43 protein-coding genes, 2 tRNA genes and 1 other annotated feature are annotated in these 45,817 nt (G+C 64.2%); of the genes, 19 read left to right on the top strand and 26 right to left on the bottom strand.

The genetic code is table 11. From position 1 onward, the window contains the following. Positions 1-2,126 (top strand): primosomal protein N' (locus H1B27_RS34745; protein WP_197969131.1); only part of this gene is annotated, 2,126 nt, incomplete at its 5' end. A gap of 229 nt (positions 2,127-2,355) precedes the next feature. Here H1B27_RS34745 and H1B27_RS34750 read toward each other — a convergent pair. Beyond that, a complete protein-coding gene (locus tag H1B27_RS34750) occupies positions 2,356-2,859 on the bottom strand; it encodes a septal ring lytic transglycosylase RlpA family protein (RefSeq protein ID WP_197969132.1) in 504 nt (167 codons plus the stop codon). 651 nt (positions 2,860-3,510) lie between these two features. On the opposite strand from H1B27_RS34750, the gene H1B27_RS34755 reads away from it, so the two are divergent. From H1B27_RS34755 to H1B27_RS34775, 5 genes are all read left to right on the top strand, one after another. Continuing rightward, entirely contained in the window at positions 3,511-4,071 is a 561-nt protein-coding gene (locus tag H1B27_RS34755) for a F0F1 ATP synthase subunit delta (protein WP_131874110.1), read from the top strand. Further along, positions 4,071-5,600: a F0F1 ATP synthase subunit alpha gene (gene atpA / locus H1B27_RS34760; protein WP_061880207.1), complete on the top strand. Its 1,530-nt coding sequence runs from the start codon at positions 4,071-4,073 to the stop codon at positions 5,598-5,600. Before H1B27_RS34755 ends, atpA begins: the two co-directional genes overlap by 1 nt. Positions 5,601-5,776: 176 nt before the next feature. Continuing rightward, positions 5,777-6,649, top strand: a complete 873-nt coding sequence (locus H1B27_RS34765) for a F0F1 ATP synthase subunit gamma (protein WP_061880208.1) — start codon at positions 5,777-5,779, stop codon at positions 6,647-6,649. Between the two features lie 81 nt (positions 6,650-6,730). Next, entirely contained in the window at positions 6,731-8,164 is a 1,434-nt protein-coding gene (gene atpD, locus H1B27_RS34770) for a F0F1 ATP synthase subunit beta (RefSeq protein WP_061880209.1), read from the top strand. 87 nt (positions 8,165-8,251) lie between these two features. Then, on the top strand, positions 8,252-8,659 hold the full coding sequence (locus H1B27_RS34775; protein WP_061880210.1) for a F0F1 ATP synthase subunit epsilon: 408 nt from the start codon (positions 8,252-8,254) through the stop codon (positions 8,657-8,659). A gap of 170 nt (positions 8,660-8,829) precedes the next feature. Here the strand turns inward: H1B27_RS34775 and H1B27_RS34780 are convergent, their stop codons facing one another. The 10 genes from H1B27_RS34780 to proB all read right to left on the bottom strand — a co-directional run bounded on the left by H1B27_RS34780 (position 8,830) and on the right by proB (position 18,618). Beyond that, positions 8,830-9,330 (bottom strand): RNA pyrophosphohydrolase, encoded by a 501-nt coding sequence (locus H1B27_RS34780; protein WP_061880211.1) that lies wholly within the window; start codon positions 9,328-9,330, stop codon positions 8,830-8,832. A gap of 106 nt (positions 9,331-9,436) precedes the next feature. Continuing rightward, entirely contained in the window at positions 9,437-9,943 is a 507-nt protein-coding gene (locus tag H1B27_RS34785) for an RNA pyrophosphohydrolase (RefSeq protein WP_061880212.1), read from the bottom strand. Between the two features lie 75 nt (positions 9,944-10,018). Beyond that, the gene (locus H1B27_RS34790; protein WP_197969133.1) at positions 10,019-11,242 is read right to left on the bottom strand and encodes a divergent polysaccharide deacetylase family protein; all 1,224 of its coding nucleotides are present in this window, start codon (positions 11,240-11,242) and stop codon (positions 10,019-10,021) included. Between the two features lie 144 nt (positions 11,243-11,386). Continuing rightward, positions 11,387-12,748: a S41 family peptidase gene (locus H1B27_RS34795; RefSeq protein WP_061880214.1), complete on the bottom strand. Its 1,362-nt coding sequence runs from the start codon at positions 12,746-12,748 to the stop codon at positions 11,387-11,389. After that, a complete protein-coding gene (locus tag H1B27_RS34800; protein ID WP_197969134.1) occupies positions 12,745-14,082 on the bottom strand; it encodes a murein hydrolase activator EnvC family protein in 1,338 nt (445 codons plus the stop codon). The genes H1B27_RS34795 and H1B27_RS34800 overlap by 4 nt, the downstream gene beginning before the upstream one ends. Positions 14,083-14,116: 34 nt before the next feature. Continuing rightward, positions 14,117-14,599 (bottom strand): 23S rRNA (pseudouridine(1915)-N(3))-methyltransferase RlmH, encoded by a 483-nt coding sequence (rlmH, locus tag H1B27_RS34805; protein WP_197969135.1) that lies wholly within the window; start codon positions 14,597-14,599, stop codon positions 14,117-14,119. A gap of 110 nt (positions 14,600-14,709) precedes the next feature. Beyond that, positions 14,710-15,066, bottom strand: coding sequence for a ribosome silencing factor (rsfS, locus tag H1B27_RS34810; RefSeq protein ID WP_024338888.1), 357 nt, complete (start codon positions 15,064-15,066; stop codon positions 14,710-14,712). A 211-nt stretch (positions 15,067-15,277) separates the two neighbouring features. Beyond that, positions 15,278-15,922, bottom strand: a complete 645-nt coding sequence (locus H1B27_RS34815) for a nicotinate-nucleotide adenylyltransferase (RefSeq protein WP_061880217.1) — start codon at positions 15,920-15,922, stop codon at positions 15,278-15,280. 19 nt (positions 15,923-15,941) lie between these two features. Then, positions 15,942-17,237: a glutamate-5-semialdehyde dehydrogenase gene (locus tag H1B27_RS34820; RefSeq protein WP_197969136.1), complete on the bottom strand. Its 1,296-nt coding sequence runs from the start codon at positions 17,235-17,237 to the stop codon at positions 15,942-15,944. A 259-nt stretch (positions 17,238-17,496) separates the two neighbouring features. After that, on the bottom strand, positions 17,497-18,618 hold the full coding sequence (proB, locus tag H1B27_RS34825; protein WP_197969137.1) for a glutamate 5-kinase: 1,122 nt from the start codon (positions 18,616-18,618) through the stop codon (positions 17,497-17,499). A 204-nt stretch (positions 18,619-18,822) separates the two neighbouring features. Here proB and H1B27_RS34830 point away from each other — a divergent pair, with 204 nt between their 5' ends. Further along, positions 18,823-19,788, top strand: coding sequence for a Bug family tripartite tricarboxylate transporter substrate binding protein (locus H1B27_RS34830; protein ID WP_197969138.1), 966 nt, complete (start codon positions 18,823-18,825; stop codon positions 19,786-19,788). Between the two features lie 16 nt (positions 19,789-19,804). Beyond that, positions 19,805-20,308: a competence protein ComJ gene (gene comJ / locus H1B27_RS34835; RefSeq protein ID WP_197969139.1), complete on the top strand. Its 504-nt coding sequence runs from the start codon at positions 19,805-19,807 to the stop codon at positions 20,306-20,308. A 181-nt stretch (positions 20,309-20,489) separates the two neighbouring features. On the opposite strand, the gene H1B27_RS34840 is transcribed toward comJ, so the two are convergent. The 3 genes from H1B27_RS34840 to H1B27_RS34850 all read right to left on the bottom strand — a co-directional run bounded on the left by H1B27_RS34840 (position 20,490) and on the right by H1B27_RS34850 (position 23,968). Beyond that, positions 20,490-22,124 (bottom strand): alkaline phosphatase family protein, encoded by a 1,635-nt coding sequence (locus H1B27_RS34840; protein WP_197969140.1) that lies wholly within the window; start codon positions 22,122-22,124, stop codon positions 20,490-20,492. 235 nt (positions 22,125-22,359) lie between these two features. Further along, a complete protein-coding gene (gene obgE, locus H1B27_RS34845) occupies positions 22,360-23,400 on the bottom strand; it encodes a GTPase ObgE (protein ID WP_197969141.1) in 1,041 nt (346 codons plus the stop codon). 85 nt (positions 23,401-23,485) lie between these two features. Then, on the bottom strand, positions 23,486-23,968 hold the full coding sequence (locus H1B27_RS34850) for a MaoC family dehydratase (RefSeq protein WP_061880222.1): 483 nt from the start codon (positions 23,966-23,968) through the stop codon (positions 23,486-23,488). A gap of 269 nt (positions 23,969-24,237) precedes the next feature. Here H1B27_RS34850 and H1B27_RS34855 point away from each other — a divergent pair, with 269 nt between their 5' ends. Then, the gene (locus tag H1B27_RS34855; protein ID WP_197969142.1) at positions 24,238-25,152 is read left to right on the top strand and encodes a DMT family transporter; all 915 of its coding nucleotides are present in this window, start codon (positions 24,238-24,240) and stop codon (positions 25,150-25,152) included. 179 nt (positions 25,153-25,331) lie between these two features. Here the strand turns inward: H1B27_RS34855 and H1B27_RS34860 are convergent, their stop codons facing one another. The 3 genes from H1B27_RS34860 to rplU all read right to left on the bottom strand — a co-directional run bounded on the left by H1B27_RS34860 (position 25,332) and on the right by rplU (position 26,835). Continuing rightward, positions 25,332-25,925, bottom strand: a complete 594-nt coding sequence (locus H1B27_RS34860; protein ID WP_197969143.1) for a GNAT family N-acetyltransferase — start codon at positions 25,923-25,925, stop codon at positions 25,332-25,334. 151 nt (positions 25,926-26,076) lie between these two features. Further along, entirely contained in the window at positions 26,077-26,346 is a 270-nt protein-coding gene (gene rpmA, locus H1B27_RS34865; protein ID WP_008538809.1) for a 50S ribosomal protein L27, read from the bottom strand. A 102-nt stretch (positions 26,347-26,448) separates the two neighbouring features. Further along, complete coding sequence (gene rplU, locus H1B27_RS34870) at positions 26,449-26,835, bottom strand: 50S ribosomal protein L21 (protein WP_124163569.1); 387 nt, start codon at positions 26,833-26,835, stop codon at positions 26,449-26,451. Between the two features lie 330 nt (positions 26,836-27,165). Between rplU and H1B27_RS34875 the strand changes: the two genes are divergently transcribed. Both H1B27_RS34875 and H1B27_RS34880 read left to right on the top strand, forming a co-directional pair. Next, complete coding sequence (locus H1B27_RS34875) at positions 27,166-28,308, top strand: ROK family protein (RefSeq protein WP_197969144.1); 1,143 nt, start codon at positions 27,166-27,168, stop codon at positions 28,306-28,308. Between the two features lie 417 nt (positions 28,309-28,725). Continuing rightward, positions 28,726-28,815 (top strand) — tRNA-Ser (locus tag H1B27_RS34880). 290 nt (positions 28,816-29,105) lie between these two features. On the opposite strand, the gene H1B27_RS34885 is transcribed toward H1B27_RS34880, so the two are convergent. Then, positions 29,106-30,101 carry a hypothetical protein gene (locus tag H1B27_RS34885; RefSeq protein ID WP_061880227.1) on the bottom strand — a complete coding sequence of 332 codons (996 nt, stop codon included), beginning with the start codon at positions 30,099-30,101 and terminating at the stop codon, positions 29,106-29,108. Between the two features lie 15 nt (positions 30,102-30,116). Then, positions 30,117-31,601, bottom strand: a complete 1,485-nt coding sequence (locus H1B27_RS34890; RefSeq protein ID WP_197969145.1) for an MBOAT family O-acyltransferase — start codon at positions 31,599-31,601, stop codon at positions 30,117-30,119. Between the two features lie 208 nt (positions 31,602-31,809). After that, positions 31,810-31,865 (bottom strand) — a sequence feature (sul1 is cis-regulatory element that is thought to sense ions involved in sulfur or methionine metabolism; They are found in Alphaproteobacteria). A gap of 424 nt (positions 31,866-32,289) precedes the next feature. Here H1B27_RS34890 and H1B27_RS34895 point away from each other — a divergent pair. The 3 genes from H1B27_RS34895 (at position 32,290) to H1B27_RS34905 (ending at position 34,348) form a co-directional block, all read left to right on the top strand. Continuing rightward, complete coding sequence (locus tag H1B27_RS34895; protein ID WP_197969146.1) at positions 32,290-33,561, top strand: DUF2157 domain-containing protein; 1,272 nt, start codon at positions 32,290-32,292, stop codon at positions 33,559-33,561. Further along, the gene (locus tag H1B27_RS34900) at positions 33,558-34,172 is read left to right on the top strand and encodes a GDYXXLXY domain-containing protein (RefSeq protein WP_197969147.1); all 615 of its coding nucleotides are present in this window, start codon (positions 33,558-33,560) and stop codon (positions 34,170-34,172) included. The genes H1B27_RS34895 and H1B27_RS34900 overlap by 4 nt, the downstream gene beginning before the upstream one ends. A gap of 85 nt (positions 34,173-34,257) precedes the next feature. Beyond that, positions 34,258-34,348: transfer RNA gene (locus tag H1B27_RS34905), tRNA-Ser, on the top strand. A gap of 34 nt (positions 34,349-34,382) precedes the next feature. On the opposite strand, the gene H1B27_RS34910 is transcribed toward H1B27_RS34905, so the two are convergent. Then, positions 34,383-35,528, bottom strand: a complete 1,146-nt coding sequence (locus tag H1B27_RS34910) for a class IV adenylate cyclase (protein ID WP_197969148.1) — start codon at positions 35,526-35,528, stop codon at positions 34,383-34,385. A gap of 646 nt (positions 35,529-36,174) precedes the next feature. Continuing rightward, positions 36,175-36,369, bottom strand: a complete 195-nt coding sequence (locus tag H1B27_RS40500; RefSeq protein ID WP_197969149.1) for a PIN domain-containing protein — start codon at positions 36,367-36,369, stop codon at positions 36,175-36,177. A 62-nt stretch (positions 36,370-36,431) separates the two neighbouring features. On the opposite strand from H1B27_RS40500, the gene H1B27_RS34920 reads away from it, so the two are divergent. Beyond that, positions 36,432-37,550: an FAD-dependent oxidoreductase gene (locus tag H1B27_RS34920; RefSeq protein WP_197969150.1), complete on the top strand. Its 1,119-nt coding sequence runs from the start codon at positions 36,432-36,434 to the stop codon at positions 37,548-37,550. 429 nt (positions 37,551-37,979) lie between these two features. After that, the gene (locus tag H1B27_RS34925) at positions 37,980-38,840 is read left to right on the top strand and encodes a DMT family transporter (RefSeq protein WP_197969151.1); all 861 of its coding nucleotides are present in this window, start codon (positions 37,980-37,982) and stop codon (positions 38,838-38,840) included. A gap of 9 nt (positions 38,841-38,849) precedes the next feature. Here the strand turns inward: H1B27_RS34925 and H1B27_RS34930 are convergent, their stop codons facing one another. Both H1B27_RS34930 and H1B27_RS34935 read right to left on the bottom strand, forming a co-directional pair. Beyond that, positions 38,850-40,064 carry an EAL domain-containing response regulator gene (locus H1B27_RS34930; RefSeq protein ID WP_061880236.1) on the bottom strand — a complete coding sequence of 405 codons (1,215 nt, stop codon included), beginning with the start codon at positions 40,062-40,064 and terminating at the stop codon, positions 38,850-38,852. A 724-nt stretch (positions 40,065-40,788) separates the two neighbouring features. Beyond that, complete coding sequence (locus H1B27_RS34935) at positions 40,789-41,952, bottom strand: hypothetical protein (RefSeq protein ID WP_197969152.1); 1,164 nt, start codon at positions 41,950-41,952, stop codon at positions 40,789-40,791. A gap of 334 nt (positions 41,953-42,286) precedes the next feature. Here H1B27_RS34935 and H1B27_RS34940 point away from each other — a divergent pair, with 334 nt between their 5' ends. Then, the gene (locus tag H1B27_RS34940) at positions 42,287-42,904 is read left to right on the top strand and encodes a helix-turn-helix domain-containing protein (protein ID WP_061880237.1); all 618 of its coding nucleotides are present in this window, start codon (positions 42,287-42,289) and stop codon (positions 42,902-42,904) included. A 71-nt stretch (positions 42,905-42,975) separates the two neighbouring features. Here the strand turns inward: H1B27_RS34940 and H1B27_RS34945 are convergent, their stop codons facing one another. The 3 genes from H1B27_RS34945 to H1B27_RS34955 all read right to left on the bottom strand — a co-directional run bounded on the left by H1B27_RS34945 (position 42,976) and on the right by H1B27_RS34955 (position 44,614). Beyond that, positions 42,976-43,224 (bottom strand): hypothetical protein, encoded by a 249-nt coding sequence (locus tag H1B27_RS34945; RefSeq protein ID WP_061880238.1) that lies wholly within the window; start codon positions 43,222-43,224, stop codon positions 42,976-42,978. A gap of 157 nt (positions 43,225-43,381) precedes the next feature. After that, complete coding sequence (locus H1B27_RS34950) at positions 43,382-43,759, bottom strand: Hpt domain-containing protein (RefSeq protein ID WP_197969155.1); 378 nt, start codon at positions 43,757-43,759, stop codon at positions 43,382-43,384. A gap of 156 nt (positions 43,760-43,915) precedes the next feature. Continuing rightward, the gene (locus H1B27_RS34955; RefSeq protein WP_156505133.1) at positions 43,916-44,614 is read right to left on the bottom strand and encodes a Crp/Fnr family transcriptional regulator; all 699 of its coding nucleotides are present in this window, start codon (positions 44,612-44,614) and stop codon (positions 43,916-43,918) included. A gap of 117 nt (positions 44,615-44,731) precedes the next feature. Between H1B27_RS34955 and H1B27_RS39855 the strand changes: the two genes are divergently transcribed. After that, positions 44,732-45,094 carry a hypothetical protein gene (locus H1B27_RS39855; RefSeq protein ID WP_210343613.1) on the top strand — a complete coding sequence of 121 codons (363 nt, stop codon included), beginning with the start codon at positions 44,732-44,734 and terminating at the stop codon, positions 45,092-45,094. 427 nt (positions 45,095-45,521) lie between these two features. Further along, on the top strand, positions 45,522-45,817 hold a 296-nt coding region (locus H1B27_RS34965; protein ID WP_197969154.1), incomplete at its 3' end, for an Hpt domain-containing protein.

Genomic DNA, 45,817 nt, shown 5'->3' on the forward strand with positions numbered 1-45,817 from the left:
CCTATTCCTACAAGATGCCGCGCGGGATGGAGCTGAAGGCGGGCGATCTCATCAGTGTGCCGCTCGGCCCGCGCGAGGTGCTCGCCGTGGTGTGGGGCGAGAATGCCAATCCCGATCCGCGCCTGCACAATCGCCTCAAGGAGGTCAGCGAGAAGCTCGATATCCCGCCGCTGAAGCCCGAGCTGCGTTCGGTGGTCGACTGGGTCGCCAATTACACGCTGAGCCCGCGCGGCATGGTGCTGCGCATGTGCCTGCGCATGGGCGAGAATCTCGGCCCGGAGCGGGTGCGCGCCGGCGTTCGCCTCGTGGGGGATCCCCCGAAGCGCCTGACGCCGGCGCGGCAGCGGGTGATCGCGGTGCTGTCCGATCGGCTGCTGCACGGCAAGTCCGAGGCGGCCAAGGAAGCGGGCGTCTCCTCAGGCGTGATCGACGGCCTCGTCGACGAAGGCACGCTCACGGTCGAGCCGATGCCGCCGCCCGCGCCGCCGCCCGCGCCCGATCCGGATTTCGGCCGGCCGGATTTCTCGCCGCTGCAGCGTGCCGGTGTGGATGCTATGCGCGCGCTCGCGGCCAACGGCACTTTCCATGTCGCGCTGCTCGACGGTGTCACCGGCTCGGGCAAGACCGAGGTCTATTTCGAAGCCGTGGCCGAGGTGATCCGTCGCGGAAAGCAGTCGCTGATCCTGATGCCGGAGATCGCGCTGACCGGCCAGTTCCTCGATCGCTTCGCGCAGCGTTTCGGCGTGCGGCCGATCGAATGGCATTCGGAGCTCACGCCGCGCACCCGCGCGCGCAATTGGGCCGCGATCTCCGAAGGTTCAGCGCCGGTCGTGGTCGGCGCGCGCTCGGCGCTGTTTCTGCCCTATGCCAATCTCGGCCTCATCGTCGTCGATGAGGAGCACGACCAGGCCTACAAGCAGGACGACGGCGTGCATTACCACGCCCGCGACATGGCGGTGGTGCGCGCGCACATCGCCAGGATTCCGGTCGTGCTGGCCTCCGCGACCCCGTCGGTGGAATCGGAGGTCAATGCGCGCAAGAGCCGCTACCAGCGCATCGCGCTGCCCTCGCGCTTCGGCGGCCAGCACATGCCGCATATCGAGGCGATCGACCTGCGGCGCGAGCCGCCCGCGCGCGGCCGCTTCATCTCGCCGCGGCTTGCCGGCGAGATCAGAATCGCGATCGAGCGGCGCGAGCAGGCGCTGCTGTTCCTCAACCGGCGCGGCTATGCGCCGCTGACCTTGTGCCGTGCCTGCGGCCATCGCTTCGCCTGCACCATCTGCGATGCATGGCTGGTCGACCATCGCTTCCGCCAGCGCCTAGTCTGTCACCATTGCGGCTTCTCGATGCCGCGCCCGCATATCTGCCCGAACTGTTCGGCCGAGGAATCGCTGGTCGCGGTCGGTCCCGGCGTCGAGCGCCTGCAGGAGGAGGCGGCCGCGCTGTTCCCGGACGCGCGCACCATGGTGCTGTCCAGCGACCTCATCACCTCGATCGAGACGATGCGCATCGAGCTCGCCGAGATCGCGGAGGGCCGCGTCGACATCATCATCGGCACGCAGCTCGTGGCGAAGGGCCACAATTTCCCGCGGCTCAATCTGGTCGGCGTGATCGATGCGGATCTTGGCCTCTCCAACGGCGATCCGCGCGCGGCGGAGCGCACCTGGCAATTGCTCAACCAGGTGATCGGCCGCGCCGGACGCGAGCAGGGCCGCGGCGTCGGCTACCTCCAGACCCACCAGCCCGATCATCCCGTGATGAAGGCGCTGATCGCCTGCGATCGCGAGGCCTTCTACGACAGCGAGATCGAGCTGCGCGAGAAGACGCTCTATCCGCCGTTCGGCCGGCTCGCGAGCCTGATCATCTCGGCAGGCGACCGGCCGAGCGCGGAAGGTTTCGGCCGCAAGCTCGTCGCGCTGGCGCCGCGCGACGAACGCGTCGTGGTGCTGGGCCCGGCGGAAGCGCCGCTCGCCGTCATCAAGGGCCGCTACCGCTTCCGCATCCTGGTGAAATCGGCGCGGGGCTTCGATCTGTCGGACTATCTGCGCAGCTGGCTCGCCGTGTGCCCGAAGCCGACGGGCAATCTCAAGCTCGAGGTGGACGTCGATCCGCAGAGCTTCTTGTAGGCGCCACTGTCACCAAATGCTTGGTCGTCATTCCGGGGCGCGACGAAGTCGCGAGCCCGGAATCCATTCTTCCACCAACTCTGCCGCGCGATGGATTCCGGGCTCGCGCTGCGCGCGCCCCGGAATGACGACAAAAAAGCCCGTGGTCCCCCAAGACCACGGGCTTGTCTCACGCGCGCAGCAAACTGATGAAAACTGCGCGTGTGAGGAGAGGCGCTGAAGCGCCCCTTTAGGAAACGACTTCCGCGGTGACGCGGCCGACGCCGCGGCTGGTGAGGCCAATGGCGCGGGCGGCACCCGTGGAGAGGTCGAGCACACGCCCGCGAATGAACGGGCCGCGGTCATTGATGGTGACGATGACGCTCTGGCTGCCATGGGTGACGCGCAGCTTGGTGCCGAACGGCAGCGAACGGTGCGCCGCAGTCATGGCGTTCTGGTTGAAGCGCTGGCCCGACGCCGTCCGGCTGCCGGACTCGTTGCCGTAAAAGGAAGCCATGCCGGAGAAGCTGCGGCCCGTGCCGGAGGTCGGCGTCATCGACGCATTGGCGTTGCGCCAATCGGAGGTCGCGTTGGTATCGGTCTGGGCGTGGTGGCGGTGATGATGATGGTGCCGGTGATGCCGGGATTTGGCGGACGCTTCGGTGGCGGTTCCACCGATGAGAAGGGTTGCGGCGACGAAAGCGATCGCCGTACGCGGCCGGGTCACAAAGCCCAGCGTCTTCAAAGACAGCATTTATTGGTCCCTAAGCTAGTATTGCCACATGTGTGGCCAGTGGAGCCCCCATCAGTTTGTGAGCGGTTTGGCGTTTCGATTCCCAATGAGGCATGAATTGGGCAGTAAATTGGGTATGTTTCGTCATGAAACATCTTGTTACCGTTGTGCGATAATCAGACGATGTTTCGTAATCTTCGGCTTTAACGATTCATTAACCTCATGATTACTTCGTAATACTGTAAAACGAAGTGATCGCTTCGATTGTTCAGAATTCGGTAAGTATTCGGCCAGTGGAACCGGCGGCTTCGAAATCACGCCTCAGCGATCCGTGTTCATGGCCGCTATGCGCTGAGGGCAGGAACCAACCGCCGGGGAGGCTCCCGGCAATTTCCGCAACGCGGGAGGTCCTCCGCCCGAACGCGTCAGCGACGCCCTCGCGGCGTCGTCCGCTGCGACGAACTGGCGAGAGAACCTCGTGCCTTTAATTTGGCGTCATGTTGCACGTGCGCGCCTGCTATGTTAGCAAAGCCGCGATTTTAACGAGCCCGGCACCTCCCGTGCTGGTCGAAAATCGAAGTCCCGCTTGAATTCCAAGGGCTTGGATCGCTAGGCGCCGCTTCGTGGCGACGGTTTTTCCCTTGCGAGTTTGACAGCAAAAAGAGCGCGTCTGTGGCTGCAGAAGATACGTCCGTTTCAGGTGTGTCCGGCCGTTATGCAACGGCCTTGTTTGAACTGGCCCGCGACCAGAAAGTGGTCGACGAGGTCAAAGCCGATCTCGACAAATTCGATGCCTTGCTGAACGAGAGCGCGGATCTCAAGCGCCTCGTCCGCAGCCCGGTGTTCGCGGCCGACGCCCAGTCTCGGGCCCTCTCGGCCGTGCTGGCCAAGGCCGGCATCGCCGGCATCTCCGCCAACTTCCTCAAGGTGCTGACCGCCAACCGCCGCCTGTTCGTGGTGGCCGACGTCATCCGCGGCTACCGCGCCCTCGTCGCCAAGTTCAAGGGCGAGACGACGGCCGACGTCACCGTGGCGGAAGCGCTCTCGGACAAGAATCTCGATGCCCTCAAGGTTGCCCTGAAGTCGGTGACCGGCAAGGACGTCGCGCTGAACGTGAAAGTCGATCCCTCGATCATCGGTGGCCTCGTCGTCAAGCTGGGCAGCCGTATGGTGGATGGTTCGCTTCGCACCAAACTCAATTCGATCAAGCACGCGATGAAAGAGGCAGGCTGATGGACATCCGCGCCGCGGAAATTTCCGCGATCCTCAAGGACCAGATCAAGAATTTCGGCCAGGAAGCTGAAGTCTCCGAAGTCGGACAGGTGCTGTCCGTCGGCGACGGTATCGCCCGCGTCTACGGTCTGGACAACGTCCAGGCCGGTGAAATGGTCGAGTTCGAGAACGGCACCCGCGGCATGGCGCTGAACCTCGAAACCGACAACGTCGGCGTCGTTATTTTCGGTGCCGACCGCGAGATCAAGGAAGGCCAGACCGTCAAGCGTACCCGCGCCATCGTGGACGCGCCGGTCGGCAAGGGGCTGCTCGGCCGCGTCGTCGACGCGCTCGGCAACCCGATCGACGGCAAGGGTCCGATCCAGGCCGAGAAGCGCATGCGCGTCGACGTCAAGGCGCCCGGCATCATTCCGCGCAAGTCGGTGAGCGAGCCGATGGCGACCGGCCTCAAGGCGATCGACGCCCTGATCCCGATCGGCCGCGGTCAGCGCGAGCTGATCATCGGCGACCGCCAGACCGGCAAGACCGCGATCGCGCTCGACACCATCCTGAACCAGAAGCCGCTCAACGCGCAGCCCGACGAGAACATCAAGCTGTACTGCGTCTACGTCGCCGTCGGCCAGAAGCGTTCGACCGTCGCGCAGTTCGTGAAGGTGCTGGAAGAGCAGGGCGCGCTCGAATATTCGATCGTCGTCGCCGCCACCGCCTCCGATCCGGCGCCGATGCAGTACATCGCGCCCTTCACCGGCTGCACCATGGGCGAGTACTTCCGCGACAACGGCATGCACGCGGTCATCATCTATGACGACTTGTCCAAGCAGGCCGTCGCGTACCGCCAGATGTCGCTGCTGCTGCGCCGCCCGCCGGGCCGCGAAGCCTATCCGGGCGACGTGTTCTATCTGCACTCCCGCCTGCTCGAGCGCGCGGCGAAGCTGAACAAGGACCAGGGTTCGGGCTCGCTGACGGCGCTGCCGGTCATCGAAACCCAGGCCAACGACGTGTCGGCCTACATCCCGACCAACGTCATCTCGATCACCGACGGCCAGATCTTCCTGGAAACCGACCTGTTCTTCCAGGGCATCCGTCCTGCGGTGAACGTCGGTCTGTCGGTGTCGCGCGTCGGCTCCTCGGCGCAGACCAAGGCCACCAAGAAGGTCGCCGGCAAGATCAAGGGCGAGCTCGCCCAGTACCGCGAAATGGCGGCGTTCGCGCAGTTCGGCTCCGACCTCGACGCCTCGACCCAGCGCCTGCTCAACCGCGGCTCGCGCCTGACCGAGCTCCTGAAGCAGCCGCAGTTCTCGCCGCTGAAGATGGAAGAGCAGGTCTGCGTGATCTGGGCCGGCACCAACGGCTATCTCGATCCGCTCCCGCTCAACAAGGTGCGTGCGTTCGAGGACGGCCTGCTCTCGCTGCTGCGCGGCAAGCACGTCGACATCCTCAACGCGATCCGCGACAGCCGCGATCTCGCCGACGACACCGCCGGCAAGCTGAAGTCGGTGGTCGAGGGTTTTGCGAAGAGCTTCGCGTAACAACGCCGTCATGGCCGGGCTAAAGCGCGAAGCGCGTCTTCGCAACTGAGGTCCCGGCCATCCACGCCTATTGGCGTGCAAGACGGGACGTGGATGCCCGGGACAAGCCCGGGCATGACGACTGGGATAGGCTAGCGGGTTGATCGCAAGGGTCGAACCGCCGGGGTGAACGAAGAATGGCGTCACTTAAAGACATGCGCGTCCGCATCGCCTCCACCAAGGCGACGCAAAAGATCACCAAGGCCATGCAGATGGTCGCAGCCTCCAAGCTGCGCCGTGCGCAGACCGCCGCGGAAGCGGCGCGGCCCTATGCCGACAAGATGAGCGCGGTGATCTCCAACATCGCCAGCGCCGCTGCGGGCTCGCCCGGTGCGCCGGTTCTGCTGGCCGGCACCGGCAGGGATCAGGTGCATCTGCTGCTGGTCTGCACCGGCGAGCGCGGCCTGTCCGGCGCCTTCAACTCCTCGATCGTGCGTCTCGCCCGCGAGCGCGCCCTCGCGCTGATGGCGCAGGGCAAGGACGTGAAGTTCTTCTGCGTCGGCCGCAAGGGCTACGAGCAGCTGCGCCGCCAGTTCGACAAGCAGATCGTCGAGCATCTCGATCTGCGCAGTGTCCGCCAGCTCGGCTTCGTCAATGCCGAGGACATCGCCAAGAAGGTGCTGGCGCGTTTCGAGGCCGGCGAGTTCGACGTCTGCACGCTGTTCTACTCTCGCTTCAAGTCGGTAATCGCGCAGATCCCGACCGCCCAGCAGGTGATCCCGCTGGTCGTCGAGGAGAGCGCTGCTGCGAGCACCACGTCCTACGAATACGAGCCGGAAGAGGATGAGATCCTCACCCGCCTTCTGCCGCGCAACCTCGCGGTCCAGATCTTCCGCGCGCTGCTCGAGAACAACGCCTCGTTCTACGGTGCGCAGATGAGCGCGATGGACAACGCGACGCGCAACGCCGGCGAAATGATCCGCAAGCAGACGCTGGTCTACAACCGCACGCGTCAGGCGCAGATCACCAAGGAACTGATCGAAATCATCTCGGGCGCCGAGGCCGTCTGATCAAGGCGCTTCAGTACTCATTACACGCAACATCCCGGTCGCTGACCGTGGTCTAGAAGTTCGGATCGAAGGAGACATTCAATGGCAGCCCAGGTCGGTCGCGTCACCCAGGTCATCGGCGCCGTCGTCGACGTGCAGTTCGAAGGCCACCTCCCGGCCATTCTCAATTCGCTCGAGACCAAGAACGGCGGCAACCGCCTGGTGCTCGAAGTCGCCCAGCATCTCGGCGAATCCACCGTGCGCACGATCGCGATGGACACCACCGAAGGTCTGGTCCGCGGCCAGGAAGTGACCGACACCGGCGCTCCGATCCGCGTTCCCGTCGGCGAAGGCACGCTCGGCCGCATCATCAACGTCATCGGCGAGCCGATCGACGAAGCCGGACCGGTCAAGTCGGAAGGCCTGCGCGCCATCCACCAGGAGGCGCCGACCTACACCGACCAGTCGACCGAGGCTGAAATTCTCGTCACCGGCATCAAGGTCGTCGACCTGCTCGCGCCCTACGCCAAGGGCGGCAAGATCGGCCTGTTCGGCGGCGCCGGCGTCGGCAAGACCGTGCTGATTCAGGAACTGATCAACAACGTCGCGAAGGCGCACGGCGGCTACTCCGTGTTCGCCGGTGTCGGCGAGCGCACCCGCGAGGGCAACGACCTCTACCACGAGTTCATCGAGTCCAAGGTCAACGCCGATCCGAAGAATCCGGATCCGAGCGTGAAGTCGAAGTGCGCGCTGGTGTTCGGCCAGATGAACGAACCGCCGGGCGCCCGCGCCCGCGTCGCGCTCACGGGCCTCACCATCGCGGAAGACTTCCGCGACAAGGGCCAGGACGTGCTGTTCTTCGTCGACAACATCTTCCGCTTCACCCAGGCCGGCTCGGAAGTGTCGGCGCTCTTGGGTCGTATTCCTTCGGCCGTGGGTTATCAGCCGACGCTCGCGACCGACATGGGCGCGCTGCAGGAGCGCATCACCACCACGCAGAAGGGCTCGATCACCTCGGTGCAGGCCATCTATGTTCCGGCCGACGACTTGACCGACCCGGCGCCGGCGACCTCGTTCGCGCATCTTGACGCGACCACGACGCTGTCGCGCTCGATCGCCGAAAAGGGCATCTATCCGGCGGTGGACCCGCTCGACTCGACCTCGCGCATGCTCTCCCCGCTGGTCGTCGGCGAGGAGCACTACGCGGTCGCCCGTCAGGTCCAGCAGGTGCTGCAGCGCTACAAGGCGCTCCAGGACATCATCGCCATTCTCGGCATGGACGAGCTTTCGGAAGAGGACAAGCTGACCGTGGCCCGCGCTCGCAAGGTCGAGCGCTTCATGTCGCAGCCGTTCCACGTCGCCGAAATCTTCACGGGATCGCCGGGCAAGTTCGTCGAGCTCGCCGACACCATCAAGGGCTTCAAGGGCCTGGTCGAAGGCAAGTACGATCACCTGCCGGAGGCCGCCTTCTACATGGTCGGGACCATCGAAGAAGCCGTCGAGAAGGGCAAGAAGCTCGCCGCTGAAGCGGCGTAAGCTGGCGAAAAGCGAATAGGGAGTGGCGAATAGCTGCTCCCTCTTTCAGCCACTCGCCATTCGCTACTCACCATTCGCAGGTTCTCAATGGCCACCTTCCATTTCGATCTCGTCTCTCCGGAAAAGCTCGCGTTCTCGGGTGAGGTCGACCAGGTCGACATCCCCGGCGTCGAGGGCGATTTCGGCGTGCTGGCAGGGCATGCGCCGGTCGTGGCTGCGATCCGGCCCGGCATTCTCACGGTGACCGCCGGCGGCAGGCACGAGAAGATCATCGTGCTCGGCGGCCTCGCCGAAGTCTCCGAGAAGGGCCTGACGGTGCTCGCCGACGTCGCGACCTCGCTGGACGAACTCGATCGTGCGCAGTTCGCCGAGACGATCGCGGAGATGGAAGAGGGTCTGAAGGAGCACGAAGGCGGCGAGCTCGATCACGCCATCGAGCGGCTCGACCACTTCAAGAGCATCCAGCAGCAGCTCAGCTCCACGGCTATGCACTAAGCCCCGGGGCACCGCTCCGGGGCTCAAGCTCCAGATTCCTGAACAGGTTCAGCGCTCGTCACGGAAGTGGCGGGCGCTGAAACTTTGTTGCGGGATCGCTGGAGCTGCCGCCGATTTTATCGCGACGTGTCAAACACTTCGCTACTGTGCATGGGGTTGTTTTCGCGCCTTCAGTTTCCGAAGGCAGCAAACTCTCGCGCCACGGCGCGGTACACGTCGCGGCGGAACGGCACCACGAGATCGGCGACACGGTCGAGGCGCTCCCAGCGCCAGGCGTCGAACTCGGCGGGTTGGCCGTTGCGCGGTGTCAGCGGATCGATCTCGTCGTCGCGGCCGGTGAAGCGCAGCGCGAACCACTTTTGCCGTTGCCCCCGAAACTTCGCCAGCCGGTGCGTTTGCGGCCCGTCGTAGGGTGGGAACTCGTAGGCCAACCAGTCGGTTTCGCCGAGAAAGTCGGCGCTCACGACATTGGTCTCCTCCCAGAGCTCGCGCATCGCCGCATCGCGCAGATCCTCGCCCTCGTCGACGCCGCCCTGCGGCATCTGCCAGTCGAGCCCCGGCAGAATGATCTCCGGCCCGTCGCCCTTGAAGCGGTGGCCGATCAGCACACTGCCGTCGGTGTTGAACAGCGCGATGCCCACGTTGGGGCGGTAGGGCTTTTCATTGGTCACTTGCAAATCTCTCTCGTCGTCATTCCGGGGCGCGCGCAGCGCGAACCCGGAATCTCGAGGTTCCGGGTTCGATGCTGTCGCATCGCCCCGGAACGACGGCAACCATTCAATCCTCCGCCAGCGCGGAAAATTCCTTCACCACGCGCTCATAGACCGGGCGCTTGAAGGGGATGATCAATTCAGGGAGATTCTTCATCGATTCCCAGCGCCAGCTCACGAATTCCGCCTTGTGGCCGCCACCGCCGGGCTTCTCGACGTTGATCTCGCTGTCCTTGCCGGTGAAGCGCACCGCGTACCATTTCTGGCGCTGGCCGCGGTAACGGCCCTTCCAGGCGCGCCCCGCAACCGTGCGCGGAATGTCGTAAGTGAGCCAGTCCGGGACTTCGCCGAGCCGCTCGACCGAGCGTACGCTGGTCTCCTCGTAGAGCTCGCGCTTGGCGGCTTCCCAGGTGTCCTCGCCGGGGTCGACGCCGCCCTGCGGCATCTGCCAGACATGGGTGTCGTCGACATGCTCGATGCCGCCGGCGCGGCGGCCGATGAACACCAGTCCCTTTGGATTGAGCAGCATCACACCGACGCAGGTCCGGTAGGGCAGATCCTCGTAACGCGCCATTCCGCCAGACCTCTCGCATGCCCTAGGTCCGGCTTGATGCGGCCCGCGGGAGCCGTGCCGTACCAATTCGTTGATTTAGCTGGATTTTGATTTCAGCATCGCGGTTGTCAATGGCACCAAAAGGATACCTCGGTCGCCCAATGTCTTGGTCCAGGCGCCGATGCGCTCGATCGAGACGGGCAGGGCCGAGGCCGTACCGACAGCGATGCCGCGTTCGCGTGCGGTCGATTCGAGCTTGTTGAGGGCGCGGTCGATCTCGGTCGGCGTCGGCACCACGTCGATGGCGATGTCGCCCTTGCCGAACGGCATGGCCTGGTTCGCCGCGGCCTGGGGCGCGATGCTGCGCGGCGAGGAGCCATCGTCGAAGAAGCCGAGGCCGCGCTTGGCCGCCTCGCGGATGATCGGCTGCATCGCCGGCTCGGTCGCGATGAATCGCGCGCCCATGAAATTGGTGAGGCCGGCATAGCCCTGCATCCGGCTCAGGTGCCAATAGAGACGGTCCATGTTCTGGTCGGGGCTGAGCGAGGTCAGCAGCGTCTGCGGTCCCGGATCGTTGTCGGGGAAGTCATAGGGCTCCATCGGGATCTGGAGGAAGATCTCGTGGCGCTGCGCGCGGGCGCGCTCGGCGAGCTTGCCGGGGTCGGCGCCATAGGGCGTGAAGGCCAGCGTCACCGCCGGCGGCAGCTTCATGATCGCGTCCAGGGTCTTGGCGGCGCCGACGCCGAGGCCGCCGATCACGATCGCCACCACGGGCATCTTGGCGGCCTTGGCGCGGTCGGCGTCCGCCGCATAGACGTTGAACGGCTTCAGCCCGTCGGCGGTCATCGGGATCATGCCGTAGCGCGATTTCTCCAAGAGCTTCGGATTGATTCCGGCCATGACGGGCGGCGGGGCGGATGCCGCCTCGCCCTTGTCGGCGGCATCGCCACCGCCGATCACCACGTCGTGGCGGGCGCCGGTCGAGCCGTCGATCATGGTGATGGTCTTCTGCTCACCGGGGGCGGCCTGCTTCGGCGTCTCCTTGGTCTCGTGCTTGCCCTCTGGCTTGCTCTCCGAGCCGTGGCTGGAGGCCGCCGGCTTCTCGTCCGTGGCATCGGGAGCGCGGATCGCGATTCGGGTCATCGGCTCGCCGCCAAGCGGATCCTTGTTGAAGATGGCGAAACCGGCAAAGGTGAGGAGGAAAAGTCCGAGCAGGACGGCAAGCAGCTGCATGGCCGTGAACGGCAGCCGCAGCCGGCGTTTCCGGCGCGGCTTGTCCTGTCCGAGCGGCGCGCTCAGATCATCGGCCGTTTCAGTCATGCGAGATCCCGAATCACTCCAGCCGACGATACCATGCCGAGGTCAAGCGGCGGCAGGCCGGGATAGGCCGGGGGGTCGGGAGCCCCACGCAAAAAGGGCGGCTCCAGGAGCCGCCCTTTTCGTCAGATCGCAGAATGCGAGGCCTTAGTTCGCCGCCTTGGGCCTGTCGGCCGTGGCCTTGTTGTCGCCGCCCGGCGTCGGCGCTGCGGAGGCGCTGTTCTTGATGCCGTGGAGCAGGTCGCCGGCAAGCTTGAGCGCCTTGTCGTCCTTGGCATCCGGCGGGACGTAGGACTGCGAGCCGGTCTTCTCGTCGCCGTCGTTCTTCAGATGGCCGCGCAGCGAAGCCTCGCCCTTGGTGTCGGTGCGCGACTTCAGCTCGTCCGGCACGTCCTGCAGCACCTCGATGTCGGGCACGATGCCCTTGGCCTGGATCGACTTGCCCGACGGCGTGTAGTAGCGGGCGGTGGTCAACCGTAGCGCGCCGTTACCGCTTCCGAGCGGGATGATGGTCTGCACCGAGCCCTTGCCGAACGAGCGCGTGCCGACGATCGTCGCACGCTTGTGGTCCTGCAGCGCGCCGGCGACGATTTCCGACGCCGAGGCCGAGCCGCCATTGACCAGCACGATGACCGGCCTGCCCTTGGTCAGGTCGCCCGCATGCGCGGTGCGGCGCTGGGTCTCCTCGGCATTGCGGCCGCGGGTCGAGACGATCTCGCCCTTCTCAAGGAAGGAGTCCGAGACGGTGACCGCTTCCTCGAGCAGGCCGCCCGGATTGTTGCGCAGGTCGATGATGAAGCCCTTGAGCTTGTCGCCGCCGATCTGGTTCGTGAGGTTACCGATCTCCCGCTTCAGGCCTTCGGTGGTCTGCTCGTTGAAGGTGGTGATGCGGATGTAGCCGATATCGTCCTGTTCGACGCGCGCGCGCACCGAGCGGACACGGATGTTGTCGCGCACGAGCGTGACGTCGATTGGATTGTCCTGGCCCTTGCGGATGATCTTGAGCTTGATCTTGGTGTTGACCGGGCCGCGCATCTTCTCGACCGCCTGGTTCAGCGTCAGGCCCTGCACCGCCTCGTCGTCGAGGTTGGTGATGATGTCGTTGGCCATGACGCCGGCGCGCGAGGCGGGCGTGTCGTCGATCGGCGAGACCACCTTGATCAGGCCGTCTTCCATCGTGACCTCGATGCCGAGACCGCCGAACTCACCGCGGGTCTGCACCTGCATGTCGCGGAAGCTCTTGGCGTCCATGTAGCTCGAATGCGGATCGAGGCCGGTGAGCATGCCGCTGATGGCGGATTCGATCAGCTTGGTGTCGTCGGGCTTCTCGACATAGTCGGAGCGCACGCGCTCGAAGACGTCGCCGAACAGATTGAGCTGGCGATAGGTGTCCGCGGTGGCGGCTCGCGCGCTGGAGCCCATGAAGACCGCGCGCGGCTGGGTCACGAACAGCGTCAGCGCTGCACCGGTGGCGGCGCTGAGGAGGATTACTGAAGTCTTGCGCATCATCCGCGAACCTTCTCGCCTTCATTTGCGGCCCACCATGGGCCTGGATCGATTGGAGTGCCGTCTTTACGGAACTCGACATACAGCACAGGTTGACTCGCGTTCGTGGCGAGAATGGAGGCGACTTGTGAGGTCGATCCCATGGTCGCGACCGGCTCCCCCGTGAGCACAAACTGTCCGATGTTGACCGAAATGCGCTCCATCCCGGCGATCAGGACATGATACCCGCCACCGGCGTTTAGGATCAAGAGTTGTCCATAGCTACGGAACGGCCCGGCATAGACCACCCAGCCGTCACACGGCGTCGTGACCTGGGAGCCGGGCTTGGTGGCCAGCGAAATCCCCTTCTGGACCCCGCCAACCCCGTCGGAACCGCCAAAGTCCCTGATCTTGTTACCGTTAACAGGGAGAGGCAAAAGGCCCTTGGCGGAAGCGAAGGCGATCGCCGGGGTGTTGCGGGACTTGTCCTTGAAAGCGCCCGGGCCCGATTTGGCGTTGATGTTGGCGCTGGCGGCCGCCTTGGCCTCGGCCTGCCTTGCGGCCTCCGCGGCCTTCTCGGCAGCCTTGGCGGCGCTCTGCAGGTCCTGCTCCATCTTGGCGATCAGCCCCTGGAGATCGCCGACCTGCCGTGAAAGCGCGATGGCGCGCGAACTCTCGGCGTCCAGGTCCTTTTCGCGTGCCGCCTGCTGGCGCTGCCGCTCGTCGACCAAAGCGGCGAGCCGGGTCTGATCGTTACGGACCCTGTCGCGGTCAGAGGCGAGCTGGTCGCGCTCGGTGGCGATGGCCTTGCGCAAGGCCACGAGCTCGCCGAGCTCGGCCGCGATCTTCTCGGCGCGGCCGCGCAATTCCGGCACGACGGCGCCGAGCAGCATCGCCGTGCGCAGTGATTGCAGCGCATCTTCGGGCCGCACCAGCAGCGCCGGCGGCGTGCGCCTTCCGGCGCGCTGCAAGGCCGCGAGCACTTCGACGATGTCGGCCCGGCGTGAATCGAGCGAGCTGCGCATCTGCTGCTCGCGGCCGTTCAGCGCGCGCAGCCGCGCTTCGGCCTCGTCGATCTTGCTCTCCACGGTGCGCACATTGGCCGCGGTCTCGATCAGCTGCTGATTGAGCTGGGTGCGGTCCTGGCCGAGCGCGGTGATCTCGGCCTTGAGCTTGGCCTGCGCTTCTTCCGCGCCCCTCTGCCTGGCGCGCGCAGCTTCCAGCTCCTGCTCGCGCTGCTTGATCGCGTCGGGCGAGATGGCTGCGGTCTGGGGCGCCGGTGTTGCCGTCTGGGCTTGCGCGAGGCTTGCGCCGGCGACGTTGGCGATCAGCAGCAGGTTGAGAATCGGCGCTCGCATCGCTTCTCGGCAAAAGTGCTCGTTGTGGCGCGCATCACGCGCGGTGATAGGGATGGCCCGCCAGAATCGTGGCGGCCCGATAAAGCTGTTCCAGAAGCATGACGCGGACCATTTGGTGCGGCCAGGTCGCAGAGCCGAACGCGATCGCGAGCTTGGCCTTACGGCGCAATTCGGGCGAAAGTCCGTCCGCCCCTCCGATCACGAAAATAGTATGTCCGGCGCCTTCGTCGCGCCAGCGTCCGAGATGCCGTGCGAATACGGTGGACTCGAGATTCTGGCCGCGTTCGTCCAGCGCCACCAGGACGGATCTTTCCGGGATATGCGCCGAGATCGCCGTGGCCTCCTCGGCCATCCGTGTCGCGGGATCGCGCGCGCGGCTCTCGGGAATTTCGTGGATGCTGAGCTCGCGGAATCCAAGCTTGCGGCCGGCCTCGTCGAACCGCTCGAAATAGCGGTCGGCAAGCTCCCGTTCGGGGCCCTGCTTCAGCCGGCCCACCGCAATGACAGCAACACGCATGATATCTTCAGGGTCTGATATCTTCAGGGTCGCGCTTCAAGACCGCGCGCAACAAGCGCGCGCACGACGCTAGCATGCGCGTCAGCCGATTCGAAATCGGCTCGATGAGCCTAGATCGCCTTCGCCGCCCCCGGGCCCTGGGTGTACAATCTCTCGAGATTGTAGAACTCGCGGACCTCGGGTCTGAACACGTGCACGATCACGTCGCCGGAATCGATCAGCACCCAGTCGCAATTGGGCAAGCCCTCGACATGGATGTTCTTGATGCCGTTTTCCTTGAGGCTCTTGGTGACGTTTTCCGCGATCGCGCCGACGTGCCGGTTCACCCGGCCGGTGGTCACGATCATGTAGTCGGAGTACGCCGATTTGCCGCGAAGGTCGATGGTGACCGTCTCTTCCGCCTTCATGTCCTCGAGGCGGGAGAGGATCAGGCTCAGCGTCTTGTCGGCGTCGGGTTGCGCCTTCAAGTCCGCAGCTTTGGTCGATGTTTTACGCGTAGGCTTGGCAACCTTGGGTAAAACAGGCTTCGTCGAAGCTGACTTGGACAATACAGATGTGGTCAGGGACCATTCCTTTCACTGTATCGCGAACGCGAATCCGGCGCTCACTGGTTACACTACATCATGTGGGGTTAAGGGTTTCAATATGCCAGAGAGCCCCCGGCCCGCACACTTCGTCTCACTTCGTACCTTTCCAGCTCCCGTCCGGGTTCCGCAGGCCCGTCGAGGAGAGGTTCAGCTTCAATCCGGTCAGGAAGACCCAGGCGGGCGCCGGCCGATCCGCAAGTCCTGCCGCCTTCGTCTCGGGCAGGCGGTAGCGCGATAGCGCCTGGGCGGCGGGGGAGGCGAGGGCACGAAAACTCTGCGGCGGGCGATCGATGATGGCCATCGGCACCTGGGCGGCGATGCGCCGCCAGTCCTGCCAACGGTGGAATTGAGCGAGATTGTCGGCGCCCATGATCCAGACAAAGCGCAGGCCGGGGAAGCGGCGGCGCAAGGTGTTGATCGTGTCGATAGTGTAGCGCGTACGGATGACGGATTCGAGACAGCTCACCTCGATGCGCGGATCATCCGCGACGTCGCGCGCGGCCTGCATGCGCGCGCCGACCTCGTGCAGTGTGCCGTTCTCCTTCAGCGGATTGCCGGGCGTGACCAGCCACCACACGCGATCGAGCTGCAATCGCTTCAGCGCAAACTGGCTGATGGCGCGATGCGCCTGATGCGGCGGATTGAAGGAGCCGCCGAGCAGGCCGATGCGCATGCCCGGCGTGTGGGGCGGGACCGCTTGCGCCGGGGAACGCGGCACGACGAAATTGTTGCTCAATGCCCGCGCCTCGCGACGTTTACGGCCGGGTCTGCCCGGTGCCGTGGACGCGATATTTGAAGCTCGTCAATTGCTCGGCGCCGACCGGACCGCGGGCGTGGAACCGGCCGGTGGCGATCCCGATCTCGGCGCCGAAACCGAACTCGCCGCCGTCGGCGAACTGCGTCGAGGCGTTGTGCAGCACGATCGCGGAATCGACCTCGCTCAGGAATTTCTTCGCGGCAGCCTCGTCCGCGCTCACGATCGCGTCGGTGTGATGCGAGCCGTGACTCTGGATGTGCGCGATCGCGCCGTCGACGCCGTCGACCACCTTCGCCGCGATGATCGCGTCGAGATATTCGGTGTCCCAATCGTCTTCGCTGGCGGGCTTGACCCGTGCATCGGCGTTCTGCACGGCGTCGTCGCCGCGCACCTCGCAGCCGGCATCGAGCAGCATCTCGACCAGCGGCTTCAGGTTGTTGCCGGCAGCGGCGCGATCGACCAGCAGCGTCTCGGCCGCGCCGCAGACGCCGGTGCGTCGCATCTTGGCATTGAGCACGATCGACTTCGCCATTGCGAGGTCGGCGCTGCCATCGACATAGACGTGGTTGACGCCTTCGAGATGCGCGAACACCGGCACGCGCGCCTCCTGCTCGACGCGCGCGACGAGGCTCTTGCCTCCGCGCGGCACGATCACGTCGATCGCACCGTTCAGGCCTGACAGCATCATGCCGACCGCGGCGCGGTCGCGCGTCGGCACCAGCGTGATCGCAGCTTCGGGAAGGGCCGCTTCGCGCAGGCCCTGCACCAGGCACTCATGAATGGCACGGCAGGAGCGAAAACTGTCGGAGCCGCCGCGCAGGATCACGGCATTGCCGGACTTCAGGCACAGCACGCCGGCGTCCGCCGCAACGTTCGGACGGCTCTCGAAGATGACGCCGACCACGCCGAGCGGCACGCGTACGCGCTCGATGGTCATGCCGTTCGGCCGCTGCCAGCTCTCGGTGACGACGCCGATGGGATCGGCGATGCCGCGGACGATGGCGATCCCTTCGGCCATGCCTTCGATCCGCGCCGGCGTCAGCGTCAGGCGGTCGATGAAGGAGGAGGTTGCGTTGCCGGAGGCGCGGGCTTCCGCGACGTCCTCGGCATTGGCGGCGAGAATCGCGGCCGCATGGTTGCGGATCGCCCGCTCCATCGCGTCCAGCGCGCGGTTCTTCTGCTCCGGCGGCGCCAGCGCCAGCACGCGCGCGGCAGCGCGGGCCCGGGTTCCGAGATCGGACATCAGCGCCTGAAGATCGGCATTGCCGTCAACGGCTTTCAGGGGGGCGGCCATGGGTTCAACCTTCTGCTAAGGCGGTGTCCTAGCACGGAAATCCTGCTTTTGCGAAGGGCGGGGCGGGTATGGCAGGTCTCCCGGCGCTCGCTGCTGGGGTGGGCTGATGGCTCAGCCTCCGGCGTCGTGGCCGAGCTTGTCCCAGCCATCCACGCATCACCTTCGCCGTCATTCCGGGATGGTCCGAAGGACCAGACCCGGAATCTCGAGATTCCGGGTTCGGCGCTGGCGCGCCGCCCCGGAATGACGGTGCGGTCACTTACCCGCCCACTACGAGATCGTCGCGGTGGATCATCTCGGAGCGCCCGCTGATGCCGAGGATGCTCATCACGTCCGGGGAGGAGCGGCCCTTGATCCGCTCGGCGACCTCGGCGTCATAGGCGATCAGGCCGCGGCCGACCTCGCTGCTGTCGGGGCCGCGGACGATGACGGCATCGCCGCGGGCGAACTGGCCCTCCACCTTGATCACGCCGGCCGGCAACAGGCTGGCGCCGGCGCGCAGCGCCGTCACGGCACCCGCATCGATCGTCAGCGTGCCCTTCGGCTCCAGCGTGCCTGCGATCCAGCGCTTTCGCGAGGTGATGGGGTTAGCCGGCGTCAGGAACCAGGTGCAGCGGCCGCCATTGGCGATCGCCTGCAGGGGATGCTCGATCTTGCCGGAGGCGATCAGCATGTGGGTGCCGCCCGTCGTGGCGATCTTGGCCGCCTCGACCTTGGTGCGCATGCCGCCGCGCGACAGCTCGGACTCGGCGTCTCCCGCCACCGCCTCGATCTCCGAGGAGATGCTCTCGACCACGGGAATGAGCTTTGCGTCCGGATTGTTCTTCGGCGGGGCGTCGTAGAGCCCGTCGATGTCGGACAGCAACACGAGCAGGTCGGCGCTCGCCATGGTGGCGACGCGCGCGGCGAGGCGGTCATTGTCGCCGTAGCGGATTTCGTTGGTGGCCACCGTGTCGTTCTCGTTGATCACGGGGATCGCGCGCCATTCCAGCAGCTTGCCGATGGTGGAGCGGGCGTTGAGATAGCGGCGGCGCTCCTCGGTGTCCTGGAGCGTCACCAGGATCTGGCCGGCGCCGATGCCGTGCGCCCCCAGCACCTCGGACCAGATCCGCGCCAGCGCGATCTGGCCGACCGCGGCGGCGGCCTGGCTCTCCTCCAGCTTCAACGGACCGCGCGGCAGCTTGAGGCGGCTGCGGCCGAGCGCGATCGAGCCGGAGGAGACGACCAGGACGTCGCGTCCTTCGCTGTGCAGCCTGGCCATGTCGTCGGCGAGCGCGGCGAGCCAGGACGCGCGTACCTCGCCCTTGTCGGAATCCACCAGCAGTGCGGAGCCGACCTTGACGACGATACGGCGGAATTGACTGAGTTCGGGGCTGGCCATGTGTGTATGCGCTGGCGCGTGTGGCGAATTGCTCTGCATCGGAAGCGGCGGAGCGAAAGAGCGGCGCCGGTGAGGCCTGCTTTTGCAGCAGGACGATGGCCGGCGCAAGGCGGGCGAGATGGTAAACGGCCAACGTCGGCCTTGTCTTGGACGCCAAGCCGGTTCTAATGCCGGCAACCAAAAACGGGCTTGGAGAGGAAACGTATGGATCGCCGCAAATTCATGACCGGATGCCTCGGCCTGCCGCTCCTGGCGCATGCGGGTGGAGCGCAGGCGCAGGCCGGGCTGAGCAAGATCATCTTCCCGTTCGCAGCGGGAGCCGGCGGCGATACGCTGTGCCGGCTGATCGCGCAGGAGATGGCCCCGGTGCTGCAACGGACCATCGTGGTCGAGAACCGCACCGGCGGCGACGGCCTGATCGGGATCAAGGCGGTGAAGGGCGCAAGCCCCGACGGCAGCATGGTGCTGGTGACGACCGGCCCCACCATGTACCTGCTGCCGATGGTGGAGACGACACCGAGCTTCGACACGGCCAGGGACTTCATGCCGGTGTCGCTGCTGGCGCGGTTCGAGTTCGCCGTCGTGATCGGCCCGGGGATCGACGTCCCGGATTTCAAGAGCTTTGTCGCCTGGCTGAAGGCGCATCCCGACAAGACGTCGTTTGGCGTGCCGAGCAACGGAACCATCCCTCATTTCACGGGCTCCAGGCTCGAGAAGGATCTCGGCATTCCCCTGACCCGGGTGCCCTATCGCGGCAGCGCGCCGATTCTCAACGACCTCGTCGGCGGCCATATCTCGTTCGGCATTGTGACATTGGCCGATGCGCTGCCGCAGCATCGCGCCAAGGGCGTGAAGATCGTCGCGGTCGCGAGCGCCGAACGCTCGCCGTTCGCGCCCGACGTTCCGACGCTGAGGGAGAACGGCATCGATCTCGTCGCGGACGCCTGGTATGGCATGTGGCTTCCCGCCGGCAGCCCGCCGGAGTTTGCCGGCAAGCTCGGCGCGGCCGCGAGCGCGGCGCTGGCCAAGCCAGAGGTGAAGGAGAAGCTGACGGCGATCGGGATGATCCCGGTCGGGTCGACGCCGGAAGGATTGACGAAGGAGCTCGCCGCAAACACGGCGTTCTGGCAGCCGATCGTCAAGGCGACGGGCTACAAGATCGAGAATTGAATCTATTTGGTCGACAATGACAGAGCGGTTACTCGGCGCGGCGCGCGTGTTTGCGAGCAATTATCAGATCGTCGTGTGCGACGATCCATTCAGGTCCCTTGAGAGCGAGGAGAACTGGGACGCGGAGAAAACCAGGCAAGGTTTTGCCGGCGTGCCGGCGTTTCGAATGATTGGCACCGAAGCCGATCTTAACGACCATTGGGTTGAGCTGGTGTCGAGTGACGGGCCGCCTTCATCGGATGAGTGGCAGCGGATCACGTGCGTGCATTTCAGTTGCGAGAGCGGGCATATTCACGTCATGTCGGTGATCGACACCGATCCTCCAATTTCTGCGGATATCGAGCGGGGTGACTACGCAGTCTACGTGGCTGGGCAAAATCTCGGAGTTGACCAGTCGAGCCTCGGTGAGACGGCCAAACTCTCGGACGCTGAAATCGCCGAGCGAAAGGATATGGAGTGGTACCGGCTCTTTCTGGTACCAGGTAAGCCGAAATTTGAAGGCCGTTTGGTCGACCGTTAGTCGGCAGCATTTGCGCGGTCGTCGCTGGGCTTGATGCCTAGAGAGAGCGGCGCGCTCTCTCTATCCCCTCATCCTGAGGAGCGCGCTTTTGCGCGCGTCTCGAAGGATGAAAGGCCCCGCTGCTGCGGCTCGGCCTGCATGGTTCGAGACGGCGCTGTCGCGCCTCCTCACCATGAGGGTCTTATAGTTTCGCGCGCTGCGCGATGCCGTCCTTGATCGCCGCGAGCTCTTTCTCGTCCCAGATGCCGATCAAGACCCCACCCTTCACCTGGAGCTGGTTATCGGCATAGGCCGCGATCTTCTCGCGCGGCGTGGTGATGTGGCCGTTCGGATGCAGCGCCCAGTCGAACAGCTCGGCCTGGAGGCGCGCGATGATGCCCGCGCATTCCGGATCGTCGCCGCGATCGACGTATTCCTGAGGATCGGTTTCCAGGTCGTACAGCATCGGGCGGAAGCCGGAGGCGTGAATGTATTTCCAGCGGCCGTCGAACACCATGAACAGGCGGCAGCGTTCAATCGGCTGGTTCAGCTTCAGCCGGACGTCCTGCATGGCGTAGTCGTATTCGGAGAATGCCACCTTGCGCCAATCCGGCGGCGTCGGCCCGCGCAGCAGCGGGAGCAGCGAACGTCCTTCGAGGATGTGGCCCGGCACCTTGCCGCCGAAATAATCGACGAAGGTCGGCGCAAGATCGATCGCCTCGACCAGCGCGTCGCTGTGCGTGCCCCGCGTGGCGTCGGCCTCCTTCGAGGGATCGATGATGATGAGCGGGATCTTCGCCGACTGTTCGTGGAACAGATCCTTCTCGCCCATCCAGTGATCGCCGAGATAGTCGCCGTGATCTGAGGTGAACACGATCATGGTGGTGTCCAAGAGGCCTCGGTCCTCCAGGAACTTCATCAGCACGCCCATCTGGTCGTCGATCTGCGTGATCAGGCCCATATAGGTCGGGATCACCTTGTCGCGGGCATCGTCGCGCGCCATGTTGCGGGAGTAGCGCATGTCCATATAGGCGCCGAACACGGGATGCGGATTCTGTCGCTCGCGCTCGGAGCGGATTGCCGGAATCATGTCATCGGTCGAATACATGCTCGCATAGGGCTCCGGCGCGATGTAGGGCCAGTGCGGCTTGATGTAGGACAGGTGCAGGCACCACGGCCGGCCGTCGGTCTCGGCCTCGGTGATGAAGTCCATCGCGCGCCGCGTCATGTAGGGCGTCTCGGAATGCTCGTCCGGCACGCGCGCGGCCTTGTCGGCATGCACCAGCAGCCAGCCGTTCTGCAGGGAGCCATCGTCGGCCGCGCCTGAATTGGCCCAATGCTCCCAGGGATTGGTTGCTTCAAAGCCCTGCTGGCGCAGATAGTCATCGTATTTCGGTCGCGGCCGCCCCGTGGGATGCAGGCCGTCGTCGCGCTCGTAAGGCTCGAACCCGCATTCGGCGACGTGCACGCCGATGATCGATTCCGGCGGGATGCCGAGCGCCTTCATGCCCTCGAGGTCGGGCGCCATGTGGGTCTTGCCGACCAGCACGTTGCGCACGCCGATCTTGCCCAGGTGATCGCCGAGCGTGGGCTCGCCGACGCGCAGCGGCCAGCCGTTCCAATGCGAGCCGTGCGAACGCATGTAGCGTCCGGTGTAGAACGACATCCGCGACGGCCCGCAGATCGGCGACTGCACATAGGCGTTGGTGAACAGCACGCCGCGCTTCGCCATGGCGTCGATGTTCGGTGTCTTCAGCGTGGGATGGCCGGTGCAGCCGAGATAATCATAGCGAAGCTGGTCGCACATGATCCAGAGAACGTTCTTCGCGCGCGCCATGCGTTCATCCCTGCATTTTCTTGATTATTTGATGCTGCTCTATCGAGAGCGCGATGACAAGCCGGGTGATGCGCGCATTCATAGCCGCATCCTCCGCTGTCGTCCCTGCGAACGCAGGGACCCATAACCCCAGGCAGTGGTTTGGCGAAGACTGGTCGTTCGGGGACTACGACCATCCGCAATCGATGGATCACGCGGTATGGGTCCCTGCGTTCGCAGGGACGACAGTGAGAGCTTAAGCCGACCACGGCTCCGCTTCCGCCGCGCTCTTCGCCTTGGCGGAGACCGGGCTCTCGCCGATCACGTCCGCGAGCGCACGCAAGGCTTCTTTCACGCCTTGGCCCGTGGCGCCGGACAGCAGCAGCGGCGTCTTCTTCGCGGCGCGCTTGAGGCGGTCCTTCTGCTTCTTGAGCTCGTCCGGCTCGACCGCGTCGATCTTGTTCAGCGCGACGATCTCGATCTTGTCGGTGAGCTGTCCGCCATAGGCGTCGAGCTCCTTGCGCACGGTCTTGTAGGCCTTGCCGGCGTGCTCGCAGGTCGCGTCGACGAGATGCAGCAGCACCCGGCAGCGTTCGACATGGCCGAGGAAGCGGTCGCCGAGGCCCGCGCCTTCATGCGCGCCCTCGATCAGACCGGGAATATCGGCCAGCACGAACTCGCGGCCGTCGGCGTTCACGACTCCGAGCTGCGGATGCAGCGTGGTGAAGGGATAGTCGGCGATCTTGGGCTTCGCCGCGCTGACCTTGGAGAGGAAGGTCGACTTGCCGGCATTGGGCAGGCCGACGAGTCCGGCATCGGCGATCAGCTTCAGCCGCAGCCAGATCCAGCGCTCCTCGCCGGGCTGGCCGGGATTGGCGTTGCGCGGCGCGCGGTTGGTCGACGACTTGAAATGCGCGTTGCCGAAGCCGCCATTGCCGCCCTCGGCCAGCACGAACTTCTCGCCCACCTTGGTGAAGTCGTGGATCAGCGTCTCGCGATCCTCGTCGAAGATCTGGGTACCGACCGGCACCTTGAGCACGATGTTCTTGCCGTTGGCGCCGTGGCGGTCCGAGCCCGAGCCGTTCTCGCCCTTCTGGGCCTTGAAGTGCTGCTGGTAGCGGTAGTCGATCAGCGTGTTGAGGCCATCGGCGACCTCGATGATGACGTTACCGCCGCGGCCGCCATTGCCGCCGGAGGGACCGCCGAATTCGATGAACTTCTCGCGGCGGAACGCCACGCAGCCGTTCCCGCCGTCGCCGGAGCGGATATAGACCTTTGCTTCGTCGAGGAATTTCATGGGCCATAGGTAGGCCAGCAGGTCCCCCGCGGCAACCCGCATTGCCCCGCGGTTTGGCCGAATTTCTCGCGAAATCGCGCCTTGCTTAACCTGCCGGGCGGCGCCGGATCAGGAATTTCTGCAGGCCGTCCAGCACCAGCTCCTTGCGCTGGTTGAACACGGTACTGCGAAGCGTCACCACGCCGGTCGAGCGACCCGGCACCAGCTCGGTGACTTCGAGCGCGGGGTAGATCGTGTCGTCGGCGAACACCGGCTTGAGGAACCGGCTCGATTGCTCGAGGAAGCCGACCAGGGAGTCCTCGACCATGAACGGAAACAGGCCGGCGCCGGGCGCGGTGTGGATCAAGGTCTGGAAGCCGTGGGCGAGCAGATGCGGCATGCCGCGGCTGCGGCAATATTCCACGTCGTAGTGCACCGGATGGGTGTCGCCGCTCGCGGTCTGGAATGCGGCGAACACCGCCGAGGTCTGGGTTCGGCTCGGCAGCACGAAACGCTCGCCGACGACGAAATCCTCAAACCAGCGTTGCGCGGGGATCATGCGATGCTGGGTGGGATCGAAGTCGGTCATGTCAGAGCTCTTTCGTCGCTGGGGCGTTCATCGCTACCGCGATGCGAAGAGTGCGACAATCCGTTCAATTCGGCTTGCGCGGGCTTGCCGCGGCGGCTCCCGTCATTAAAACGACCGCAAGCGACCCTATTCGCCGCTTTTCGACGCTCCCTCCGCCCGTCATTGCGAGCGGAGCGAAGCAATCCAGACTGCCTCCATCGAAGCAGTCTGGATTGCTTCGTCGCAGGAGCTCCTCGCAATGACGAGCCTCTGAATCCGCACCCTTGCCAATGTCCCTGTTCAAGACCCTCTCAGCCTATGACGACCGCTCGGCGCGGCTGGCCGGCATCGCGCTGATGGTGCTGTCGATCTTCATGTTCTCGTTCGGCGACGCCATGGGCAAGTTTCTGGTCGGCACCTATTCGGTTGGCCAGCTCTTGTTTCTGCGTGCCTGCGCGGCGCTGCTCCTGCTGTCGCCGATGATCTGGACGCAGCGTCACCAGTTCCTGCATCTGGAGCGGCCGGGCTTGCAGCTGATTCGCGTCGTGCTGTCGACGTTGGAAGTCGCGGCGTTCTTTCTCGCGACGGTCTATCTGCCGCTTGCCGACGTCATCACCTATTATCTGGCCGGTCCGATCTTCGTCACTGCGATGTCGGCGATCTTCTTAGGCGAGAAGGTCGGCTGGCGGCGCTGGACCGCCATCCTGATCGGCTTTTGCGGCGTCTTGATCGCGCTGCGCCCGTCCGCGCAGACCGTCAGCCTGCCGGCGCTGATCGCGCTCGGCGGCAGCCTGTCGTTTGCGACCCTGATGCTGATCACGCGCAGCCTGCGCAAGACGCCCGACATCGTGATGGCGTCTTCGCAATTCGTCGGCACGTTCTCGCTCGGCGCGGTGCTGTCGGCGTTTCACTGGGTGCCGCCGACGCCAGGCAGCCTCGTGATCTTCGCCGCCGCCGGTCTGATTTCGGTGACCGCGCTGTTCTGCGTCAACCGTTCGCTCAAGCTGGCGCCGGCCAGCGTCGTCGTGCCCTACCAATATTCGATGATCGTGTGGGCCGTGATCTTCGGCTTCGTCGTGTTCGGCGACGTGCCGTCGATCGCAACCCTCGTCGGCGCCGCCATCATCATCGGTGCCGGGTTCTACATCTATTTGCGCGAGCGGGATCTGGGGCACGCGACGCCCGAGGTGAATCCGCCGGCGTAGCCACGACGTCGTCCCGGGGCGCGCGAAGCGCGAGCCCGGGACCCATACCCACAGGGAGTGGTGTGACGAAGACTCGGAGTGGGAGTTCTGCCCCTCACTCCTCCCTGGGATTATGGGTCCCGGGCTCGCGACTTCGTCGCGCCCCGGGACGACAGCGGAGAATGTGGTGAGCTCTTGCGCTATTTCATGCGTCGCGCACTGCTCCAGCTCTTCAGCGACGCCCAGACGCCGCGCGAGAGGCGGAAGCAGTCGACGGGCGTCGAGGAACCCAGCGCCAGGAAGCGGTGCAGCTGCACGCCGCTCCACTGGAAGCCGCACTTCTCCAGCACGTTGCGCGAGGCCGGATTGGTGACGCGCGCGCCGGCATGGAGATGCTCGTCCTCGAACTCCTCGAAGAAGAAATCGATCGCGCCGCGTGCGGCTTCGGTCGCATAACCCAGGCCCCAGTGCTCGACGCCGAGCCAGTAGCCGAGTTCGGCGTTGCCGGGCGTGGAGCAGTCGATGCCGACCATGCCGACCGGCCCGGTGTCGTGCTCGATCAGGAACACGGTCTCGCTGCCGAGCGCGGCGGTGGCGCGGATGAATGCGACGGCGTCGTCCTGCGAATAGGGATGCGGCAGGCGCCGCGTGTTCTCGGCGACACGGCGGTCATTGGCGAGCCGGGCGATGGTCCTGACGTCGGCGAGGGTCGGCCGCCGCAAGGTCAGCCGCTCGGTGGCGACGACGCTGGGTCTCGCCTCCTGCAAGGTCACGCTCGAGAAATCCTGCAACATGTCCGGCTCCGTGAAAGTCACTAATTCGAAGTGAGCAAGTCAAAGAAAAGGGGAGGCCGGTTTCCCGCCTCCCCTGGAGCCTTCGATCTCTCGATCTCTAGGACTCCGCCGGTTCAGTCGGGACCGGCGGACTCCAAATTTGATCCACCGTCTATTCAGCCGCCTCGGCGATCGGGAGTACCGATACGAAGGTGCGGCCGTTGGCTTTAGCCTGGAACGCAACGCGGCCCTCGATCTTGGCGAACAGAGTGTGGTCCGTGCCCATGCCGACATTAAGGCCCGGGTGCCAGGTCGTGCCGCGCTGACGCGCAATGATGTTGCCGGGAGTGACGATCTCCCCGCCGAACGCCTTGATACCGAGGCGCTTGCCTTTGGAATCGCGTCCGTTACGCGATGAACCGCCTGCTTTTTTGTGAGCCATGGCTCGTCTCCGAAATCCTGCGTATGTCTAGGTCAATTCCTTGACGGAATCATTTCAAAAGGTCTCACGCCTCAATTCGTGAACTGGCGTGATCGAATCTCGTTACTCGGCGGCTTCGGCTGCCGGCTCCTTGGCCACCTTCTCCCGCTTCGGGCGCGGGCCCTTGGTGGGCTTGGCGCCGTCCGTCAGGATCTCGCTGACGCGCAGCACGGTGATCTCGTCGCGGTAGCCGCGCTTGCGGCGCGAATTCTTGCGGCGGCGCTTCTTGAACGCGATGACCTTGGGGCCGCGCTTGTGGTCGAGCACCTCGACCGCCACGGAGGCACCCGCCACCGTCGGGACGCCCAGCACCGGCGTGTCGCCGCCGACCACCAGAACTTCATTCAACTGCACGATCGAGCCGACTTCGCCTTCGATCTTGCCTACTTCCAGGACATCATCCGGCACGACGCGGTATTGCTTGCCGCCGGTTTTGATGACTGCGAACATCGTTTTTTTCCTTCGTGTTCAATCCCGGCCTCGCGACTGATATCGTCGGGGCCGGCTTTTTGTCAGTCGCTAAGGGTTTATGCGCGATTGTGCGGGCGGGGCTTACCCCTTTGAAAACCCACGCAAAAGCAAGCGGCGCGAGAAACGCCCCGCGCCGGCTATGGGACTTATAGCCGCTGGACGCCGCGAGTCAAGGAAAACCGCGGGAAAAGGCCCGAGATCTGAAGGATTTGGAGCGTTTGCGAGAGCGGAGCGGAATCTCGGCCCGGGCTGCAACCATCGGGTTCCCTCGCCGTTGTCCTCGCAAATCTCTCGCGGGCAAGGGCTATCATGGCAACGGACGAACTGGTCAAGACAACGGGCATCGCCCAGCACGGCGCCGAGCGGCTGCCGTCGGTGGATGTCGACAGCTTCAACATCGAGATCAAGGACGAGGACGGTTTTCTCGGCGACCGCGCCAGCAAGGGCGCGTTCCGGGACGTCCTCGAGCGCTGGCGCAAGCCGCTGCGCAAGACGGGAGAGGACCCGTTCGGCAAGGTGCCGACGGAGGAGATCAACAAGAAGACGCTGGACGCCATTCTGGTCGGCGACGACACCGAGGCCTCGGCCGTGGTGCACAGCGCGATCGAGGACTTCTCCCAGGAGCTCGCCTATGTCACGCGCCGCTTCCTCAAGACCAAGGCCTGGGCCAAGACCGAGCGCATCGTCGTCGGCGGCGGTTTTCGCGATTCCCGGCTCGGCGAGCTCGTGATCGCCCGTGCCGAGATCATCCTGAAATCCGAGGATTTTAAGATCGACCTGCAGCCGATCCGCCATCATCCCGACGAAGCCGGCCTGCTCGGCGCGCTGCATCTGGCGCCGTCCTGGATCTTCGAGGCTCATGACAGCATCCTCGCTGTCGACATCGGCGGCACCAACATCCGCTGCGGCCTGGTGGAAACCAGCTGGAAGAAGGCCAAGGATCTGTCGAAGGCCAAGGTGGTGCATTCCGAACTGTGGCGTCACGCCGATGACGAGCCGACGCGCGAAGGCGCGGTGAAGCGGCTTACCAAGATGCTGAAGGGGCTGATCACGGAAGCCGAGACCGAAGGCTACAAGCTCGCGCCTTTCATCGGCATCGCCTGCCCCGGGGTGATCAACGCGGACGGCTCGATCGAGAAGGGCGCGCAGAACCTGCCGGGCAATTGGGAGAGCAGCAAGTTCAACCTGCCGGCAAGCCTCGTCGAGGCGATCCCCGTCATCGGCGAGCACGACACCGCGATCCTGATGCACAATGACGGCGTCGTTCAGGGCCTGTCGGAAGTGCCGTTCATGCAGGATGTCGGGCGCTGGGGCGTGCTCACCATCGGCACTGGGCTCGGCAATGCGCGCTTCACCAACCGCCGCAAGGAGAACGGCAACGGCAAGGACCGGGATTCCACGGAGAACGGGAAGAAAAAGGGCAAGTCAGACAACAAGGCAGACAAGGAGTAACCTTGACCGGTTAGGTTAAGGGGCGGATTGCGTTGCGCCATGCAGACCGCACGCTACGGTCGAAATCGCCGCTTTCACTCGGCCGGCGAAGCCGCCCTTCCTGGCCAGTATTTCAATGAGCGGCACGGGACCGCCAGTGTTTACCGCGTCTGGCGGTCCCACCCCCTTCTGCTTTCCCTTCGAGCCGTGATTCGCGTCTGCGGCCTCGGCCCCCGCGCCGGCCGAAGCGCGAAAACTCCGGCCCGAAACGCTCAAACGCGCGCCAAAATCCGCAAACGGCGCCGCCGGCACCGCGACCGTTGCAGGGTTCGGCGGAAAACCGTCCCGAATTTCGTCTCCCGCGCCTTGTCTGGCCCGCCATCCTCGCCTATTAACGCCCCCAACCACAGGGGCCGCAGCCCCTCAATGGCGCCTTCAGGAGAGGTGGCAGAGTGGTTGAATGCACCGCACTCGAAATGCGGCATAGGTGCAAGCCTATCGGGGGTTCGAATCCCTCCCTCTCCGCCACCCAGCAGCCCTCGACAAATGGTCCGTGCTTTCGACCTGCAAAGGTCTGTCGCAACATGCGACCCGGCTGAGCTCGGTCGGACACCGCTCCAACGAACGTCAGGCCGCCTCCGGCACAGGCGGTCCGCACCATGGCTGCGTTACTATCGATGCGCCGTCTGGGCTTATCTGAACCTTCGCAAAATAAAGCCTTCAGCCCACACCCCGCGACCGCCCGGCAGCACGCGGCGGCTCTTTCCGGTTGTCGCATGTTGTTGAGCTGCTTCTCGTCTCCGACCTGCTCGCTGCCGTCATTTCCCCTCACTCTTCAGACGAGGCAAGTCTGCGCCCCTCTGTTGAGCAGCCTTCCAGACATAACGGGTAAACGCAGCCGTTTCTGCCCATTGCAGATGCACCGGATCTGTAAATGCCGAGTCCGGCACTTGCCATTCGGTCATGCCATCGACCAAGATTGCTTTAGTAGGGGCAAGCGCAGATGCGACCGCAGATCTGAATTGTTCTCGTATCGAGCGGGATCGGTCGTGACGTGCGGCCCACCCCGGCATGACGGGAAAGGTCACCGCAACGAACTGAATGCCCTTCGATTCGAGCCAGGTGGCGAGGCCGGTTAGTTCCGCATAGCAACTCGACTCCGGCTTGACCGGGTATCCCGCGTCCGGCACGTCCCTGACCAGGGGGCCGGATCCAAACTCGTCAAACTGCAATTCGGAGCGGCGCTCTTCGGCGTAAAGCACGTGAAAGAAGACGTCTTTGAGACGAAAGTTACGAAAGCGAAGCCACGCCCTGTCTAGTCTGTTGCTTAGTTTTCGATCGATGAATTGATCGACCAGATCAGGATCGAAAAATGCAGTCGGATTCCTCGAACAGCCTTGGAAGTCTCGCGGTGCAAGGACCATCATCACAGTTTTTGCGTTCGATGCGCGCGAGAGAAGAAACTCGGTCATATAACGAGTCTGATTGACGGTTAGGGCGCAGGGCGCTGCGTTTATGATCCCCCCCTCGGGGCGAACCACATGGAAATCGAGATTACGCCAAGTCACCGACGACCCCACCCCGATGAGCGCCGCATTCTTCCAATCCGGGTTGTCTCTCAGCCAGACAAAACGGCCGTCGATGCACCACGTCCCGGATACCGGAGGCGGCGGCAGGCGATCAACGGCCCGCAAAACTCCGAGTGCTGCAAAGAATCCAACCACCGACAGGAGGACCGTAGTGGAAAATGCGGCAAGACAGACCCGCGCGCGACGTTCGGCGCTACCTTCATCGCCCGTCCGGATCATCTGCATTTTGGATTCCTCCGGTTAGAACTGGAAATAGAGGAAAGATTGCACGATGGACATCTGGGTCAGCGTGAAGACGAAAAGGCAGCCCAACGCCACGCCGTGCACCGGGTAGGCAGTCGCAAAGTGACTGGCCCAGGAGGAGTGCTCTTCAGCCCGATGCTGCGGATCGTAACCCAGCCACTGCTGTGAGTTGGGGGCAAACAGCGCAATCGCCGACAAAGTGACGATAGACGCCAGCGTCAGCAGGGTGGTCAGTTGCCGGTCGGCATTGATCCCGAGATCGAATCCATTCAGTCCGATCATCGTCCCCATCATCTTGGTTGCGCTTCCCATGGAGTCCGCGCGGAACAGCACCCACCCAAACACGACGAATATCAAGGTAAGAGTGCGGCCAACCATGGCCCCGGATCGACTGGTGCCGCTGCGTTGGGCAGTACCGAAGAGACGTATCCAGAAATGGCATATGGCCAGCCCGAAGCCATGAAACGCTCCCCAGCAGACGAATGTCCATCCCGCGCCGTGCCACAGCCCGCCGAGCAGCATGGTGACGATCAGGTTTGCAAACCGCCGTACTTCCCCTCGGTGGCTGCCGCCGAGAGCAAAGTAAAGATAATCGCGGAGAAATGCCGACAGGCTCATGTGCCAGCGTCGCCAGAAATCGATGAGGTTTTCTGCCTTGTACGGCGAGTTGAAATTCAGCGGAAGGCGAACCCCGAACAGGAGGCCCAATCCGATCGCCATGTCGGAATAGCCGGAGAAGTCGAAATAGAGCTGCAACGTATACGCCAGGGCTCCAACCCAGGCTTCGGCAAAGGTCGGCGAAGCTCCCCTGGCCACACCGTCGAAAATCAGATTGGCCTGCGGCGCCATGCCATCAGCGAACAGCACCTTCTTTGCAAGGCCGAGTACGAAAAGGCCGCTTCCGAGCGCAAGAGTTGGGGCCCTCGCGCTCAATTGCTCGTTGCTCATGAATTGACGCATTAAAATCCGGTGATTGACGATCGGCCCGGCGATCAGGTGCGGGAAGAACACCACCATCAGTACGTAATCCTTGAAGCGGTACCCGTACGTTTCGCCCCGTGACGAATCGACGAGATAGGCGATCTCCTGAAATGTGAAAAACGAAATCGCCAGCGGCAACACCAGATCGAGGACAGGAATGTCGGTTCCAAAAATCGTATTGACGTTGGCGGCAAGAAAGCCTGCATACTTGAAATAGCCGATCATGCAGAGGTTAAATGCGATGCCCACGGCAAGCAGAAGTCCGGTTGGCCTTCCGCTTCGCGCGCGATCCGCGAGGCTCGTGCCGCAGATGAAATTGAGGGCGATGCTCGTGAAGAGCACCAGAAGATTCCATGGGTCCCAAGCCGCATAAAACGCCAGGGATGCGCCGATCAACCAAAGCAAGGTGACGGCCTTGGTCGCAAAGAAACGCAGGGCGAAATAGCCGAACAGTACGGCAGGCAGGAATACGAGTATGAACTGATAAGAATTAAACAGCACGTAGATTACTCCGCTCGCTGACGTTAATCGCGTCGTTTTGGACGTAGTCAGAGCCAGTAACTCAGCCACTTGCCGCTGATTTCACCATCGTAACTTTAGTCGCCGAATCCTCAGCGAAGCTGCTTTCGAACAGTTCGATTCGCGAATGTAGGGGAAGAGAGGATTCTCACGGTCGCCCGGGGCAGAAGATGACGTGCCGGGGCTTTGACGTTATCTGGCGGATGGGCGGCCAGAAGAGCCACCTGGCTTCTCACCAGGTCCATGTGATGAAGCCATCGTTGCAATTGGGCGGCAGCCGTTCTTGAGATTCGTCAAGTCATCCAGTGGCATTCCGTCGCGGGCACAATCGCGAGCATTGGCGACAACCGTTTCGCCTGCCTCATAGCGGCGAACCGGAATATTTCAAACCAGTGAGCGGCTGCGGCCAGTCCAATCGGACTATCGCCAATGACTGCATTCGATGTTCATTGAAATATTTCTGAGCGGAGTGCGAGACCGATTGTGCCCGCGTCAGGCATCGATCTGCCGCATCTCGACCGATCGAACTAGTTCGTCGGCGCTAAAAGTCTAGACCGCAGTTCAAGATGGCCGCTTTGTCCTGCAGAGCGCTGACGGGTTGAACCTGTTATGGGTGGGGTCCGACCTAGCAACGTCCCGCCCTCCGACGACCCCGAGTAATTCCCCAACGATGTTCGACAAATCCTACCGGCAGCGCCTCGACGCCGATCTTGCGCGATGGGAGGCCGACGGCGTGATCGCGCCGGCGGCGGCGGCCTCGATCCGCAATGCGCTGCCGCCGCTTCCGGCGGGCATCAACATCGCAATGGTCGTCGCCATCGTCGGCGGCCTGCTGATCGCGGCCGCGTTCCTCGCCTTCGTGGCGGCACATTGGACGGAGATCTTGCGACCGATGCGGTTCGCGATCCTGCTCGCCGGCCTGGTCGTCACCGGCGGCCTCGGCGCCTGGTTCGCTGCGAGCGGCCGCATTGTTCTCGCCGATCTCTGCGCCAGCGTCGGTGCGATCATCTTCGGTGCGGGCATCGCGCTGGTCGGCCAGATGTATCATCTCGGCGAGGATTTTGCCGGCGGCATGCTGCTGTGGTCGATCGGCGCGTTTGCCGCGGCGCTGCTGACCGGATCGCGCGGCGCGCTCGCGGTCGGGCTCGTCGCGGCCTCGATCTGGACCTGCATGCGGACTTACGATGCGCCCGATGTCCTGCATCTTCCGTTCGTGGCGGTCTGGCTCGTCGCCGCCGCGACGGCCTTCGCCTGGAATTGCCGCGTCGCGGCCCATCTCGTCGCGCTCGCGCTGCTGCCGTGGTGGATCGCGACCGCGCTTCGCGTCGAGCTCGACGGCGCCCAGCCGTCCTTCCTGCTCGCCAACGGCGCGGCGCTGGTGTTCGGCGCGGGCCTTGCGATCGCGGCAGTGCCGTCGCCGCGGGCGCTCCGCCTCGGCAGCGTGCTGTCGGTCTATGGCGCGTTGTCGCTGGCTGGCGTTGCCTTCCTCGAGGTGACGACCGTCGACGACATCATCCACATCAGGACCGCGAAGGCATCGGTCCAGCCGCTGTGGGCGATCCTGTGCGGCGCTGCCGGCGTGATCCTTGCGCTGGCGTCCGCCGCGTTCACTAGGCGCCCCGGCGAAGTTCTGGCGGCCGGCGCGATCGCCCTCGTGCTGCTCGCCGCGCCGCTGTGGCCGGCGCCTGCGGCCGGCGAGCCCTGGCTCGCCTATGCCGCGCTGCTCTCTGCCATGCTGTGCCTCGTCGTATCAGGCATGCTCGACGATGTGCGTCCGCGCGTCGTCGCCGGCTGGCTCGGCATCGCCGGATTGGTCGCGGGCATCACCTGGGCCGTGAAGGGCTCGCTGCTGCACCGCTCGGCCTTCCTGGCAGTGGCGGGCGTCGCGGCCGTCGCCTTTGCCACGGTGCTCAACCGCATGCTGCCGAGGGCCGCGCGATGAAAGGGCTGATCGCATCGCTGGCTGCGTTCTGCCGGCGCATCCCGAAAGCCGTGCTATTCGGCATCGCCGTCCTGCTGCAATCTGCGCTGCTGGTGCTGATGGTGGCCGACCGCATGCAGATCCTGCGCGACGGCGTCGAGGTCACCCTGCAGACGCAGCCGGTCGATCCCCGCGATCTCCTGCGCGGCGACTATGTCGTGCTCCGCTACGACATCTCGCAACTGCCGGCCGGCGCGCTCGCCGGCAAGCCCGCGGACGCGCGCCATCCTGATGTCTTCGTCAAGCTCGCGCCCAATGCCGGCGGCATCTATCAAGCCGTCTCGGTGCATGCCGAGCCTGTTACGGTCACCGCGCCCGACGTGCTGATCCGCGGCCGCGTCGGAAATCACGGCGGGGCCTGCGGCGACGACCGGCGACGGTTCTGCGACAAGCTGCCGATCAAATACGGCCTCGAAAGCTATTTCGTGCCCGAAGGCGAGGGCAGGAAGCTCGAGGACGCCCGCAACCAGCAGAAGCTGCGCATCGTCGCCGCCGTGCTGCCCTCGGGCCGCCCGGCGATCAAGCGGCTGCTGCTCGACGGCGAGCCGATGTATGAGGAGCCGTTGTATTAGGCGGGGTGGCGCTGGGGTAGATCGATTGCCGCGGCGCTCGTTCGCCTCTCACGCTAGGGGCCGCAGCCTCTCAATGGCGCCTTCAGAAGAGGGTGCCAGAGTGGTTGAATGCACCGCACTTGAAATGCGGCATTGGTGCAAGCCTATCGGGAGTCCGAACCCCTCCTTCTCCGCCACGCTTCACAAGGGCTGCTTTGCAGTAGGTGCTGCCTAGGAGCTTTTAGAGAACGCCGCGCCAACTATTGATTCGGGGCGCACTCCCGCATCGAGCTTGAACGCTCTGAAAAGTTCCGCGTAGTTGCGTTTCTCGTGTGGACCAAGAACGCCGTTTAGCAGTTCTTCTAGTTTTCTGATCTCGGAGAGTTTTCCTTCAATCTCCAGGAAATGACCTAACTCAGGAATTTCGTCTAACGCCACGATCAGCCCGTCACCAGGTCGTCTAAACGTGGTCCTACGTTTCTCGAAGAACCAAGTTACGCCGAATCCGCTCCGGCTCAGTGCGTCTCTGACCAAGTTTTCGGATCCAGCCGGGAATTCTAGTTCGATCCGTGAATAGGCTTCACCGATCCAGTGCCGAGGCCCTTTTAGCGCTACCGCCAGCGAGCCGTCTTCGTTGCGAAGCCTAACAACGTAGTCGAGTCTCTTCGACAGCAACTCAGGGGTGTCAAAATATTCATCGCGTTGGAACGTTGTGGGAGCGTCGGCCCGAAAGCCGTGCTTTTTGAGTAGTTGATGTAATTTCCGTTCGTCGATCACGGGATGTTTCGACTCGGTCTCTACCGGATTCCTATTGTTTTGGCCCTCTGAGACCGGCGGAGTGTCGATGTTACGACAAATCTCTTCCAAGCTGTTCCCATCAAAGAACCAAGGATTCCAGTTCAGATACCGTCGAGCATGCCCGAAGCGATCAAGATGAGGCCAAAGTGCCTGGATCAAGTCTGGCCGAGCGTCGCCAACCTTGTACAAGGGGACCTTTCCCTTGTGAGCATAGCCTTCGGTATAGAGATCGCCCTTGCTGCCGATGAGGAGAACGGAATTAGGGGTTGTGTCGGTGTCGGTGCATCTAATATCGATGGGTAAATTCAGCCTCATCGTCTCATCGACCAATCGCCAGAGGCGTTGATACACCTGTTGGCTGGGCGATATGCCACCGCTGCGTTTGCCTCGTGCAGCCTCTTCGATCCTTCGTGCGCTTCCACCCTTCACGACGACGTGCAAAACCCAGTGACGCACTCCGCGTGACACGAGCCAATCCCGCAAATCACACCAGTCATCGAAATTGTCGTTCAAAGAGGTGATCACGGTCTGCACCGTGATTGGTATCCCTTCCTTGAGGCATCGATCGATCGTCTGCACAGCTCCCTCGGTTGAGGTACCGGAGCGGACATATAGCCGATTGATGGGTCGGAGTTTTTGATTTTGACGCGAAATCGTGTCGAGCGAAACACGTACATGAACCTGATGCTGTTTCAGTAGCTCAACCAGTGAGTCAATATTTCCAACTCCAGAGGTATCCAAGACAAGGGCTTTTTCAGAGGAAAGGCGCTCAATGAGTTTCTTGGCTCGTTCGGGTCGAGTCAGCGGATCTACAACTCGCAATAGCTTCGTTGTGTGCCGTCAACCCATCGGTTGGGGATAATAGCTACGGTGGGTCAAAACGATATCCGTCGGATATGTAATGGCAGGCGGCTATGGCTCGCCGTCGCAGGCGTCTTCCTCACGATAATGTATATCAATCAACGACTTGTGCGGTCTGATCGAAGCGATTGCGCGTCATAGCACAACGGGGCTCTGGCAACTCCTCACAATGGTAACATTGTGCCCTGTTCCGATGACCAACGTCCGGCTGCAACTCGGTCACCTTGGGGAGGCCCGGCCGAAAGCCTGCCGTCGAACGCTCCCGCAATGATGCCATCATGCACCTGTTTTGCGCGAAGGCCGCGTGACGTCATTCGAAGCAAGCCGAGACCGAGATCAATTTCCCCAAACCGACTCATCACCCTCACCCCCAGCCCGCAAAGTCCCGATTATTCCGCGTCACCAGCGTCAGATCGTGCGTGAGCGCCGTCGCCGCGAGCAGGCCGTCGATGACAGGAACGGACCTGATGGCCCTGATGCGGCACCATTGATCTAATACGGCGTTGTCGATGCCGGCCGTAACCGCCCTCCCGTCGCCCTTGCAAACCCGCGAAATCATCAGGATGATCGGCGCGTCGTAGCATCGCTCGCGAGGCCTTCATGCGAAAATGCGAAGTAGCCGTGCTGGGCCTGGGGCTCATGGGCGGAGCAGCGCTGGGTGCATTGCTGGATGCCGGCGTCGATGCGCTCGGCTTCGATCCTGTCGGACCCGGTTCGGATCGCCGCTCGTCACATGGTTCATGTCGCATTTTCCGTCGCTTCAATTTCGAAAACCCCAACTACACCAGCCTGAGCGACGAGGCTCATGCCGGCTGGATCCGGCTGCAGACCGAAAGCGGTCAAACGGTTCTGACGGAAACCCCCGTTCTGGAGGCTGGCCGTTCCGGCTCCGCCATGGTGGCGTCCTCGCGCGCGGCCGCGATCGCGAAAGGGCGGGCGGATCCGAAGATGACCGCGGCTCAAGCGAACAAAGAATTTCCGGCTTTCAGCCTCCCCGACGACTGGGACGTCGTCGTACAGGACGGCGGCGCGATCCTGCACACCGAGGTCGTCATGAAACTGATGCGCGCACGCGCCGGGAAGCGCGTGATTCCGGAACGCGCGAGCTTCACGCCGCACCGCGACGGCGTGTCGATCCGCACGGCGAGCGAAGAGTTCTTCGCCGAGCGGGCTATACTGGCGCTGGGCCCATGGCTCGGTCGCGCACTCCCGCGACTAGGCGCGCTGCTCAACGTGACCCGACAGGCGGTCGGCTGGTTCGCGCCTGTCAGCCCCGACAGCGTGGCGCTCGGTCGTTTCCCGATCTTCATTCTGGACCGAGGTCCGAACGACATCGTCTACGGCTTTCCGGACTTCGAACAGCGCGGCGTCAAAGCTGCGCCTCACAACCACGGGCCCGTGGTCGGCCCGGACGACTGGGGTCCGCAGGCCACCGATGCCGAACTCCGCCCGGTCGGCGACGCGTTGGCCGCCCTCGTCCCCGGCGCGGCCGGGCCCATCATCGATCGCGACGTCTGCCTCTACACCAATAGTGCGCCCGCCGACCGCCTGTCCGATGCGGGCGAGGAATTCATCATCGATCGCTGGCCGGAGTCCCGCCTGATCGTCTGCTCCACGTGTTCAGGCCATGGTGCGAAGTTCGCGCCCGCCATCGGGCAAAGGCTTGCTCGCCTTGCCACCGATCCGTCCTACCAGGCAGAACCCTTCTTTCAGCTGTCCCGCTATTCTCAATTTGCCTGAGCGGGTGCTGGATGTTGCGGTGACAGTGCACAAAACGCGCACCGTCCGGCGGCAAACGCCTTCAAGAGATCTGGGCCAAAGCCCTCCCTGTCCGACCTCCTGCGATGATGCCACTATGCTCCTGTTTTGCCCGACGAAGCAAATGACAGGAGACGTCATTCGGAATGGGCGACACCGCTCGCCGCCAATCTCGTCGGCTTGCACCGATGCGCCGAACAGCCGCGACAAACCACGTTTCCTAGACTTTTTGCCTCCCGAAACCCCGCCCGACGCGCGCCCGATCCCGCCCCCCACCTAACCCATTGATCTTGCAACCCCCGTCTACTGTGCATGGGGTTGTTTTCGAACTTTTGTTGTTCCATGCCATCACGCGACGCGTTCAACCGCCGCGGCACCCGATCCGCCGGCCCCTACCCAAGCGAGACCAACATGCACTCTTCCGCCAGCGGCTGGGGCAACGGGCTTCTCGGCGTCATCATCTTCAGCGGCTCGCTGCCGGCGACGCGCGTCGCCGTCGGCGGCTTCTCGGCGCTGTTTCTGACCTCGGCGCGCGCGGTCATCGCGGCGCTGATCGGTGCTGTGGTGCTCGCCGTGCTCCGGCAGGCGCGGCCGCAGCGGCGTGATCTCGCCTCGCTCACCATCGTCGCCATCGGCGTCGTGGTCGGCTTTCCCCTGCTGACGGCGCTCGCGCTCCAGCACATCACCTCGGCGCGGTCGATCGTCTTCATCGGCCTCTTGCCGCTGTCGACGGCGATCTTCGGCGTGCTGCGCGGCGGTGAGCGGCCGCAACCGCTGTTCTGGCTGTTCGCCGTGCTCGGCAGCGCCACGGTGGCCGGCTTCGCCCTCGCTGGCGACGGCTCGGCGTCGCTCACCGGCGATCTCCTGATGGTGGCCGCGATCGTGCTGTGCGGCCTCGGCTATGCCGAAGGCGCCGCGCTGTCGCGCCGGCTCGGCGGCTGGCAGGTGATCTCCTGGGCGCTGCTGCTTGCGCTGCCGTTGATGGCGGCGCTCGCGATTCTGACATGGCCGCCCGTCTGGAGCGGCATCAGCGTGCCCGCCTGGATCGGGCTCGGCTACGTCTCCGTCTTCAGCATGTTCGTCGGCTTCATCTTCTGGTACCGCGGGCTCGCAATCGGCGGCATCGCCCGCGTCGGCCAGCTGCAGCAACTGCAGCCGTTCTTCGGTCTGGCGCTCGCAGGTCTTCTGCTGCATGAGCCCGTCGCCTGGAGCATGATCCTCGCCACCGCGCTCGTGGTCGTCTGCGTCTTCTTCGCGCGGCGGTTCGCGTGAGGCTGTGCCTCACGCCTCGCCCATCACCGTCCGCGTCAGCGCGCTCCTTGCAAACTTCTTCAGCGGCATCGGCTTGCCGAACAGAAAGCCCTGCACGAGGTCGAAGCCGAGTTCGTTCGCCGCGACGAGGTCGGCGCGGCTCTCGACCCCCTGAGCCACGGTGCGCGCGCCAAAGCCCTGCGCCAGCTCGACGATGTGACGGCACACCGTGCGCTTCAGCCGGTCCCCGCCGCTGCCGGTGACGAATTGCCGATCGGCCTTCAGCTTGACGAAGGGAATTCTGTCGAGCCCCATCAGCGACGGCCAGTTGGTGCCGAGATTGTCGATCGACAGCGCGATATTGTGCAGGCCCACCTCGCGCGCGACCTCGGTCAGGAGATCGAGCTCGCGGATCGCCTCCTCGCTGTCGATCTCGACCGTCAGTCCGCCGAAGGCAGGATGCGTCGGCACGCGGCGGCAGAGATCGCGCACCGCGTGCGGTTCCCTCAGATAGGAGGCGGGGAGATTGATCGACAGATCGACCGGGCTTTGTTGTTCCAGAAGATAGTGCCAGTCCTGCACGGCGCGATCGATCACGAACTCCGACAGACCGCGGAAATGCGGATCGTGCGGCTCCGGGATGAAATAGGCCGGCGGCACCACGCCCCAGGTCGGATGCCGCATCCGCACCAGCGCCTCGGCGCCGCTGCGCACGAGCGTGCGCGCGTCGATCTTGGGCTGGTACCAGAGCTCGAGCCAGCCGGCGTGCAAGGCCTCGCCGACATGCACCGCCGGGCTCGGCGCCGGCTCCTCCGGCAGCAGCATCGCAACACGCTCGCGCAGCGTCTCCGCGGCAAAGGGCGTGGTCAGCGGCGGCAGCATCGCAAGGCCATATTCCTCACCGACCTGCCGCACGGCTTTGACGATGATCGACTCGCGGGCACCGACGGCGAGGACCCTGCCGGCAAATGCCTCGCGCACCAGGATTTCGAGGAATCGTCCCGGCTCGATGCCATCGGCGGCGACGCCGAGCAGGATCAGGTCCGGCAACTCGGTGGCGAGCACGGTTTGCAACTCGTCGGCACTGGCGCATTCGCAGGTGACGAACCCGAGATCCTCGAGCACCTCGCTGAGAAAGGCGCGCAGGTGACGCTTGCTGTCGGCCACGCAGGCGCGCGGCGTCACCTTTCGTCGTCCGAAGGTCACAGGCCTCCGGCCGACGAGTTCAATCATCCCATCGTTCATCCTACACCACTCCCGTTCCGTGACGGTTTTTTAAACGGCGAGCGTGGGTTCAAATAAGGAGAGCTTCACATCGTTCTTGAATAATTTGGGTAACGTTAAGCTCTGCAATTCGAGCTAATTTTTCGACAGAAGCTTCGAAAAGAATTTGCATACCCGAGCACCGCACGCGCAACGACGGTCAACGCACGTGAAATGGCTGTTGCGCGCAATGGGCGTGCAATTTGCCACTCGACTGCGTCGCGCAATGCGGTTGCGCTGTCGCTCCGGCGCAGCGATGAGGCTTGCGAAGGATTAATTGCCGGCGACTTTCTCATGTCACGCCAGCCCGCGTGCTCGTTCGAGGGACACGGCGGGTGCTGCTTGTCGTTGTGGTCGGCGTGCAATGGCCTTGCGGCGAAGACGTCAGCGCCATTGTCGTCGATGCGAGCGTCAGCGCGCGCACCGGAGCGACGGCTGCGCCGGAATAGCTCGTGTTCGCGCCATGCGCGCATCTTGCGCCTTCGCGCGCGGTGGTTCTGCGACAACGAGGCCGGCCCGGCGGCCGAGAATGTGAAGTGCATCACACGCGCATTGCTGCACCTGCGCTATTGGTCCACGCAGCCGGTGGTGGGCTGTCGAGGACTACAGCAATGTCGATGCGGCGAATGATATATTGGTGGTTCAGATTCGTGCTGTCAGGGCGGTTTTTCGACCGTTTCCTGAGCCTGCCGCGCGCCCGGCGCGCCTAGTTTTGCCCGATCAATTTGCGGAACGCCGCCGCACCGTCCTGCATCGCGTCGCGTCCCTTCCAGGCCAGATAGGTCAGCTTGCCGCCGAGCGTGTCGTGGCTGCGCAGCCGCCGCGATCCGAGAATGTGGCCCACATTGTCGGGGAAGCGGCTCACCTCGGCGGAGACCAGCTTCGCGATCGCGTCCATCAATTGTTGGAGGCGAACGCCCCAGTCGCAATGTTCGATGTCGTCGATGCGGACCTTGAGCGCATATTCGGTGTCGTAGATTTCGGCGAGCAAGTCGCGGGCGACCAGCACCCTGTTGTTGCGAAGCGCGATACGAAGCGCGAGGCGCTTGTCGTCGAGCCGATCGAGGACCATGTGAACGACGCAGGCATAGGGCGTGGCGGCAATGTCCGCGGCGGCCTTGCTCGCAGCAGCCTTGGTGGCAAGCCGCACCAATTGCCAGGGCGTCTTCAGACGCCGCGCCACCAGCGCCAGCGCGAAGGGCAGCGCCTCGGGATGGGCCTTCTTGAAGGCGTCGAGCTGCGCGGTGGCCTGGACGACCTGGCCGTCGTCGAATTTCGCGATCCTCTCGGGCAGCTTCTCGTTGAACTTCGGTAGCGCATCGCCGGCGCGCAAGGCATGCAGCATCTTCACAACGTCGTCGAAGGCGGTGCGCGAGGCCGTGTATTGCGCGAGCTTGGCTCGCGCCAGCTCGGAGCTCTCGGACGAGGTGAGGGTGCTCTCGAGGACCTTGACGACCTTGGTCTGGAAGGTCGACGCGATCTTCTGCACCTCCTTCGGGTTGTTGGCCGCCACCTGGTCGTTGACTGCCTTGATGTAGTCGCGCGCCATGGTGGGCAGCAGGTCGCGGCAGATCCACTCCCAGATCGGGGTGAGGGTGTTGCGCGAGATCCGCCCCAGATTGGCATGCTCGGGCGCGCCGTCGATCAGCAGCAGCTGCAGCGGCGCGAAGAAATAGCGCAATGGGTTGGTGGCCCGTGCCTGGGTCGATCCGTCCTTGCGGAACTCGGCGCGCAAGCGGGACTGGAGGTCGGCCGAGCCCGGCATGTCGATGCCGCACAGCTCGAGCCGCTCGAGCTCGCTGAGCAGACAGCTGCGCGACAGCGGTGTCAGCCTCTGCAGGAATTCCGACAGTCGATCGATCTCGTTCATGGCACGCATCTTTCGCAGCGTGTCCCGCTGGCTTGCGGGCCCAATGCGTGGAGGCATTTGCGCGCTCGACCTCCCTAGAGAAGCAAGTCGCCGTTAATTAATCCGTAAAAGCCGGGGGGCCAGCGCCGGTTGGAGGCGGCGATCAAGGGGAGTTTTCCGGTCAGACGGCTCAAGGTGTCGGCCGGAACTCAACCGCTACACGATCGGGAGCTGCCGCACGCAAGCACAAATTGTGCCGAAGTCGCCTTTTTAGCGCAAAAGGGCCCAAATCACCGTAGTCTTACGGAGCAGAAAGTTAAGCACAGACCGGCTCCGGTTCCGCTAAACGAGTGCCATGGGGTCACCGAATGATACGGCCACTGATTCGCGGCCGTCGGAATGGGACGAAGGCGGCGCTGCGCCGGCTGAAGGGCCCGATTTCGTCCGCCTGAGCGCCGCCCGTGCCAAGGCGGCCGACGAAATGGCCGCGGCCATCGCCCGCGAGCTCAACGGCCCCCTGACTGCGCTCCTGCTCTACATGGGCGAGATCAAGCACCACAGCGATCAGCTCGTGCCTGCTACGGGCGATCGTGCCTATTTGCAGCGGGTGGTGGAGAACGCGCTGGTACAGACCGAGCGCGTTTGCGGTCTGGTCAAGCAGCTCGCCGGCAAAGGCGGCTTGCCGATCCCGTCCGGCGCCGAGGAGGCACAATCGAAGGTCGCTAGCGCGCTGCAGCCACAGCGCGTGCCGAGCGCCGAGCCCGTCGGTCCGTCGGGCCAGAAGCGGCTGACCAAGCGCGAGCGCGAGGTGCTGAGGCTGATCAGCGAAGGCTATTCGAACAAGCAGGGCGCGCTTCGCATGCAGATCAGTCCGCGCACCTTCGAGAGCCATCGCGCCGAGGCGATGCGCAAGCTCGGTGCGCGCAACACCGCGGATCTCGTCCGTGCGGCGCTGCTGCATTCGATCGACTGAGGCGGGCGTGCTGCGTCCCGGCTGGCGTTGCACCCGCGACATCTCTCGAGACGTTCGGAAACCCGTCCTGCTCAGAAATAGTCTTCGGCGAAGGGACGCGCGGGGGAGGCGCGACGCAGCGGCTTGATCTCTTCCTTCGGCGCGTTCGGAATGATCGTGATGGTCCAGCGCGGAGGCACGCTCGATTCCTGCTCAAGCACCGAACGCACGAAGCCGGTCACGGTGGACTCGCCAGCCTTCACTGTCGCCATCCGGCCGTTGAACTGTGCGATGCGGAAGCGACGAACCTCTTTCTGGTCTGCCGTCTCGTACTTGAACATTGGAAACCCTCCTGGTTTTCCCGGGGACTATCGCCTCCTATGATTAGCCATCTATGAACATCCCAAACCGTAGAAGTACGGCGGGCTTCGCGTGGTCTTCGCCGGGGCGGAGTGGATACCGGTTCGCGCAAGGAAAAAGCGTCAATCGCATCGCGCTTCAGACCTGCGGCTCTTGCGCGCGCGCGGCGGCGTAGGCGGCATCCATCCGGTCCAGGAGCGCGCGGAATTCGGCTTCGCCGAGGCCCTCAGCGGTCTTCTCCAGCCGCAACGCCAGCGCTGCGAGCCCGACATAGCCGAACGTCCCGGCCGTGCTCTTGAGCGAATGCGCCTCGCGCGCGATCCGGGCGTGGTGCTGCGCAAGCGAGAGCGTGCGGAACAGTTGCAGGCGCGCGCGGGTCTCGCTCCAGAACACATCCCGCACCTCACGGGCAGCATCCTCGCCGATCTCGCGCACCAGCGCTTCGTACGCGCGCGGCTCGCGCGCGGGGGCGGCATCGAGTGCGTTCTGCGCAGGCGCGACGGTTGCATCAAACATGGGCTTGCCTGTCTCGATCATCGTGCGTTGTCGCGCGGCACGTGGCGGCGCGAGGTACGTCCCCCGTCTACGGCATCGGAATTTCAGTTCCGGTAGCACGATGGCCGGTGTTTGCAGACCGGTATTAGCCGGCGGTTTACCAATCGCCCGCGGCGTTCAGCGTATGCCGAGCAGCCGGTCGTACTGGGCCTTCACCGTGGCGTAGCATGCGCACGCCGTCTGGCGCAGGCCGTCGATGTCGATGATCTGGATGTGTCCGCGGCTGTAGTGGATGAAATTGGCCTGTTGCAAGGAGTGGGCGACCAGCGACACGCTGTTGCGCCGCGCCCCGATCATCTGTGCCATGGTCTCCTGGGTCAGTAGCAGCCGGGAGCCGCCCGACAGATCATGAGTGTGCAACAGACACCGCGACAGCCGCGACTCCACGGGATGGGCGACGTTGCAGCCGGCGGTCTGCTGCACCTGGACGTAGACCGCAAGCCCGTGGCGCATGAGCAACGTGCGCAGGGTGCTGCTCTGGTCGGCGGCGATCCGCAGCGGGTCCAGGTCCACCACCGACGCGACGCCGGGAACCAGCACAAGCGCGGTGTTCAATACAGACGCCTCGCCCATGATCGAGAATGTGCCGAGCAGGCTGTCGCGGCCGATCATGGCGACTTGCACATGCTCGTCCCTGGCCAGTTCCACCACCAGCGAGATGACGCCGCGGTGGGGAAAATAGGCGCGCTTCAGTGTCTCGCCGGTCTCGGCCAGCACTGCGTCATGGGGCAGATCAACCGTTCGCAGATGCGGACGGATCAATTCATAATCGTCCGCCGACAGCGCGGACAGGAAACCGTTGGGTGGACGCGCCATCGTTTCCAAAGCTGCCTCCGCTGTTCCTGCACCGTCGAGTCGCGACGCGCGAAATCACGGTCCTGCGCGGTAGGTTCAATCATGTACAGGCCGGGATATATTGGCAATTGAGACAGGTTGTCCGGCCGCGGCAATCGCTTCCTGCGGCGCTTCGCACTTGCAAAGCGGCGCGCCTGCGGCAGCGACTGGAAGGAAAGCTCCGATTTCAAGCATGGAGGCAGTTCCGGGGAACGGAACGACGCGCCCATCGGATGCCGTCGGCAAGTGCCCGTTCGTCGCTCAGTTGTAAGTCTGGCAGATATTAGGCCAAAGGTTGTGGCACGGTCCAACAATTTTCAGATGATGATGGCAAGGCTGGCGAAGCCGGGCTGCACGTTCGAACACGACCAGCTCGATCTGATGATCATCGACATCGTCATGCCGCATTGCCCGCCAGAGCATCGTGGCGGCGGCATTGCCTCGGCTGCGCGGCGAGGTTAGCGCGGCACGAGTCGCTATCGCCGCAGAGTAAGAGTTCGTTTACCTCATGCGCGGGCCGCGCACGTCGCAGCAATACCACAAGGCGCAGGTCACGAGAGCATCGCCGGTTGCGACCGGCTCGGTCCAACCCCCCAACAGGCCGTCTGCAATGCTCTTCGCGAGCAGGACTTTCCCGCGCGCCTCGCCTCGCTGTTATCAGCCCGTTTACCTCGCACGCCGACTCCTTTGCGGCGTGGAGACGGATTTGCCGAAAAGCGCTGGGGCATGCGGTCGAACCGCAAACTTCTCTTCAATATCCGTAGTAGGACGGAGCATGAAATTAACGGGACTGTGAAAGGGGATGTCTAACGATCGAGGAGAGGGCGTCCGTCCGTGCCAAGGGTGGCCCGGGCGCCCAGTTTAAATCCAGGTCAGTAAGGCGTAGCTCATGGATGATCTGTTGCGGGAGTTTCTGACGGAGACCAGCGAGAGCCTGGACACCGTGGACAATCAGCTGGTGAAGTTCGAGCAGGAGCCGAACAACGCCAAGATCCTGGATAACATCTTCCGCCTGGTCCACACCATCAAGGGCACGTGCGGCTTCCTCGGGCTGCCGCGGCTGGAAGCGCTGGCGCATGCCGGCGAGACCTTGATGGGCAAGTTCCGTGACGGCATGCCGGTGACCGGGCAGGCGGTGACGGTGATCCTGTCCTCGATCGACCGCATCAAGGAGATCCTGGCGGG

Origin of the sequence: Bradyrhizobium diversitatis (assembly GCF_016031635.1) — a bacterium.
In the GTDB taxonomy this organism is placed as follows: Bacteria; Pseudomonadota; Alphaproteobacteria; order Rhizobiales; family Xanthobacteraceae; genus Bradyrhizobium; species Bradyrhizobium diversitatis.

Excerpts from the sequence above, each read along its gene's own strand:
- H1B27_RS34945 (WP_061880238.1), bottom strand. The coding sequence starts at position 43,224 with ATGTTCAAGTACGAGACGGCAGACCAGAAAGAGGTTCGTCGCTTCCGC.
- proB (WP_197969137.1), bottom strand. The coding sequence starts at position 18,618 with ATGGCCAGCCCCGAACTCAGTCAATTCCGCCGTATCGTCGTCAAGGTC.
- H1B27_RS34855 (WP_197969142.1), top strand. The coding sequence starts at position 24,238 with ATGTCCCTGTTCAAGACCCTCTCAGCCTATGACGACCGCTCGGCGCGG.
- H1B27_RS34850 (WP_061880222.1), bottom strand. The coding sequence starts at position 23,968 with ATGACCGACTTCGATCCCACCCAGCATCGCATGATCCCCGCGCAACGC.
- rplU (WP_124163569.1), bottom strand. The coding sequence starts at position 26,835 with ATGTTCGCAGTCATCAAAACCGGCGGCAAGCAATACCGCGTCGTGCCG.
- atpA (WP_061880207.1), top strand. The coding sequence starts at position 4,071 with ATGGACATCCGCGCCGCGGAAATTTCCGCGATCCTCAAGGACCAGATC.
- comJ (WP_197969139.1), top strand. The coding sequence starts at position 19,805 with ATGACAGAGCGGTTACTCGGCGCGGCGCGCGTGTTTGCGAGCAATTAT.
- H1B27_RS34750 (WP_197969132.1), bottom strand. The coding sequence starts at position 2,859 with ATGCTGTCTTTGAAGACGCTGGGCTTTGTGACCCGGCCGCGTACGGCG.
- H1B27_RS34940 (WP_061880237.1), top strand. The coding sequence starts at position 42,287 with ATGGGGTCACCGAATGATACGGCCACTGATTCGCGGCCGTCGGAATGG.
- H1B27_RS34935 (WP_197969152.1), bottom strand. The coding sequence starts at position 41,952 with ATGAACGAGATCGATCGACTGTCGGAATTCCTGCAGAGGCTGACACCG.
- H1B27_RS40500 (WP_197969149.1), bottom strand. The coding sequence starts at position 36,369 with ATGATTTCGCGGGTTTGCAAGGGCGACGGGAGGGCGGTTACGGCCGGC.
- H1B27_RS34900 (WP_197969147.1), top strand. The coding sequence starts at position 33,558 with ATGAAAGGGCTGATCGCATCGCTGGCTGCGTTCTGCCGGCGCATCCCG.
- H1B27_RS34830 (WP_197969138.1), top strand. The coding sequence starts at position 18,823 with ATGGATCGCCGCAAATTCATGACCGGATGCCTCGGCCTGCCGCTCCTG.
- H1B27_RS34885 (WP_061880227.1), bottom strand. The coding sequence starts at position 30,101 with ATGCAGATGATCCGGACGGGCGATGAAGGTAGCGCCGAACGTCGCGCG.
- H1B27_RS34795 (WP_061880214.1), bottom strand. The coding sequence starts at position 12,748 with ATGATGCGCAAGACTTCAGTAATCCTCCTCAGCGCCGCCACCGGTGCA.
- H1B27_RS34955 (WP_156505133.1), bottom strand. The coding sequence starts at position 44,614 with ATGGCGCGTCCACCCAACGGTTTCCTGTCCGCGCTGTCGGCGGACGAT.
- H1B27_RS34800 (WP_197969134.1), bottom strand. The coding sequence starts at position 14,082 with ATGCGAGCGCCGATTCTCAACCTGCTGCTGATCGCCAACGTCGCCGGC.
- H1B27_RS34790 (WP_197969133.1), bottom strand. The coding sequence starts at position 11,242 with ATGACTGAAACGGCCGATGATCTGAGCGCGCCGCTCGGACAGGACAAG.
- H1B27_RS34785 (WP_061880212.1), bottom strand. The coding sequence starts at position 9,943 with ATGGCGCGTTACGAGGATCTGCCCTACCGGACCTGCGTCGGTGTGATG.
- atpD (WP_061880209.1), top strand. The coding sequence starts at position 6,731 with ATGGCAGCCCAGGTCGGTCGCGTCACCCAGGTCATCGGCGCCGTCGTC.
- H1B27_RS34860 (WP_197969143.1), bottom strand. The coding sequence starts at position 25,925 with ATGTTGCAGGATTTCTCGAGCGTGACCTTGCAGGAGGCGAGACCCAGC.
- H1B27_RS34840 (WP_197969140.1), bottom strand. The coding sequence starts at position 22,124 with ATGGCGCGCGCGAAGAACGTTCTCTGGATCATGTGCGACCAGCTTCGC.
- H1B27_RS34930 (WP_061880236.1), bottom strand. The coding sequence starts at position 40,064 with ATGAACGATGGGATGATTGAACTCGTCGGCCGGAGGCCTGTGACCTTC.
- H1B27_RS34925 (WP_197969151.1), top strand. The coding sequence starts at position 37,980 with ATGCACTCTTCCGCCAGCGGCTGGGGCAACGGGCTTCTCGGCGTCATC.
- H1B27_RS34895 (WP_197969146.1), top strand. The coding sequence starts at position 32,290 with ATGTTCGACAAATCCTACCGGCAGCGCCTCGACGCCGATCTTGCGCGA.
- H1B27_RS34775 (WP_061880210.1), top strand. The coding sequence starts at position 8,252 with ATGGCCACCTTCCATTTCGATCTCGTCTCTCCGGAAAAGCTCGCGTTC.
- H1B27_RS34820 (WP_197969136.1), bottom strand. The coding sequence starts at position 17,237 with ATGGCCGCCCCCCTGAAAGCCGTTGACGGCAATGCCGATCTTCAGGCG.
- H1B27_RS34875 (WP_197969144.1), top strand. The coding sequence starts at position 27,166 with ATGGCAACGGACGAACTGGTCAAGACAACGGGCATCGCCCAGCACGGC.
- H1B27_RS34765 (WP_061880208.1), top strand. The coding sequence starts at position 5,777 with ATGGCGTCACTTAAAGACATGCGCGTCCGCATCGCCTCCACCAAGGCG.
- rlmH (WP_197969135.1), bottom strand. The coding sequence starts at position 14,599 with ATGCGTGTTGCTGTCATTGCGGTGGGCCGGCTGAAGCAGGGCCCCGAA.
- rpmA (WP_008538809.1), bottom strand. The coding sequence starts at position 26,346 with ATGGCTCACAAAAAAGCAGGCGGTTCATCGCGTAACGGACGCGATTCC.
- H1B27_RS34950 (WP_197969155.1), bottom strand. The coding sequence starts at position 43,759 with ATGTTTGATGCAACCGTCGCGCCTGCGCAGAACGCACTCGATGCCGCC.
- obgE (WP_197969141.1), bottom strand. The coding sequence starts at position 23,400 with ATGAAATTCCTCGACGAAGCAAAGGTCTATATCCGCTCCGGCGACGGC.